Raw genomic sequence first — 56,572 nt, 5'->3', positions numbered from 1 at the left:
GTTATAAGGGTCATCGCGGCATTGGAATTTTCTGGGGCTGATTCCCAGTCAAGATTGCCCGGGCATCGGAGCCCATGATCCTTGTCAGTGTTTGGTCTGTGCTGCGCAACCCGCCGGTATAGGTCCCATAGGCGGGCAGGATTAGTCGGGCATGATCCAAAAGGAACGCAGGCCGAGAGATCGAGCGCCCCCGAATATTCAAACTTGCCTTGGGATGATAGTGGCCGGAAATCTCAGCCATTGCATCTGGTTGGGCTATATGGCGAAAAGTGAGGCCGCTGCAAATCCATTCGGATAGATGCGTACCACCAATTTCAACCGGACCGGGGTCATGATTGCCTTCGATCCAGATCCAGTTCCGACCTGCTTGCAACGTCGTAATCCGAAGCCTGTCCTCAGCTGTCAATGCGGTTGACGCGTCCAAGTCATCAAAGCTGTCTCCCAGACAAATTACTGACGTGGCCTTTGTATATGACAAGTCACCTTCCAGCCGTGTCAAAGTCTCGCGTGTATCGTAAGGGGGGAGCGAAGAACCGCCCCTTCGGGCGATGCGTTCCGACTTGCCCAGATGCAGATCAGATACGCAAAGCAGGCGTTGATCGGGCCACCAAAGCGCCCCGGAACCTAGTGCGCGCAGTTGGTGACCCGCAAAGGAAAACTCGACGTTGTTCATGGTCCGTTCTTTGCTTGTTTCGACGGACGGCGCAAGAGGTTTCACGGTGATTGCATCCCTGCAGCTTGCAGCAAGCGGGCACTCTCTTCGGCCAGAAGGCGTTCTTCTGCCTCACCTTTGACTGGCACTTTTCCCATTTCCAAAAAGAGCGGCGCAGCCAATGGAGAAACGCGATCCAGCCGCAGAAGATCGATGCGGTCATTGATCCGCGCGACCATCGCTTCGATCCGCCCGAAATCAACCAATCCGCGCATGGCTTCTTCGCGGGTGATCTGCATCAAAAGATGGTCGGGGTCGTATTTCAGCAGAGTGTCATACAAGATGTCTGACGAAAACGTCGCTTGCCGTCCGCTTTTGCGCTGCCCTCCGGCATTGCGTTCGATCAGACCTGCGATTGTGGCCGAGGCGCGGAACGTGCGCTTCATCACGGCATTGCTTGACAACCACGTTTCCAGCCCTTCGCGCAGCGCATCAATCTGAAACAATGGGCGTGGATCGGTTACCGCATCCAGGCCCCAGATCAAGGTGGCATAGTCGGTAGCGACAAAGCCCAGTGGGGCAAGGCCGGTCTCTTCCATACGTTTGGTTAGTAACAAGCCTAGGGTCTGCTGCGCATTTCGGCCTGCAAAGCCATAGACACAGATATGTTCACGCCCATTGTCGGGGAAGCTTTCGATCAATAGTCGATCGCGCTGCGGTAGGCGCGAGACCTCGCGTTGCAACGCCAGCCAATCGGCGGTGTGGGCGGGCAAGTGTGGCCAGTCAGATTGCGCGAACATACGCAGAATGCGATCGCTAAGCTGAGTGGAGGTGGCGAATTTTGTGCCAGAGAAGGTCGCTATCTTGGGTTTTTTGTCGGCACGGCGGCTGACCTCAACCACCATTTCACGCAGCCCTTCGTAACGGACGATCTGGCCGCCGATCAGAAATGTGTCACCGGGGGTGAGCGAGGCAGCAAACCCTTCTTCCACCTCGCCAAGTGGCTTGCCACCGCGATTTCGTTTCAACCGTACCTTCAGCGTGTCAGTGTCCTGAATTGTGCCTAGATTCATCCGGATACGCTGCGCTGCTCGTGGATCACGCAATTGCCAGCGCCCATCTGATCGCTGCTGCAACCGCTGCCAGCGGTCATAGGCGCGTAGGGCGTACCCGCCGGTGGCGCAGAAATCCAGACAGGAATCAAATTCGGGTCTGCTGAGGCCGGCATAGGGCCCCGCCGAGGTCAGCGCGGTGTAGAGCACATCGGTCTCGAACGGTCCCGCTGCAGCGGCGATCAGGATATGCTGGCAGAGCACATCCCGAGGGCCCGCACCACGAGGATCACCATCGAGGTCATGTTCTTGCACGGCCTGCAGAGCAGCCACACATTCGACCACTTCAAACCGGTTGGCAGGGACCAGCAACGCCTTCGAGGGGGCATAATAACGATGGTTTGCCCGTCCGATCCGCTGCACCAGCCGTTTGACGTTCTTTGGCGCGCCAATTTGGATCACCAGATCCACATCCCCCCAATCGATTCCCAGATCGAGGCTGCCCGTGCAGACGATGGCCCGCAGATCACCGCGTACCATTGCGGCCTCAACCCTTTCGCGTTGCTGCCGGTCCAGACTGCCGTGATGGATACCGATTGGCAGACTTTCATCATTTGCCAGCCAGAGATTATGAAAGAATATTTCGGCCTGAGCGCGCGTGTTGTGGAAGATCAGTGTGGTTCTATGCTGCCGAACCTGCTCCAGCACCGCCGGAATGGCATAGGCGGCGCCTCCACCAGACCAGGGGGGCATTTCTTTGGTTTCAAGCATCGCGATATCGGGATCTGGGCCGGGATCGGCCTGAATTATTCTGCAAGGATCAGGATGCCGGGCCAGAAACTGCGCGATGCCTTCTGGGTCTTCCACAGTCGCAGACAGGCCGACACGGCGCAAATCGGGGCAGAGCGCTTGCAACTGTGCCAGTGCAAGCATCAATTGATCGCCCCGTTTGCTTTCCGCCAAAGCATGAATCTCATCAACGATGATGCGCTGGACTCCTGCAAACATACGGGGCGCGTCTTCGTAGGAGGTGAGTAACGCCAAGCTTTCTGGTGTGGTCAGTAGGATATGTGGAGGATCTACACGCTGGCGTTTCTTTTGCGTGGCCGACGTATCGCCAGTGCGGTCTTCGATCCGTATAGGCAAGCCGATCTCTTCCACCGGGGCACGCAGATTGCGGCGGATATCAGCGGCCAGCGCCTTGAGTGGTGAGACATAGATCGTATGCAGCCCATCATGCGCGCCGTCGGCCAGTTCGGACAGGGACGGCATGAACCCGGCCATCGTCTTGCCCCCGCCTGTCGGGGCAATCAACAGCGTCGCCGGCTCCTGTGCCTGGTCGAACATGTCTTGTTGATGCGGGTGGATCGACCAGCCTTTGGCGGCGAACCAATCGCTAATCCGGGCGGGAATCTGCGTCATGGCCGCAGATTAACCGCCCGGGTTCAGAAGGACAGGGGGTTAGTGAACGATCTTTTCTTCCTTGACGAACATGTTCGCCCAGGCACGGTCGATCAAGTCGGGGCTCATCTGATAGGGGATGCCTTCGAATTCGCAGATCGAGATCATCTGGTCGATCAGGAAGATCGGTTGATAATTCGCGTAGATGTTCTGGATCGTCGGGTATTTGACCTTCAGCAAATGTACCAGAGCGGCTTCGTCCAGGGGCATCCCGCGCTTGCGGGCGACCATGGCGAAGATCTTGAGGAAGTTCTCTTGGTTCGGACCATCAATTTTGATCTTGAAGAATATCCGGCGCAGAGCCGCTTGGTCAAAGATTTCATTCGGATGGAAGTTGGTTGAAAAGATGACCAGAGTATCGAAGGGCACTTCGAACTTCTCACCTGATTGCAGGCCGAGGATATCCTTGCTTTCTTCCAGCGGAACGATCCAGCGGTTGATCAGGGCCTGAGGGGGTTCGGCCTGACGCCCAAGGTCGTCCACGATGAAAATGCCTCCGGTCGATTTCAACTGCAGCGGTGCCTGATAAGTCCGGGCAGTGGGGTTGTAAACGAGGTCCAACATGCTCAGCGACAGTTCACCGCCTGTTACCACGGTCGGGCGCTCGCATTGCACATAACGCGTATCGAACCGTTTCCGGCGGCGCAAACTGTTGGGATCGTCCTCTTCCTGTTCAATCGCGGTGTGAACAATCGGATCGTATACGGTGATCACCTGTCCCGAATATTCGATGGCGCGCGGGACATAGACATTGTCACCCAGCGCGTCCCGAATTCCGTTCGAGATTGAGGACTTACCATTGCCCGGAGGGCCATACATCAGGATCGACCGGCCAGCGCTAACCGCGGGGCCCAAGTGGTCCAGCAGGCTGTCGGGTAGAACCAGATGACCCATAGCACCAGTCAATTGATCACGGGTGACCTGAATGTTGCGGATCGACTGACGCTTGACCTGTTCGCGATAGACGTCCAGTGGCACCGGCATCGCGCCGAAATACTCCGATTGGCTAAGCGCGTCCAATGCACGGGCCTTTCCTGCATCGGTTAACTGATACCCCATCTCGTTGCCCGAGTTGGCGTTCAGTGTGCCTGTCGCCTCCATCAGTTTCTGTTCCCGTGCGATATCGATCAGTTCCTGCGTCACCGAGCCGGGCAGGCATACCGCCGCGGCAACCTCGCTTACCGTATCCACGTTCTTGCGAAAGATCGTTTTCAGCAGAATGTCACGCATCATCACCAGCGGAAGCTGCATTTCAGCCAACCCCTTAGGGGCAGGGGGGGCCATAACGGAGGACGTCTGCATGTTCATAAGCGGGACTCGTCTGTCAATTATCACACCAAAGGCCCCATGCAGGGCCGTTTAGGGAAAATTTGACGCGTCTTTGTGGCAGGACCAAGGCGCGGGCAAGGCGCGGTCATGATTGTTCACGAACCGTGGATTATGCCCAAAATCAGGTAAGCCACGAGGCTACCTGCAAGCGTCAGACCCATTGGAAACTGTTTACCGCGATCCCAACTGTCCCAATGCGGAGCTATCTGGCGCAGTCGGGTGTGTTTCGCTAACCGGTGGGAACAAAAAGCCCCTAGCAGCGTGGCAGACAGAATTATGAATACCCACATGAAATCACTGGCCCAGACAAAAGCAGCGGCGGCAGCGCAGAATTTGGCGTCACCAGCTCCCATAATTCCAGCAGCGTTCAATACGATGCCGACGATCAGAACAACGACTATGTGAAGCAGCTGCCAGGCGTATAAAGGCAGCTTGACAGTGACCGGACCAAAAGTGCCGGGTAGCCATTCGCCCGACCATGGCGGCAAAACGAAAAGGCCGACAACGAGAAAAACCACCAACAGTGCCATGACCGCATGGTTCTTGATCCGCATCTCACGCATATCGGTGAAGGCAACGTAGAAACAGATCGGCAGGACAAATGGTAAGAACCACGCTGCCGCTGCCGCTGGTATGTGCATGGATCAGGCGTCCTCGAGTGCCCGAAGCGAACGAACGGCTTCGTCATAATGCTGGGGATGCGTGGCGATTGCCTCGCGATACAGGTTCTTGGCGAGGTTTACATCGCCTTGTTTAACTGCCGAAATAGCCATCGTATTCAGCAACATCGCCCGTTCGGTCTGAGACATCGGGACAACCGGAACGCTGTAATTGCCTTGTGCACTGCGCGCCAGAACCAGATTGTTCTTCGCGGTAAATAGCGCGTTGTCCTGTTGAATGGCTTCGGTGAACAGACGTTCAGCTTCGGCATATTGCCCGCGTGCCATTTTGGAGTAGCCCCAGTTATTCATGACACCCGCCGGTCGCGTAGTCAGGCCAACGGCGGTTTCATAATAATGGTCTGAGCGTTTCCAGTCTTTTCTGGAGTCTGCCACCAGCGCCTCAAGCCGATAGCGCTTGAACGTCTCATAGGTGGGCGGGATTTTGTCGAGTGTTGCCTTTGCACCGTCCCAATTTCCGCTTCGCACTTGCGCATCTGCATATTCAACCCGGTCGGCGTTGTTTGCACCTTTCATCCCGAGCACACGTTTCCATGCCGCTGATGCCTCGGTGTTGCGCTTGGCGCGGGTCAGGGTAATCGCAAGACCACGCTGAAGATCGATCCGGTCCGGGTTCTTGGCGGCCGCACCCTGAAAATAAGTGACGGCTTCATTTGGATCAGCTGCATTCAGCATCACGTCATTCAGGTTGGTCTCGTCAATAACGTTTACTTCCTGAAATGTACGTTCGACTTTTTCCTCTTCGGTTTCTTTTGCGCAAGCGGTCAAAACCAGCCCGCACGCAAGCATCGTTGGAATCAAAAAGGGATGGCGCATTTTTGCGTCCTTTACTGCTCTGCCTCTATTGCCGGGTTTTTGCGCAGAACGAATTGCCCGTCGCCGCGCTGCTCCAGCTCAAATTCTTGTTCTTGTGGGGTATTATTAGCAGGATTTTCTATTTTTGCGAGTGCTAACCGCAAATTGTCACGGATTGCGTCACTTTCGCCATTGTCTAACGCAAAAGCACGGCGGAAAACCTGTACTGCTTCGGCGTATTCGCCCGTCTCCATCAGGAATACACCAAGATTATTCCAGGCGACCGGCCAATCGGGATCATCCTCCACTGCTCGGCGTAGCAGGGGTTCGGCTTGTCCGATCCGGCGTAAGCCCAGATTGGCGGTGCCGAGCGAAGTCAGGATCTCGGGAGTCATTCCCTCTGTCAGCGCCGCCCGGGTGAAGGATTCCATCGCAAGCTCGTACTCGCCTGCCGCCATCAGGCGATTGCCGATAGCGATTTCATCCACAGCCGGGCCATCGGGGTCAATCCCAGGCGCAAATGGATCATCCGGAGAACGCGTATCAGTGCAAGAGGCCACCATGGCAATAACCATGGCGGCCCTAAAGAGATGACGCAGGTGCAAACCGAAAGGCTTGAGAACCTTATCACGCAGAAGGTGAGCGTTATTGGCTTCCAAACTCCATGATACCTTTTGCCGAAGGGCCAACAAGAATGACCAGAAGGGGGGGGACGGTCAACATCATTGTGGCGAGTGTCATTTTGGTTGGCAACTTGTTCGCGGCTTCTTCGGCGCGCATAACGCGCTTGTCGCGCATTTCGTCGGCGTAAACCCGCAGAGCTTCCGCGATCGATGTACCAAAGGTGGCTGACTGGATCATAACAGTCACAAATGCGCTAACGTCCTGAACTCCGCAACGCCTGGCAAAATCGCGCAGGACCGTATCCTTTTCTTTACCAGCCTTCATTTCATAGGCGACGACTTCAAATTCAAGCGCAATGTCGGGATAGGAGGCTTTCATTTCCGCTGCGACCCGAACGATGGCTTGATCAAGCGATTGGCCGGCTTCGACGCAAACAAGCATCAGGTCAAGCGTGTCCGGGAAACCGTTGACGATGGCCTCCTTCCGTTCCTCTACGCGTCGTGTGATCCAGTACTTGGGTATGAAGTATCCGACCAGTCCAGGCCCCAAAACGCGAATTAGGAGTTGAGTAGAGTCAAACTCCTGATCACCTGCAAAAACCGTGACCAGTGAGATACCGATCAGAATTCCGACAATCCCCAACGCAAACTGCGAAAAGTGATAGAATCGGACGGCATCTTTTGACTGATAGCCCGCTTGGCGCAGCTTGAGCTGAACGGCCGAATATTCTTCCTCGTCCTTGGGTTCGAGGAAATTGGCAAATTTTTCAAGCTGCTCGTTGCGGCTGGCGTTTCTCAGGCGTTCTTTCTTTTCTTTCTTACTTTTCTTAGGCGCCGCGTTTGAACGTTGTAGCTTCTTAAGTGGATCCTCAGGCTGATTCAGCATCAAAGGGACGGTGATCAGGATCATAAACAAACCCAGAATACCAACGACAATCAGCGGGCCAAATTCGCCTAAATGAGTTTTCAGCAGCTCATTGATCTGGCTCAGAATTTCCATGGCGGCACCTCTAAACCTTAATATCAGTCAGGATTTTCATGACGATCAGGTTCAATGTCAGCATGATGCCAACAAAGAAACAGGCTGGAATAAACAGCGGATGATCCATCACCGAATCGTAGTAATGCGGATCCTTGACCAGAATGAACATGAGGCATGCAAGAGGGAAGCCGGACAGGAACTTTCCTGACCATTTTGCCTCAGCGGTAATCGCATTCACCCGACGGAACAAACGGAACCGGGCCCGGATCACTTTCGCAAGGCCCGCGAGAATATCAGCAAGGTTACCCCCCGACTGCTGCTGAATGGAAACCGCCACTGCTAGGAAGCGCAAATCCTGCATATCCAGCCGTTCTGCCATGTCCTTAAGCGCTTCACCCACTTCCCGGCCATAAGCAGATTCATCCGAGATGATGCCAAATTCCGTCGCAAGTGGGTCCTCAACTTCGCTGGCAACGATCTGGATCGATGAAACAAACGGGTTGCCGACCCGAAGCGATCGCACCATCAGTTCAACCGCATCCGGTAATTGTTCTTCGATCAAAGCCATGCGTTTCTTGGCCTTGTTGCTGACCCAAGTGTAGACAGCACCAATACCGATGGCACCCGAAAGCGCGATCCGCAATGTCATTTCGGTCGCCGTGGCCACGCTGAGGGCCATGAAGACCAAACCAGAAACCAGCGCCATGATCATGATCAGCTGTCTGGGCGAGAAGGCGATTGCGGCTTTTTGGGCTTTGTCTGCAAGAAGCGAATAGAGCGGGATGCTCTGCGACTTCATATGCTGCTGCATTTCCTTGCGCAGTTGTTCCAGCACCTGTTCGCGACCGACACCCTTGTCGATCATATCCAGCCTGCGATTGACACGGCTGTTCAGACTGATCGATTTTCCAAAGGCGACAAGATAGATACCTTCGACCAGGGCAAAAACCCCGACGAAAATCACGACATAGATGAGCGCCTCGACAGGCAGTTGCATATCTTGGTTCTCCTACATCGTGGTCGGGTCGTAGATCGAAGCGGGTAGATCGAAACCCCACAGGCGGAACCGCTCTGAAAAGTTGCTCCGAACGCCTGTCGCAGTGAAATGGCCGATGATTTTGTTATCAGGGGTCAAGCCAACACGTTGAAATTTAAAGAGTTCCTGTAGGGAAATCACGTCACCTTCCATCCCAGTAATCTCAGTGATGGAAGTCATGCGACGTGAACCGTCCTGTAGACGGCTGGCTTGAACAATCAGGTTCACAGCCGATGAGATCTGGCTGCGGACGGCTTTGATCGGCATTTCGATTCCAGCCATCGCGATCATGTTCTCAAGACGTGAGATACCGTCGCGGGCAGAGTTGGCGTGGATCGTGGTCATTGATCCGTCGTGGCCTGTGTTCATGGCCTGCAACATGTCGATCACCTCGGCACCACGCGTCTCGCCCACGATGATGCGGTCGGGGCGCATACGTAGGGCGTTTTTCAGACAGTCCCGCGGGCTGACCTCACCCTTGCCTTCCACGTTGGGCGGGCGGCTTTCCATCCGGCCCACATGGGTCTGTTGTAGCTGAAGTTCCGCCGTATCCTCGATGGTTAGGATGCGTTCGGCGTCGTCGATAAAGCTGGAAAGCGCGTTGAGCGTTGTCGTCTTACCGGAACCCGTACCACCCGAAACGATGATATTCAGGCGCGTTGAAACCGCGGCCTGCAAATAGGCGGCCATTTCTTCCGTGAAGGCGCCAAAATTGACAAGATCGTCAATGCCCAGCTTGTCCTTCTTGAACTTACGAATCGAAACCAGCGAGCCATCAACTGCAATCGGCGGCACCATTGCGTTGAAACGCGAGCCGTCTGCCAAACGGGCGTCAACGTAAGGGTTGGATTCATCGACACGACGGCCAACAGCAGACACGATCTTGTCGATGATCCGCATCAGGTGCTTTTCATCCTTGAAAGTGATGTCGCTGATTTCCAGTTTGCCCGCTCGCTCGACGAAAATCTGCTGAGGGCCGTTTACCAGAATATCGTTGACCGTATCGTCCTGCAGCAAGGTTTCCAGCGGCCCCAGGCCGGTGACTTCATCATAAAGTTCCTTGTTGAGCTGAGTGCGGTCCTCACGGTTCAATACAATATTGCGCGATTCCAGAACTTCGCTTGAAATTGCACTGATCTCAGCCCGTAACTCGGCCTCTGCTGCTTTCTCAAGCGCCGCAAGGTTTAGGTTTTCAAGCAGTTCACGGTGCAGTTCCAGCTTGATCTCACCCAAACGCTCTTTGCGCTTGCGCTCTTTGTCGTTGACGGTGACCTCCGCCGCCTTTTTTTGCACCGGCTTGCGTACGACATTGGTCGAGGCCGCCGCCGCGGCTGGCGTTGCGGTCTCAGCTTTTTCAGGCGCCGGGGTTTGAACCGGCTGCGCCGAAGGCTGTTTCTTATATCTTGAAAACACGGCAGCTCCCCTTTGAATTATGCGGCTTCAGCGTCGCTGCTGCCTAGGCTATGAAGCGATTGAGCAAGTTTGGCGATCTCGCGACGTAGCGGATTCTTGGCCGCCGAATTTGCCAATGGCAGGCCGTGATCACCGCTTTGCATGACTGCCTTGCCACCATCAGGTAGAAGCAAGTCGATCGAAATGCCCAGGCTTTCGCCCATACGTTTGACCCGGCCTTTTCCGTTGAGGTCGGTGAATTTCGGTGCCCTGTTCATGGCAAACCGCAACTTGTTAAAAGGCAGTTCTTCGGCCTGCAAAGCCCGTTTCAAGCGCAACGCGTTCTGAGCCGATCGCATATCGAGTTCGATCAAAGCAAAATAGACATGCGCCGCCTGCAGCACCGTTTCGGACCAGTGAACCAGTGTTTTGGGCATGTCGATCACGACGTAGTCGAAGTGGCTGCGTGCTGTATCGATCACCCGCTGGATATCCTCAGGGTTGATAATATCCAGTGGAACCATATCGGACGGAGCGGTTAGGACCTGCAGCTTGTCTTCGAATGTTTGCAGGGCTTGCCCGAAGGATTCCTCGTCCATGGAATCAGTGTCCGAGAGCATTTCGAATACGGCCTCGTGACGCGGCAGGTCCAAAAACGTAGAAACGCTGCCATATTGAAGATCCAGATCGATCAGGCACACTTTGGGTGCTTCCTTGGCTGAAACTGTAGCCAGTTCCCACGCAAGGTTTACGGCCATCGTCGTAGAGCCGACCCCGCCTGCGAGCCCCTGGACCACGAACAGCGCGCCCTCTTTCGACGCACCATTGGCCAGCGGCACTGCTGCGGCTTGTGGTGCTGTGACCGGGTCGGGCTTGTTCATCCGATCAATCGCTTCCTGAAGTTCGTTTTCGGGAAGCGGGTAGGGGACAAACTCATCAGCACCCTTACGCAAAAGTTGATGCAGGGAAGCCGGAGTCACATCTTCTGCGATCAAAACAACCTTTATGCCCTTTTCCTTGGCACGCGTGATGATTTCACCCATCATGGTCAGGTTGTCTTCGTCATCACCATCCAGTGCCAGGGCAACAAACTGAAGCGATTCTGCTTCGGGCTGGCTAAAGAACGCGAGTGCCTCGGCAAACCCCAGATCCCCCCAGCGTTCTCCTAGCGCGGCTTCCATATCTTCGATCAACAGATCGAAATTCTGGACATCACGGCTAATCGTGCAGGCCAGAATGGCGTCGTTTTCATCTTGCGGCGTCGCGCTCGTCATAAACACAATCCTCGTCGAGAGGGCTGAGCAAACCTGATGAACGCGTGAAAGGTCAGTTCTAGCTTGCTGTCGCCCGATGCGGTCAATTTTGGCCGCAGGTCACCCTATTGTTCACAATGTTGCTTGGAAGTGGGGCGAGAATTGGGCGCAAAAGAACCAATTGTAGGGAAATGGGCGACAATGCCGCCCATTTCTTAGGTATTATTATTCACCGGATTCGCCTTCACCGATTTGGATGAAGCTGACCGGGGCCGCGCTTGAGATATACTCGCGGTAGATAACGTCAGCGTATTTCCCATCCAGGATATTCTTGTGACTATCAACAAATCCTGAAACCTCGGTAACCGTCCTACGGTTACGACGATCCCGATCCGGAGTCGCCACAAGAGGGCGGGATTTCCCAAACGAAACAACAGCTTCCAGTCGTGATCGCGAGATCCCTTGCCGCGTTAGGAATGCCACCGCCGCATTGGCACGGCGTTGCCCCAGACGGTTGTTATAAGCAGTTGAACCTACAGCGTCGGTGTGACCGTAAACACGGAACCGCGCTTCGGGGAACTGTTTGATCCATGCGGCTTGCTGCAGCAGAATCTTCTGCGCTGATGCATCCAGCTGTGCGCTATCAAACGCAAAGTTGATCTGCGTCGGAACCTCTGCGGCGAATCTCTGAGCCAGGATCTGGCCATACGTCAACTCGCCATTCATGACCTGAATGTTATTCAGCGTCGCGTTTCCGAAAGTGCCCTGATCGATTTCATACCCAGCTTCGCGAGTACAGCCAGCGACAGCAACCGAAAGGCCCAGTGTCAAGATCCACTTTTCCATTGGTCCTATCCTCCTATCAATCCAGAACATAGCCATAGGAGGCGCCAAAGTCCTGCTTGGCCACTTCCGATGCAGCACCGCTTCCGGCTCGTTCAGTCCGGGCGACTTTGCCATTCACGAACAGATCGAACTCGCTGGGTGGTTTGACCCGGTCAGTTGGCAGGGCAAGCGCCTCACCACGAGTGGGCGAAACCAGATGTGCGGTAACAATAATGATCAGCTCGCTTTGTTCGCGCTGATATTGAGCGCTGCGGAAAAGAGCGCCCAGAACCGGCACATCACCCAACCACGGAACCTGACTGTTCAGATCTGTGAAGTCATCCTGGATCAAACCAGCAATCGCAAAGCTTTCACCATCATTCAACTCGATCGTCGTGCGTGTGGTACGCGTGATGAAGCTCGGGACGTTGTCGCCGTTGATCGTGAAATCGGAACTCTGATCGATTGACGATACGGATGCGCCCATTTCCAGATTGATGCGGTCGCCGTCCACAACACGAGGAACGAACAAGAGCTGAACGCCGAAGGCCCGATACTCGATCGCAACCACGCCGTCACCTTGCGGAACAGGGATCGGCACTTCGCCACCGGCCAAAAATTCAGCCTCTTGTCCGGATAGTGCCGAAAGGTTCGGTTCGGCCAAACTGCGGACTAAGCCTTTGGTTTCAAGTGCTTCCAACAGAAGGCGAACCTGCGTTGAACCTGCGCCGAACCCAAACAAGATAGCACCCGTATTGGTTTGCACGAACGGGATGTTATTCGCCAACGCGTTGTTAAGTGATGCTTGGTTGTTCAAGCTGTTGAAGCCGCCGGTCGCGTCTCCACCGCCAAAGCCCAGAGATGCCGACAGGTTCTTCGCTACCGAACGGTTCATTTCGGCGAATCGCACTTTCAGCATGACTTGCTGTACGCCACCAACATTCATCAAGTTCGATACGCGCTCAGGCGCGTAGCGCTCGGCGAGTTCAAGAGCACGTGCCAGTCTTGCACTGCTTGATACCGTACCGGATAGAACAATACCGTCATTTGCGGTCCGTACTTCGATCGGCTCATTTGGCAGAATCTGACGCAGCCGCTCTTTGAACTCAGAGACATCTGGCGAAACGCGCACACGCACGTTTGTGATCAGATTTCCACCGCCATCGAACATCGTCAGCGTGGTTATGCCGGGTGCGCGACCCAATACATATATTGTCCGGTCGGACAGAGTAGAAATGTCTGCAATGCCTGCGTTGGCAATGCTGATATCGGCAAAGGGTTGTTCACTCTCCACCACAATTGCGCGGTTAACAGGAACATCCAGCGATTCAGCTGTCCCCTTTTTCACCACGCGAAGATTTTGGGCCCACGCGGCATCGCCGATTGGGCTCACAACAAGCGACAACCCCAGCAGGGTTGCGCTGATCCAGGAACGTATTGTCATGTGACCTGCCTCTCCGATCACCACTCGATTTTTTATGGGTCTAATGCCCTATGATCTGAACCCTGCGCCAATTCCGGATTTATTGCAATAATCAATGGTTTCCGGAATTTTCCTTATGTGGGTTTCTCGCAACAACACCATGAAAAAGACCGCGCAAAATGCGCGGTCTGTGGGTCGTTAACGGTTTGAATTTTCGTTAGTTTGTACAGGGAATTGGTGTCTCGACAGTTTCGCCGCCGCGACGGGTTCGGATTGTACAAACCTTCTTTTCAACCACTACTGGTGCGGGTGCTCGTTCTTGAATTCCCAATAGTGATTGCTGGTCTACTTCAACCACTTCGGCGACTTCATCATCCTGCGCGCCCACTAGTGCCAGAGACATACGGCCAGTGTTTTGTGCCTGTGCCAAAGCCGCAATTTGTTGTGAGGTCGCCGCTACGGTTACAGTGCGGGCAATCGTGGTCCCTGTGACATCTGAACCCGCAATCTGGTCAACTGCGACCAGTTCAATATTTGTCAGAACCAGTCGGGTAATCTCGCCGCGTCCAGCATCAGTAGTACCGCGCAGCGATCCGGTCCAATAGACGTCCACTGTGTCACCAGGGCGCAAGAAGCCCGAAACGCCGGAGGCAACATCGACGCTGATTGCAAAGGCACGCATGCCCTTGGGCAACTGCGACCTCAAGCCCGCTGTTTCGCCCGGATTGGTAACTTTGACCTCCATGATGGCTTCGTCTTTTTCCATCGACCGAAGCACATATCGTTCGTTATTCTTGATATCGGGGAACAATACCGCAGCATCGATGAATGCACCCTCGGGGATTGCGGTTTCAGGCCACTGGACAACGCGAATATCTTCTTGGTTCAGTCGCTCACCATATTTGAGAGACCGGTTTGAAACCAGAACTCCGACTGTTGGCACAACGCCTGCTTTTGCATTTGCCAGTGCCTCTTCACGCAGCTTTCGTTCCTGCGCAAGTTTGGCCTGGTTTTCGGTAATATATTCGCGTGCCATATAGACAGCACCACCGGCCAAGGCGATCCCGATGATAAGAACAAGTCCAAAAACAGCTCGCATTTGTCCCTCGTCATGTTTCGTTCAAGTAAGTCTCGCGGCTAACTTTGTCGCGATGGTTCAGCGGCTACCCTAGGAGGTAATTGTGTCCAAAAATGGGACAATCCCCACATTTTTCGGAGCAGTATCAAGATCCGTCAAGGAAGCCAGTATATTGGTTTAGTCAAAACTAATTTGCTGGACCTGAATCGACGAGAGGGCTTGCCCGGTTTGCTCGTCGACACTTTGGATGCCTTCGTTCAGGAGCACGTACATCATCCCGGCAATGCCTACGATCGCGGCCGTTAGTACAACCCAATCTACCGTAACAGCGCCGTCTTCTTCGCTAATAAAAATTTTGATTGTGCTAAACATTGTACGTTACCGAGGTAAGGAACTTTTGCAAAAGGGGCCACGTCTTTTGATAAGACATGGCCCCCACATTACACACCAGAGTGTGATGCTAATTAGTTGGTGTTTGGCGTAGTAACGGTAATACCGCTCAGCGCGCTGTCGATGTTGCCCGCCAGTGTGCTGGCACCGCTACTAACCTGATTGTAAGCGATGGCTGCCAGAGCAACAACAGCTGCGGTCAGAACGACCCAGTCTACAGTTACGGCGCCGTCTTCGTCTTTGCGGAAGTTCTTGATGAACTTGATCATGTTACGTCCCTCCTAAAGGATCAAATAAGCAATTAACCTCGGCGTCTTCCAGAGCATTCTCTCTCGGTCCGCTCCCGATCGTCTCGGCATGGGTTTATGTTTGACCTTTGCGCGTGGCAGGAATTGGGCCAAACCAATATTTTTTGGATAAATGCTTAAGATTTTATTCGTATTTCTTGTAACATATTGATTATTAATGGAAATAAATTCACCTTTTTCCGCACATAGAGGATTGGGCGATGCAAAATAGCGGCAAATGAGGCGAAATTGCCCCATTTCGCTTTGTTTTTCTGGCGTTGCAGGCCGTTATAGGGTTCAAAATGCTTCAAAAGATAAGAAATCGAGGCAGGCAAATGTATTTCCGGGACGCAATCTTTTGCGCAGGTGCAGTCGCATTCCTATTGACGGGTGCAATTTCGGTATCCGCGACTGAGATCGAGCCGCGCGGGGTTTATAAGCGTATCAAAGCCCCCAAACCTGGCACGCGTCCGCGTGTGACCATTCAAATTACCCCAGAACAACACGCGGCGTCGCCTTCGGCACCCAGCACTGGGGCAAAGCTGGATGTGCCCGAAGTTGCGACCCCTGCACCCGTTCCGCCGTCGAATCCTCCGAAGATCGCAGGAACGACCGAGCCGGTAGGGACCTATGAGGCTTTCTGGAGCCGAATCTCACCCGAACTGCAACAGGCAAGCGCAGGAAGGCTCGCAGAAGCTGTTCAGGCATTGTCTGCGACCGACGTCGCGGCCCCGCGCCTTCAAACGCTTCAGGATATCGCAGACGCGCGCGGCGTGGACATCCTGCGCTCGACTGTGGGCACAAATGTCTCGCCTGCGCTTGTGCTGGCGGTAATCTCGGTGGAATCGGCCGGGAAAACACAAGCCGTTAGTTCCGCCGGCGCTCAGGGGTTGATGCAACTCATGCCAGCCACAGCCGAACGCTTCGGTGTCGAAGACAGCCTCAAGCCGGAACAGAACATAGAAGGTGGGGTCAAATACCTTCACTGGCTGATGGAGGAATTCGATAACGACCCGATCCTCGTTCTCGCGGGTTATAATGCAGGCGAGGGGGCCGTGCATAAACACAGCGGAGTGCCACCTTATGCTGAAACCAGAGATTACGTGCCCAAGGTCCTTGCCGCGTTTCAGGTCGCAAGCGCGCTGTGCACGTCAGCACCGCAGTTCGTATCGGACCCCTGCGTCTTTCAGGCAGCCAATTAAAAAAAGGCCCGCGTCATTGCGGGCCTTTCGCTTTTTGGAGGAGCGAGTCAGTCGACGATCGTTGCTTGGGTCGCCGCCCTCATATCCGCATCGCTGACACCATCGGCAAGTTCAACGATCTTCAGGCCACCTTCGACCACATCAAGGACACCCAGATTGGTGATGATCCGATCCACAACGCCCTGGCCGGTTAATGGCAAAGTACATTCCTTTAGCACTTTAGAATCACCATGCTTGTTGGTGTGGTCCATCACAACGATAACGCGGCCTACACCGGCCACCAGATCCATCGCTCCGCCCATGCCTTTGACCAGCTTGCCGGGAATCATCCAGTTGGCCAGATCGCCTTTCTCGTCGACTTCCATCGCACCCAGGATCGCAGCGGCAATTTTGCCACCTCGGATCATCGCGAACGAAGTCGCGCTATCGAAGTATGAGGTGCGGGACAGTTCGGTGATCGTCTGCTTGCCTGCGTTTATCAGGTCGGCGTCTTCCTCGCCCTCAAACGGGAAGGGGCCCATACCCAGCATACCGTTTTCGGACTGCAGGGTGATGTCCTTGTCGCCCACATAGTTCGCCACCAGCGTCGGAATACCGATGCCGAGGTTCACATACATGCCGTCTTCCAGCTCTTCTGCCGCGCGTGCGGCCATCTGATTGCGGTCCCAGGGCATTATGCGTCCTCCTTCTTGCGGGTGGTGCGCTGTTCGATGCGCTTTTCGTGGCTGCCTTGGATGATACGGTGCACATAGATGCCGGGCAGGTGGATGCTGTCAGGGTCTAGCGAGCCGCGCGGAACGATTTCTTCAACCTCAGCCACACAAATCTTACCGCATGTTGCGGCGGGCACGTTGAAGTTGCGGGCGGTCTTGCGGAACACCAGATTTCCGGTGTCATCTGCTTTCCACGCCTTTACGATCGCGAGGTCGGCGAAGATGCCTTCCTCCATGATATAGGTCTCACCGTTGAAGTCTTTGTGCTCTTTGCCATCCGCGATCACCGTTCCCACGCCTGTTTTGGTGTAGAACCCGGGGATGCCCGCACCACCGGCGCGCATCCGTTCGGCCAACGTGCCCTGTGGGTTGAATTCAAGCTCTAGCTCACCGCTCAAATACTGTCGCATGAACTCCGCGTTTTCACCGACATATGAGCTGATCATTTTCTTGACCTGCTTGGTTTGCAGCAGGATGCCGATGCCGAAATCATCAACGCCTGCGTTGTTCGAAGCAAAGGTCAGGTCCTTCGCGCCCGACGCTTTGATCGCCTCAAGCAGCATCTCTGGGATACCGCACAGACCAAAGCCGCCCGCCGCGATCAACATGCCATCCGAGATCACCCCATCGAGCGCCTCTTCGGCATTGGTATAGATTTTCTTCATGGAAAACTCCCCCAATGACATGGTGTTGGGCCGAGTTGTGCCGCCACGTCACGGGGAAGTCAACGAATCCAAGGGGCAGGTGGTATTTCTACCTAACCTGCCTTTTTGGTGGTTTTCTTGGCAGCTGCTTTCTTCTTGGGCGCCGCCTTCTTCTTAGTACCCTTCTTGGCCGCACGCTCGTTGACCAGTTCAATGGCCATTTCCTGCGTCACATCCTCGGGCTTTATGTCCTTGGGGATTGTCGCGTTGACCTTTTCCCATTTCACGTAAGGCCCGTAGCGCCCGTCCAGAATCTGCATCACGCCACCATCCGGATGTTCGCCCACTTCTTTCAGCGGTTTTGCGGCCTGTCCGCGCCGTCCCGGATTAGCCCGTTTTTCGGCCAGCATTTCGACCGCCCGGTTCATGCCGATTTCAAACACGTCATTTGGGTCTTTGACATTGACGTAGACGGGTTTGGCCTCCTCCGGCAGCTGGTGCATGATATATGGGCCAAACCGTCCAAAGTTCGAGCTGATCATGCCACCCTCGGGATGTTCGCCGATCTGGCGCGGCAAAGACAACAAAGTCAGCGCCTTTTCCAGATCCATGTCATCTTTGTTCCAGCCACGGGGCAGGGATGCACGCGGAGGTTTCTTGTTTTCGGGCGTGGGCTCTCCGCGCTGTACATAAGGGCCAAAGCGACCGGATTTCAGCCAGATTTCATCGCCCACATCTTCGCCCAGCAAACGTTCGTCACCTTCAGCACCTTCGCCAGCGATCGGACGGGTATAGGTACACTCCGGGTAGTTGCCGCAGCCCACGAATCCACCGGTACGCGACGTTTTGAGGTGCAACTGCCCCACGCCGCATTTCGGACAAACACGCGGATCGGATCCGTCTTCTCGCGGGGGATACAGCTGGGGCGCCAACGCCTCATCCAGCTTGTCCAGCACTTCTGATATGCGCAGTTCCGAAGTCTCACCAATTGCAGCCGAGAAATCTCGCCAGAACTTACCGAGCAGATCCTTGTAGTCACGGTCCCCAGCGCTGACGTCATCGAGCTCTTCTTCGAGGTTGGCCGTAAACTCATAGCCCACATACTGGCGGAAGAAGTTCAGCAGAAAGATCGTGACGATCCGCCCCTTTTCTTCGGGGATCAGGCGGTTCTTGTCTTTGCGTACATATTCCCGATCCTGAATCGTGGTGACGATCGAAGCATAGGTCGATGGCCGTCCGATCCCCAATTCTTCCATCCGCTTGACAAGCGTCGCCTCGGTATAGCGTGGCGGTGGTTGAGTGTGGTGTTGCAGCGCGAGCACGGCTTCGTTGTCGGACAGAATCGCGGCTTTGTCCGAGTCGCTGGTGGCCTTGGTAAACTGATCCCGCAATGATGTCTTGGCAAAGCGCGCCGGATCACCTTGCATGATCTGAGGCAGGCGCTTGTCATCGTCATCAACAACGTCATCGCGGCCTTCTTCATAGACGCGCATGAAACCGTCAAACAAGACGACTTGGCCGGTGGCGCGCAAGCCGACTTGGCCGTCATCACTGCCGATTTCGACTGTCGTGCGCTCCAGTCGTGCCGCAGCCATCTGACAGGCAATGGTGCGCTTCCAGATCAGGTCGTACAGTTTGCGTTGATCTTCATCCGTTACTTTCAGCACTTTGGCATCACGCGACATATCCGTCGGACGGATACACTCGTGGGCTTCCTGCGCGTTTTTGGCCTTGTTTTTATACATGCGCGGGCTGTCCGGCACATATTCGGGGCCATATCGATCCGAGATGGTATCACGGGTGGCCGTAACAGCTTCGGGCGCCATGTCGATACCGTCAGTCCGCATATAGGTAATGTAGCCCGCCTCATACAGCCGTTGCGCCACCTGCATTGCGTGGCGCGCGCCCATTCCGAATTTACGACTGGCTTCCTGCTGCAGGGTTGAGGTCATGAACGGGGCGCTTGGGTTGCGTGCGGCAGGCTTGGCCTCGACTGAGGTGACACTCAGCGCCCGGCTGGTAATCGCCTGTACAGCCAGCTCGGCCTGCGTGGCATTAGTCAGATCGTGTTTGTCGAGCTTTTTGCCGGCCAGAGTAACAAGACGGGCTTCATAGGTCTGGCCGCGTGGTGTTTCGAACAAGGCCCTTACGGACCAGTATTCAACAGGCTTGAATGCCTCAATCTCCATCTCGCGTTCCACGATCAGGCGCAGACAGACCGACTGTACGCGGCCAGCAGACTTTGCGCCCGGCAGTTTGCGCCATAAAACGGGCGATAAGTTGAAGCCCACCAGATAATCCAGCGCACGGCGGGCCAGATAGGCCTCGACCAGCGGCATATCGACCTCACGCGGGTTCTGCATCGCCTCGGTCACGGCGTCTTTGGTGATCGCGTTGAACGTCACGCGGCTCACCGGTGTGTCTTTCTTGATCGAACGCCGCTTGGTCAGCGCCTCTTGCAGGTGCCAGCTGATCGCTTCGCCTTCGCGATCAGGGTCGGTCGCGAGGATCAGTGCGTTGTCTTCTTTCAGCGCGTCGGCAATGGCTTTGACATGCTTGCGGCTGTCATTGCCGACCTCCCATTTCATGGAAAATTCATGCTCGGGATCGACCGACCCATCCTTCGGCGGCAGGTCACGGACGTGGCCATATGAGGCCAAAACAGTGTAGTCGGGGCCAAGATACTTGTTGATCGTTTTCGCTTTGGCCGGAGATTCTACAACAACTACGGGCATTTAAGGGGAAACCTCGCTCGACGGATTTTGCGCTTTGTATGACCGTGCAAAATGTGTGGGGCAAGATCGAATTGTCAATGCGTTGGTTTTCCGCGCCCAAAGCCCCTGATTTTCAAGCCGATTCTGGCAGTTTGCACCGTGTCATAGGTAGCTGGTCCTAAATCTCAGCTTATCGGATATTAGGCGCTAAGGGCCAAAAGCCCGCCCGGTTGCCGCTGAATCTTACCATCAAGTTCCAGATCGACCAGCACTGGGCCAATTTCGCCAGCGGATGCGTCGACATCCCGGATCAACTGGTCCTCGGCGATTGGAGATGGACCAAGGCAACTGAGAATCACGTCGTGTAGTGCGCGTGGGGCATTTTCGGATTGTGCCGTCTCCAGTCGGATAGGCGGGATTTGTTGGGGCAGTATCTGATGCTGCGGCGTCGGCAATGCGTCAATCACATCTTCAGCGGTGCGTACCAATGTCGCGCCGTCCCGGATCAGCAGGTTGCATCCCGCCGCCCTTGCGTCGAACGGGTGACCAGGGACGGCCAGAACTTCTCGTCCCTGGTCTAGCGCGTCTCGTGCGGTGATCAGGCTGCCCGATTTGGCGGCAGCTTCGACCACGACAACAGCCTGTGCCAGACCTGAAATAATGCGATTGCGGCGCGGGAAATGCCGGGCCTGTGGCGTAGTGCCCATCGGTTGCTCGGACAGGCGCAGGCCGGTTTTTGCGATGTCGCGCGCCAGATCAGAATTCTCGGCTGGATAAATCACATCGACCCCACCAGCCATCACCGCCACAGTTCCTGTCTCCAAAGTGGCAATATGGGCCGAAGTATCAATACCGCGGGCCAGTCCCGAGACGACGATGTAGTCTTCTTTACCCAACTCAGAGGCCAACGCCCGTGCCATGCGGGCACCCAGTGAAGAACAGTTCCGTGCCCCGACCATAGCGATCGCCTGTCGATTCAGAATAGTCGGATCACCAATCGCCCATAACATTGGAGGTGCGTCAGAAATGTCGATCAGCGCATCGGGATAGTCAGCGGCCCCAAGGCACAAAAGCCGCGCTTCGGCTGCTTTTGCGGCCTTGAGCTCCGCCTCGATCACGCCGGGGGGGCAGATTTCGTACCCTTCAATTCCGGCAGCGCGCGCCATTTCCGGCAGCGCGGCCAGCGCATTCTGCGCCGAGCCATGTTCGCGCAACAGGCGCCGAAACGTCGCCGGTCCAACTTTGCGCGAACGCAACAGACGGAGCCACGAAAACCGGTCCTCTTCCGTGGTGGGTGGGAGTGGGGGGTGATTGGAAGAAAGCTGCTCTTCGGTCATCCGATGCTCCGCCTGATTGCAAAACTGGTTTACGGTGCAGCGGGTTAACAGCCTGTAAATCTTGGATAATTAGAACTGAATTATTCGGATTTTGAAGTTAGATATCATGCTATGCATTTGAAAATATAGAAAAAATTTGCATGAATTTTTCTTTGCGCAAGCTACCGTTGATCGGCAATTTCTTAAACCGATGAGGCGCAGCGTTAACCCTGCGCCTCATTCCTCACACTGAATCCCGACTCAAGCAGCAGAGCCGCCAACCGTAAGTCCGTCCATCAGGACGGTTGGTTGCCCCACTCCCACCGGCACCCATTGCCCGTCCTTGCCGCAGGTGCCCATGCCCGGATCAAGCGCCATATCGTTCCCCAGGCCCCGAATACGCTTTAGCGCCGAGGGACCGTCACCAATGAGTGTCGCGCCTTTGACCGGAGCACCAATCTTACCATTCTCGACGCGATAGGCCTCGGTGCAGGAAAAGACGAACTTGCCATTGGTGATATCAACCTGACCACCGCCAAAACCGACGGCCCAGATGCCGTCTTTGATGTCTGATACCAGCGAGGCTGGGTCTGAATCACCGCCCAACATGATCGTATTGGTCATACGAGGCATGGGTTTGTGGGCATAGCTCTGTCGCCGCCCGTTGCCGGTGGGTGAAACCCCCATCAGACGTGCGTTTTGGCGGTCCTGCATATATCCAGTCAGTATACCGTCTTCGATCAGGACCGTGCGCGAACTGGGGGTACCTTCGTCATCCACCGAAATCGAGCCGCGACGGTCCGCTATCGTGCCGTCATCAACGACGGTCACGCCTTTTGAGGCGATCTGCTGTCCCATCAGCCCGGCGAAGGCCGAGCTGCCCTTGCGGTTGAAATCGCCTTCCAGACCGTGCCCAATGGCCTCGTGCAACAGAATTCCGGGCCAGCCAGGTCCCAATGCAACCTCCATCACGCCGGCAGGGGCAGGGATGGCATCCAGATTAACCAGAGCGATCCGCAGCGCTTCGCGTGCTTTGTCCTGCCAGTCGGTGGGGTCAATCAAACCGTCCAGCCCCACGCGACCGCCCCCCCCGGCTGAGCCGCTTTCGCGCCGTCCGTTCTGTTCTACGATGACCGAGACGTTCAGGCGGGTCATCGGGCGCACATCGCGCACCTGGACGCCGTCGGGGCGCAGAATCTCGATCTCCTGCACTGCGGCGGCAATCGTGGCGCTGACTTGCACGACCCGAGGGTCCAGATCGCGAGCAAAGGCGTCAATCTCGCGCAGGGTCTCGATCTTGACCGGAAAACTGGCGGATTCGATCGGGTCCTCATCGGTATAAAGCCGTGTGTTGGTGGCCTGTGGCGGTCCGGCCAGCGTCCCTCCACCATCACCGACGGCCAGCCGTGCGGTTTCAGCGGCTCGTTTAAGTGAGGGAATCGAAACATCCGTCGAGTGTGCGTATCCCGCAACTTCGCACTGCACTGCACGCAGGCCGAATCCCTCGGATGCATCGTAGGAAGCCGTCCGCAGACGACCGTCATCGAACACCAGTGACTCGGACTTTCGCCGCTCGACAAACAGCTCTCCGTCCTCCGCGCCATTGGTTGCGGCCTGCAGCACAGCAAGCGCCTCGTCCTTCGGAAGAACGCTTTCAAAGGGGCGAAATGGGGCCTGAGACATAGGTTGCGACCTTTCGGGTTTGATCCAGATCAAAAATAGCGTCTGTTTGACGCAAGCATTTTGCTTTATCTACCCGACGGAATATGGTTTTTAACGCGGCCAAAGACAACGGGAGAGGTGCGACCGATTCACACCTTTTCGCCAGAGACGCAAAGATCAAACGATCAGGACAGAAAATGAAGAATGCTTTGATGCTTTCCGGGCTTGCAACAGCCCTCTCCAGCCTTCCCGCCATGGCTCAGGAGCTTGAGATTATTGGCAAGCCGGTGGCAGGCGGCGTTGGTTTCCAGCCTGCGACCACCAGTCTTGCCGAAGGAATTCAGAGTCTCGACAATATGATTCTGGTGATCATCACGGTCATCTGCCTGTTTGTCGCCGGTCTGCTGCTCTACTGCATCGTGCGATACAATCGGCGTGCGAATCCTGAGCCTGCCCGGTTTTCCCACTATACCCCGGTTGAGATTGCGTGGACCCTTGGGCCAATCCTAATTCTGGTTTTCATTGGCGCATTCTCGCTGCCGGTTCTGTTCAAGCAACAAGAGATCCCAGAGGGCGACATCACCATCAAGGTCGTGGGTAACCAGTGGTACTGGACTTACGAATATGTCGATCACGATTTCGCATTCGACAGCTACTTGCTGGGCCACCCGGCCACTTTGGATGAGGGCGCGCGCCCTGCGGATGCAGATGTAACGCCATTTGTGCTGGATGACGCGATGCGCGCCAAGCTGGCCGATGCGGGCTACAGCCAGGATGAGTGGCTGCTCGCGACGGACACGGCGGTAGTTGTTCCAGTTGGTAAGATCATTGTCATGCAGGTTACTGCGTCTGACGTGATCCATTCGTGGACCATCCCGTCATTCGGCGTAAAGCAGGACGGCGTACCAGGTCGTTTGGCCGAACTGTGGTTCCAGGCTGATAAGGAAGGCGTCTATTTCGGCCAGTGCTCGGAACTGTGCGGCAAAGACCATGCCTATATGCCGATCACCGTCAAAGTGGTCAGCGAAGAGGCATATGAGCAGTGGCTGCAGGGCGCTCTGGAAGAGTATGCAGGTAAGCCTGTTTCCTATCAGGTGGCCTCGAACTAAGCCGACTGAGGCCTAGGTAAACATGTGCGGGCTGCGCGGGTTTCGCGCAGCTTTTGCCCCGAAAAGGACCAAAGATGAGCGACGCAAGCTTCAATGCCAGCACCGTTTCCGCGCAGACCCGCGCGGACGAGGCCAGCTTTGGCGATTATTTTACCCTGCTGAAGCCACGCGTGATGTCGCTGGTGGTGTTTACGGCTTTGGTTGGATTGCTTGCGGCCCCGGTTCCAGTACATCCGTTTGTAGGATTCTGCGCCATCCTGTTTATCGCGATCGGTGGTGGTGCGTCTGGCGCGCTGAACATGTGGTGGGACGCGGATATCGACCGCGTGATGAAGCGCACCAAAGGCCGCCCGATCCCGTCCGGCAAGGTCGAGGAAGGCGAGGCATTGGCATTGGGACTGGCTCTGTCTGGCCTGTCCGTCATCATGCTGGGTCTGGCAACCAACTGGTTCGCCGGCGCGTTTCTGGCCTTTACCATCTTCTTCTATGTCGTCGTCTACACGATCTGGCTAAAGCGTTCGACACCGCAGAATATCGTGATCGGTGGTGCCGCAGGGGCGTTCCCGCCGGTGATCGGATGGGTCGCGGCCACAGGTTCGATGACGCTTGAGCCGTGGTTGATGTTCGCCCTGACCTTTATGTGGACGCCGCCGCATTTCTGGGCCTTGGCGCTGTTTATGCGCTCGGACTATGACGACGCAGGCGTGCCGATGCTGACCGTTACGCACGGCCGCCGCGCCACACGCTGGCACATTCTGGTCTATACCGCGCTGCTTGCGGTGCTGGCGGTGGGCACCGCGTTCTCGGATATCGGAGGCCCGATCTATCTGGTGGTCGCACTGGTTCTGAACGGCTTGTTCCTGCGGGGCGCCTGGCAGATTTCCCGCCGAAACGAAGACGATTCCGAAGCCGACAATTTCAAGGTCGAGCGCAGCTTCTTCAAGCTGTCGTTGCTGTATCTCTTCCTGCATTTTGGCGCGATTCTGGCTGAGGCGCTGCTGAAACCGTATGGGCTGGGAGGCTGGTCATGAGCCTGCGCAAAAGCCATGAGCTGCATCAGCGTCGGTTCAGCCGCAATCTGGGCGTGGGCCTAACACTGGCCGCGTTCATCGTGATCATCTTTGGACTGACGATCGTGAAGGTCTCGGGCACTGATTTCAACATGGCACCACAAGAGGTGCAGAACTGATGGCGTTGACCGGTCCTCAGAAAACCGTTGCACAAACGGTTGGTGTGGTTGTCCTGATGGGCAGCCTCGCTTGGGCAGCTGTGCCGTTTTATGACTGGTTTTGCCGGGTCACCGGCTTTGGTGGGACCACCGGCGTGGCCGAAGTGGCACCAGACGAGATTCTGGACCGCACCGTCACCGTGCGTTTTGACGCGTCAAAAGCCAAAGACATGGCCTGGGAATTCAAGCCGGTCGAGCGCGAGATGGAAGTCCGCATTGGTGAGACCGGGCTGGCCTTCTACGAAGCCTATAACCCAACTGATCGCCCGATTGCGGGACAGGCGTCATACAATGTCGCCCCGTATTCTGCCGGTGGATATTTTCAGAAGATTGCCTGTTTCTGCTTTGAAGAGCAGGTTCTGCAACCCGGAGAGCGGGTTGAGATGCCGGTGACTTTCTTCGTCGATCCAGAGATGGTCGAAGATTTAGAAGCCAAGTATGTGCATACGATTACTCTGTCGTATACATTCTACGAAATTGACCTGCCCGAGGGCTATGCCGCCCTTGACGTGCAGGCTGAGACAAACAAGAACTAACGCCTGTAGGTGAGGGACGCTGATGGCACACGCAAAAGACCATGATTATCACATTCTGAACCCGTCGATCTGGCCACTGATCGGCGCGGTATCTGGCTTTGTGATGCTATTCGGGGCTGTTCTGTGGATGCACGGGATTACCCCGTGGATCTTCTGGATGGGACTGATCGGCGTTCTTTACACCATGTTCGCATGGTGGTCCGAAGTGGTGGTCGAAAGCCGTCAGGGCGACCATACGCCGGTTGTGCGTATTGGTCTGCGCTATGGCTTCATCCTGTTCGTGATGTCCGAAGTGATGTTCTTTTTTGCCTGGTTCTGGTCGTTCTTCAAGCATCGCATGTACCCGATGTACGACTATGCTGGCACCGAGTACATCCAGCCCGACATTCACGCGGTTGACCCGTTCCACCTGCCGCTGATCAACACTCTGGTGCTGCTACTGTCGGGTTGTGCGATCACTTGGGCACACCATGCTCTGGTGCATGACAATGACCGCAAGGCACTGATCAATGGCCTAGCCATTGGCATCGTTCTGGGTATCGCGTTTACTGCATTGCAGGGCTTTGAGTACTACGAGCTGCTGGCCCACGAAGGCTGGAAGTTTGGCGATGACCAGTTCTACTCGAACTTCTTCATGGCAACTGGTTTCCACGGTTTCCACGTCATCATTGGAACCATCTTCCTGTCGGTCTGCTTGATCCGCGCCCTGAAAGGCGATTTCACGCCCGAGAAACACGTCGGGTTCGAAGCGGCAGCTTGGTACTGGCACTTCGTTGACGTCGTCTGGCTGTTCCTGTTCTTCGCCGTTTACATTTGGGGTCAAGCTCCGCTGATGTGACGCCGGTCAGGTGATCCAATTGCAAAAGCCGCCCCAAGGGGCGGCTTTTTCTCTATCAGGTGCGCAAGATTGCGCCCCATACAATTGCGTGGTTGCAATTAGACCAACACGCGCCGTAACAAGACGCCGATTTCTGCAACAAGGTTTGGCCCCGCCATGCGCCGTATTCTGTTTCTGCTGATTTTCGGCCTCGCGGGTTTGGGCGTGCTGATATCGCTCGGCGTGTGGCAAATGCAGCGTCAGTCTTGGAAACAGGGCATTTTGGCCGAGATCGAAGCGCGCATTGCGGCTGATGCGGTTGTTCTCCCCGAGACCGTTACGGAAGCAGATGACAAGTATCTTCCTGTCACACTCTCCGGAGATATGAAGCCAGAGGAAATCCACGTTCTGGTCTCGGTTAAGCAGGTTGGGGCTGGGTACCGGATCATTCAGCCCTTCAGCACCGCTGGTCGCACTATTCTTGTGGATCGGGGCTTTGTACCGACGACCGCCAAGCAGGCCGATCGTGTGATTGGCCCGATGGAGGTCTCAGGCAATCTGCACTGGCCTGATGAAATCGACAGCTATACGCCCGAGCCAGATATCGATGGCAACATCTGGTTTGCGCGTGACGTGCCCACTCTGGCTGCGGCACTAGGTACAGAGCCTGTGTTGTTGATCGCCCGGTCCAAAACGGACCCTGACATAACACCTCTTCCGGTGGACACGGCGGGTATCCCGAACGACCACCTTCAATATGCAATCACATGGTTTGGTTTGGCTCTGGTTTGGGCCGCAATGACCGGATACTTCCTTTGGCGCAACCGCGCCCCTTCTGAGAGAGAAGAGCAATGAGATATATCTCGACCCGTGGCCAAGCGCCGGAACTAAGCTTTGAAGAAGCGATGCTGACCGGGCTGGCACGTGATGGTGGCCTGTACCTTCCCGCCGAGATCCCTGTGATGTCGCAGGACGAAATTGCTGCGTTGGCTGGCTTGCCCTACGAAGAAATCGCATTCCGCGTCATGTGGCCCTATGTCAATGAGTCATTCGCCGAGGATGAGTTCAAGGCTATCATCGCCCGCGCTTACGATGGTTTTGGACACGACGCCCGCGCGCCGTTGAAGCAGCTGAACGAGAACCATTTTCTGCTGGAGCTGTTTCACGGACCCACGCTGGCCTTCAAAGATTTCGCCATGCAGCTAATCGGCCAGCTGTTTCAGGTAGCGCTGAAACGGCGCGGTGATCGCGTAACTATCGTCGGTGCGACAAGCGGCGATACTGGTTCAGCTGCCATTGAGGCGTTTCGAGGGCTGGACGCGGTGGACGTGTTCATCCTGTTCCCGCATGGCCGTGTTTCGGAAGTGCAGCGCCGTCAGATGACGGCGCCCGCCGACAGCAATGTGCACGCTTTGGCCGTGGATGGCGACTTCGACGACTGTCAGGCCGCGCTCAAGGATATGTTCAACGATTTTGACTTCCGTGATGGGGTGAAACTGGCCGGTGTGAACTCGATCAACTTTGCGCGCGTCCTGGCACAGATCGTGTATTATTTCTCTGCCGCCGTCAGCCTTGGCGCGCCGCATCGCAAGGTCAGCTTTACCGTCCCCACAGGCAACTTTGGCGACATCTTCGCAGGCTATCTGGCCAAGCGTATGGGATTGCCCATCGACCGTCTGGTCGTGGCAACCAACCAGAACGACATTTTGCATCGCTGTCTGTCGGGCGAGGGGTATTTCAAGGGTGACACGATCCCTTCGATCAGCCCGTCGATGGATATTCAGGTCAGTTCCAACTTTGAGCGCGCACTGTACTTTGCCTATGGTGAGGATGGTGGTGCCGTTGCGCAATTGATGGATGAACTGAAGAACGGTGGCTTCAACGTCAGCCAAGGCGCGATGGAAGCGCTACGGGAAAGCTTCGACTCGGGTCGTGTATCTGAGGATGAGACACTGGCCACAATCAAGCACACTCTGACCCACAGCGCCGAACTGGTTTGTCCGCATACTGCCGTTGGTATCAAGGTCGCTGAAGAACATCGCTCCGCTGATGTGCCGATGATCACGCTGGCCACTGCCCACCCGGCGAAATTCCCGGCAGCGGTTGAGAAGGCAAGCGGCGAACATCCGCCTCTTCCATCCCGCATGTCTGATCTGTATGAACGTCCGGAACGGGTGACACGGATTGCCAACGATCTGGGTGCCCTTGAGGATCATATCAGAAGGCATATTGCTGAGTGACAGTCAGACAGGACCAACTGAAGAACGGCTTTCGTATCGTCAGTGAACATATGCCGGGGCTGCAATCTGCAGCCATTGGCATCTGGGTAACCGCCGGTGGGCGGCATGAGCGGATCGAACAGAACGGCATCGCGCATTTCCTTGAACATATGGCGTTCAAGGGAACCGAGCGGCGATCCGCGCTGCAAATCGCCGAGGCGATCGAGGATGTGGGCGGATATATAAACGCCTACACATCGCGAGAAGTTACGGCCTATTACGCGCGTGTTTTGAAGGACGATGTGACGCTGGCGATGGACGTGATCGGCGACATCGTTCTGAACCCAGTGTTTGATCCGCGCGAGATCGAGGTCGAGCGTGGTGTAATCCTGCAGGAAATCGGTCAGGCTTATGACACGCCCGATGATGTTATCTTCGATTGGCTGCAAGAGCAGAGCTATCACGATCAGCCGCTGGGCCGCACCATTCTTGGCCCGACCGAGCGGGTAAGTGCATTCTCGCGTGAAGACCTGTCGGGTTTCGTGGCTGAGCATTACGGGCCGGAACAGATGATCCTGTCGGCCGCTGGCGCTGTGGATCATGACGCCCTGATGAAGATGGTGGAAGAAATGTTCGGCCATCTGCAGCCGCGCAAAGGTCTGACCCCTGAAATTGCCCGCTTTACCGGTGGTGAGGCACGGCAGGAAAAAGATCTGGAACAGGCCCATTTCGCGCTGGCCATGGAGAGCCCAGGCTATCGCGATGATGCGATCTATACCGCACAGATTTATTCGACGGCTTTGGGCGGCGGCATGTCTTCGCGCCTGTTTCAGGAAGTGCGCGAAACGCGTGGTCTCTGCTACACGATATTTGCACAGACGGGCGCCTATGCCGACACCGGCACGACCACGATCTATGCGGGCACCTCCGCCGATCAAGTTGCCGAACTGGCCACGATCACCATCGACGAGATGAAGCGCGCCGCCGGCGATATGAATGACGAAGAAGTGGCCCGTGCCCGCGCACAGATGAAGGCCGGAATGCTGATGGGGCTGGAAAGCCCCTCGAACCGGGCCGAACGTCTGGCGCGTCTGGTGCAGATTTGGGGGCGGGTACCCTCGCTCGAGGATACGGTCGCCAAGATCGATGCCGTCAGTACCGAGGATGTACGCGCCTTTGCTGAACAGATGGCCATGCAGGCCCCGGCGGCGTTGGCGCTGTACGGGCCGGTTTCGGGTGCGCCAACGCTGGCTGAGCTACAGGAGAGGCGTGCGGCGTGATGCTACTGGGCAGACGCAAGCTGAAACTCGAAACCGAGCGGCTGAGCCTGCGCCCGCCTGTCCATTCCGATTTCAATGATTGGGCGGCACTGCGTCGCGCGTCAAAAGAATACCTGACTCCGTGGGAGCCGGTCTGGGCGAAGGATCACCTGAGTCGCAAATCATTTACCAACCGGGTCTACTGGGCACAGCGCTCGGTTGCCGGCGGTACGGCGATTCCGCTATTTCTGTTTCGCCGTACGGATAATGTCCTGCTGGGGGCCATCACGCTGGATAATATCCGCCGTGGCCCAGCGCAGGCCGGAACGCTGGGATACTGGACCGGGCAATCCTTTGCCCGTCAGGGCTTCATGCGCGAAGCGATTGGAGCGGTGGTTCATCACGCTTTTACCCGTCTGGACCTCAGCCGGATCGAAGCCGCCTGTTTGCCGGAAAACAAGGCCTCGCGCGGGTTACTGGAAAGCTCGGGCTTCAAATATGAAGGCGTGGCGCAGTCCTATCTGCAGATCAACGGGCGGTGGCGGACCCATGTTCTGTATGCGTCTTTGCGGTCTGATCGGCGCGGGAAGACCGACGTAGGTTAGGGGGCGCTGCCCCGTCGCGGCGGGCCGCGACTCTCCCTGGAGTATTTTGGACCAGATGGACAAGGGGCATGACTTGCGGGCGTTCTGCGCTACACTCGGGGTATGTGGCGGGTTGTTGCGGTATTGATGATGATCTCGGGCGGGGCTGTGGCGCAGGAGCGGCGGCCTAGTCACTGTATCGCTATTGCAGATGCAGCGCCGGGGATTGAATATCTTCACAAAGCGGCCTGGCAGGATCCCGTGCCAGAGTTTTCGGTTCGGATCAGCTATGTCGCGCATGCATCGTTTTTGATCCAGACACAGGGTGGATTGAACGCGGTGACTGATTTCACCGGCTTTATCGGCGGCGCAGCGCTGATTCCAGACGTAGTCACGATGAACCATGCGCACAGCACCCACTGGACCGCCCATCCCGATCCGGCCATCCCGTACGTCCTGCCTGGCTGGGGTGAGTTCGGGCAGGGCATTGAACATCATCTCGATCTGGGAGAGCTGCTTGTGCGTAATGTGTCGACCGATATTCGATCGGCCTACAGTGGGGTGGAAGAGCGCGGGAACTCGATCTTTGTGTTCGAAGTAGAGGGGTTGTGCATCGGTCATCTGGGACATCTGCATCATATACCCTCGGACGAACAATTCGCGGCATTGGGTCGGCTTGATGTGGTCATGGCCGCAGTGGATGGTGGGACGACCATGCCTCTGCCCGAAATGATCCAAGTTCTGAAGCGGCTGAAAAGCTCGATCATTATTCCAATGCACTGGTTCTCGGACTTCTCACTTGAGCGATTTCTAGTGGATATACGCGAGGATTTTCCGGTTGAACGAGATGGAGTTTCGGAACTCATCGTCTCATTGCGGACTTTGCCAGACCGACCGACGGTCGTCGTGTTGGAACCCCAGTATCTGATTGAGCAGGAATAGGGCTTGCCGCTGCCGTTGGCCTTTGGCAGGGAGTGGGTATGACTCTGTACCCCGCCGATGACCGCTTTGCCGAAGCAGTACGCGCCCAGCTGGGCGATGATGTACTGAGGCCCGTTTCCGAACGCTATCTTGAAGAGCCACGTCAGCGGTTTGTGGGGCAGGGCGGGTTGCTGGCCTTGCCTAAGACCGTAGAAGAGGTATCGGCCCTGGTCCGGTTGGCTGCTGACGCGTGCGTGCCCGTTGTTCCATATGGCGGCGGCACCGGTCTGGTGGGTGGGCAGGTTGCGCCGGATGGCCCTACGCCGTTGATCATCTCGCTAGAGCGGATGTCAGCAATCCGTGCGATCTACCCGACCGAAAACATTCTCGTTGCTGAAGCGGGTGCCATTCTGGCTGATGTACAGGCGGCAGCCGAGGATGCCGAACGGTTGTTTCCTCTGTCGCTGGCGGCACAGGGGTCTTGTCGGATCGGGGGCAATCTGGCCACCAATGCCGGCGGCGTGAATGTGCTGCGCTATGGTAATGCACGCGATCTATGTTTGGGGCTTGAGGTGGTATTGCCAAGCGGTGATATCTGGCATGGGCTTAGTCGTTTGCGCAAAGACAACACCGGTTATGATCTGCGCAACCTGATGATCGGGTCCGAAGGGACGCTGGGGATCATCACGGCGGCGGCACTGAAGCTGTTCCCGCAACCCAAAGGGGTCGGAACGGCGATGTTAGAGGTTGCCTCGCCTGAGGCAGCAATTGATCTGTTATCATTGGCGCGGGATCAGGTGGGCGAGGCGATCAGCACGTTTGAGCTAATCCACAGGCAAGGGCTGCAGTTTCTGACCGAGGTTCTGCCAGATATTCGGCAACCCTTTGCGAAGCCACCGGAATGGAGCGTCCTGATCGAGTTGGGCCTGTCCGCTGGGCAAGATCCTTCGGACATGCTCGAGGCAATCTATGTGGCGGCCGAAGAACGCGGTCTGGTGGGGGATGCCGTCATTGCTCAGAGCGAGGCTCAAAGAGCCGAGTTGTGGGCAGTGCGCGAGCAGATTCCCGAGGCCAACCGCTTGGTTGGGTCTGTCTCAAGTCATGATATCTCGGTTCCGATCTCCCGAATCCCCGAATTTATTCAGCGCGGCGCGCGTGTGGTTGCCAAACAGGGACCGTTCCGGGTGAATTGCTTTGGCCATTTGGGTGATGGGAACCTGCACTACAACGTGTTTCCACCTGCCGGTCACGACAAGGCCGAGTTTGATGCACAACGCAGTGCCGTCAAACGTGCCGTGCATGATTTGGTACATGAATTTGAAGGATCGGTAAGTGCGGAACATGGTGTTGGTAGGCTCAAGACTGACGATCTTGAAGACTATGGCGATCCGGTAAGATTGCAGGCCATGCGTGCCATCAAGATGGCGCTTGATCCAAAGGGGATCATGAACCCCGGTGCGGTTCTTAAAAACTAAGCGCGACCCGGTCGACTACCGGGCCGCGCCACAAGTTCATGACGCAGGCAGAATAACTTTGTCGATCACATGGATCACGCCGTTCTCGGCCTCAATATCGGCTTGCACCACGTTGGCATCATTCACCATGACGCCATTGTCCAGATCGATAGTAATATCCCCGCCTTGTACGGTTGCGGCGGTCATGTCATCGGACAAATCACCCGACATCACTTTGCCAGGCACAACATGATAGGTAAGGATCGCGACAAGTTGGTCTTTGTTTTCCGGCTTTAGCAGATTTTCTACCGTGCCTTCGGGCAGCGCTGCAAACGCCTCATCCGTGGGCGCGAACACAGTGAACGGCCCGTCACCCTTTAACGTTTCAACCAGTTCGGCGGCCTGTACCGCAGCGACGAGCGTTGCGAAGCTGCCCGCACCCACTGCAGTATCGACGATATCTTTAGAGTGCCCATCTGCCAGGACAGAAGTCGTCAACAGAAGACTTGCAACTCCAGCAACAGCGAATTTGCGAAACATGACGTGATTTCCCTTGTTGAAAATGCCTCAGGTGGCATCATTCGGGGTACGCAGTATGTTCACAAACAGATCAGAGATATAAAGCGCCGCAGTTTCTTGAAATTCGCCTTACCCGGGCTAAGCTTGAGGGTTGCACGAATTCCAGTCACGAGTCCGTGAATTGTGTGATGGTCAGAGCCCTTCGAACTCGCACAGAACGTGCACATCCATACCCAGATCTTCCAGTGCTTTGCGACCGCCTAGTTCGGGCAAGTCGATGATGAATGCGCAAGAGATAATCTCGCCCCCCAGTCGTTCGATCAACTTGATGCCAGCGGCAGCGGTGCCGCCTGTAGCGAGCAGGTCGTCAACGACCAGAATTTTTTCACCCGGCTGGATGGCATCATCATGAATCTCAACGATGGCTTCGCCATATTCCAGCTTATAGTCTTGGCTGATCGTAGTGCCGGGCAGCTTGCCTTTCTTGCGAATTGGCACAAATCCAACGCTCAACTGATGTGCTATGGCACCGCCCAGAATGAAGCCGCGTGCCTCAAGACCCACGACCTTATCGATCCGCTCGCCCGCATAGGGGTGCAGCATCTGGTCGATTGCCATACGAAACCCGCGTGGATCAGCAAATAGGGTGGTGACATCCCGGAACATGATCCCCTCATGCGGGAAATCGACAATGGTCCGAATGTAATCCTTGACCGTTTTGTTTCTGGACATGGGCCACCCCTTTGGCATCAAACACGCGGGGGTGTTTGACCCATCAGGGTCGGTCATGCAAGAAAACTTTGGTGCCTGCGGCTACTTGCGGCGGCGGCCGATGGCGTTTGGCAGGTCATAGTAACGAAACTGAGCATTCGGGAGCCACGAGTTGCGCGGTTTACGTCAGCCACGCGCGAAATCCACCGGTTCATCCGAGGATTCATGAAGGAAAATGCCAAAGACTGACCTCAGGCAGGGCGGCGCAATACAGCTGTAGCGACGCCCATTCCGATCAGAGTCAGCCCTCCGAACCGGGTCATGGCAGTGATGACGTTTGTACGTCCGATCATGCGGCGCAGCCGATCCGCCAGTAGCGCATAGGCGAGTGCGTTTAGCCCGGCGAGACCGACGAAGGTGGCGATCAGTATTGCAAATTGCGGCCCCAGCGGATCAGTCGGGCGCAGGAACTGCGGTACAAACGCAATGAAGAAAACGATTGATTTCGGGTTCAGCGCGGTGACGGCGGCGGCATGGCCAAAGACGCTGCGGGCGGTGACATTTCGTTCATTCTCAATAGCCTGTAAACCACCAGAAGGCGCGCTGCGAAGAAGTTTGATGCCCAGCCAAATCAGATATACAGCACCCACCCATTTCAGCACAGTGAACAGGGTAGCCGAGGCCAATACCAGCGCGCCCAGCCCCAACAGCGATGCAGTCATCGCCACCAGATCGCCCAAAGCCACACCAGTTGCCGAGGCAACCGCAACGCTGCGCCCTTTCGACAGCGCATAGCTGAGAACCAGCAGAACCGTCGGCCCTGGGATCAGCAGCAGAGCGGTCGATGCGGCCACAAAGGCGAGCCAGAGTTCAAGTGACATTGGAAATCCTGTCGATGCGTCGCTCACACCAAGCCTCGCCGCGACAGCGAGGTCAAGCCTTTGCGTGTTCTGTTAGGCGGCGCATCACCGTCTCTAATGGTCCGTGCTTGAATTTACTGAACCAAAGTAGGGCAAATAGTGACGACAAGACACAGAAGAACAGGGCGTACATCGCGATTTGCGGCGCGCTCAGCGATCCGTTTAGCAGTCCAAGGTCTTCCAGCAGCCCCATTCCAATCAGGATATGGGCCATATAAAGCGTCAGGCTTTGTCGTCCCGGCGCGGTCAGAAACGTCGCGATCCCACTCCGTTCGATCATTGGCCAGAGCTTCAATAACAACCCGATCACCATACAGGCGGTCCCAGTCCCCGCCATTATGTAGAATGGCCCGGGCGGGATCGACTCGGTCCCCAAATAGACTGCCAATTCCGGGTCTGATGTTAACATCTGCGGAAACAGAGCCAGCACCGCTGCGCCAAAGCCCCACATGATCAACCGATGCTGAATGCAAAGGGTATGAATGTCGGACCGCCCGATCGCCATTCCGATCAATAGGAATGCTGCCCACGGCAAGACCGGATGCCAGCCGTTGAAAAGTGCGTTGCGAATAAATCCGGGCAAGCTCCAGATATCGGTATACACCAGCGTTTCCCAATCCCAGCCCTGATCATAGTTGAAGATCAGGTTGGCGAATACTGTGAGGATCAGGATTCCCAGCGCTCCCAGCCAGAGCCCGCGTTTCGAAGCCGTCAGAAACACGGCACCGACTACAAAGTAAAGCGCATAGAAATGCAGGATATCGGCGTCGAATATGGTCATATTTATGAGACCGATCACAAACAGAAACGCAGCTCTGCGTAGCAATAATCCTGCTGAGATACGTGACAATCCGATACCAATCCCGGCGAGAACTACGAATAAAGCAGCTGCGCGCCCTTCCAGCGCATCAATCAAAACAGAGGCCCAATCAGTGCCCGGAGCGACTTCGGCTGCGATACGGAAGTTAACCAACACCATACCGCAAAAGGCTAAAAAGCGGGCAGCATCCAGCGCGTCCAATCGTTTCATAACGCCTCTCTATGCTCGGGCTGGGTTGGCTATGTGTATGCCTTTACATCGATAATTGGCTTCAACATGGCGTAGCATCAGGGCATTTCAACTGCCGCTATCTCAAACGCTAGGGGTTCTTGCATTGCGGCAACAGATTTAAGATTGGATGAAGCTTGGCTCATGCATCTTGAAACGCGCTTAAGACTTCCCACACTCGCAGTGCGACCAAAGGAGGGGGTAATGGTTCAAACACAACATGCAGATACTAAGGCAGGTTCCAGCCACTTTGGCGTTGAGCGCGTAAAAAACATTCTGGTTGGGCTGCTGCTGACCGGTGCGATCATCTATGCAGGCATCGCCGGTTACATGTTTCTTAACCAGCAATCCCTGCTTTACAAACCCGATGGTGAATTGCCCGACCCGTCCAGCGTTGGATTGGCAGATGTTGAGATGCAATCGGTCCCGATGACCGATGGCACAGTACTGACAGTCTGGTCCGCGCCGGCTGCGGTGCAGGATGCACCGACAGTCCTGTTTTTCCACGGCCAAAGCGGCAATCTGGGTGATCGCGCTGATCGTTTGCGCGAAATTCTCAACTCAGGCTATGGCTTGCTGGCCCCCAGCTATCGTGGCTTTCCGGGCAGCGAGGGTGAGCCTTCGGAACCGGCGCTGATCTCTGATGGCGTGCAACTTTTTGACCGGCTGATCGGAAAGGGTGAAGCCGTTGTTTTGCACGGACAAAGCCTCGGAACCGGCATCGCGGCCGCCGTTGCTGCTGAGCGCCCCGAGGCGGAATTGCTTGTGCTCGAAGCCCCATTCACTGCAACCGTCGATGTCGCTGCGGAACGCTATCCGTTTCTTCCTGTCTCAGTCCTGATGAAGGATCAGTTTGCCACCCGCGACCTGATCGAACAGATCACGGTGCCGACGTTGATCTTTCACGGCACCGAGGATGAAACCATCCCCCTGCACCACGGACAGGCTCTGGCCGAGATGTCTGATAGCGCGCAGCTTTACGTGATCCCGGACGGAACCCACAACAATCTGTGGTCATATGGCCTGTGGGACGAGGTGCAAAAGAACCTGTCTCAGAACTGAGATCATAGGACCCGCCCAGCCACCGCATCCAGCTTGGCCAGCAGCGCCGGGTCTCTCTTTTCTGGCGCAGTCAGGATGGCATATTCCAGCGCCCGGTCGCAGCCATGCGGGCAGGGCACACGTTCGGCCCCCAATAAGGCGGGCAGGCCTTTGACCAGCGCCCGGCCTTTCTCGGCGTTGCCGGTCAGCGTGGCGATGATTGCGGTTACGTCGACCTCGCCGTGGTCCGGGTGCCAGCTGTCATAATCGGTGACCATGGCGATCGAGGCATAACAAAGCTCGGCCTCGCGGGCGAGTTTCGCTTCCGGCATGTTGGTCATGCCGATCACATCACAGCCCCAGTGCTCGCGATACATCTTTGATTCCGCCAGAGAGGAAAACTGCGGCCCCTCCATCGCCAGATAAGTGCCGCCCCGATGGATATTGATGCCTGCGGCTTTGCCAGCTGTCTCGCAGGCATCCGACAGGCGTGGGCAAGTTGGATAGGCAACGCTCACATGAGCGACGCAGCCGGTTCCGAAAAAGCTCTTTTCGCGGGCAAATGTCCGGTCGATGAACTGATCCACGATCACGAAATCACCCGGCGCCATAGGTTCGCGGAATGACCCGCAGGCCGAAACCGAAATCACATCCGTTACGCCCAGCCGCTTCAACGCGTCGATATTGGCGCGATAGGGCACTTCGGTTGGTGAATGCACATGACCACGCCCGTGACGCGGCAGAAAGGCCATTTCGGTCCCATTCAGAGACCCGGTCAGGATCTGATCCGACGGCGTACCCCATGGCGTTTCCACAGTGACCCACTCGGCATTTTCCAGACCATCAATGTCATAAATGCCCGATCCTCCGATGATGGCGATTTTTGTTTGGGTCACGTTTGCTCTCCGTTGAAATTATCTTCTTGGTGAGTTCTGCGGGCCACGGCCTCTTTTGACAAGTGGGTTCAACGGTTTGTGTGCACCTGCGTCAAGCTATGCGTGGGGCGCATATCAGGGTCCCGCCTAGCGCGGTATCTCGAGGCCGGTTTGACCGCTAGAAGGCCCCTTTCGCGCGAACAAAACCGACCAACAGGACCGATCCATGCCCCGAGCCATGCTGGCAAGCTTTGCCAATCGTATAGCCAAACCCGATCTGCGCTGGGTCCCGGATGAGGGATTGACCTTTTCCCGCCTGCGGATCGAGTTGCTGTCCGGTCTCACCGTCGCCTTGGCGCTGGTCCCCGAAGCCGTGGCCTTTGCCTTTGTCGCCGGGGTGCACCCCCTGGTCGGGCTTTACGCGGCGTTTCTGGTCGGTCTGATCACTGCTTTGATCGGCGGTCGCCCCGGCATGATCTCGGGCGCAACCGGGGCGCTAGCGGTTGTCATGGTCGCACTGGTCGCGCAGCACGGGGTCGAATACCTGTTCGCAACGGTGGTGCTGATGGGGATCATGCAGATTATCGCAGGAGCAATGCACTGGGGCCGGTTCATCCGCCTTGTGCCGCATCCGGTGATGCTGGGCTTTGTGAACGGTCTGGCGATCGTGATCTTTCTGGCGCAGCTGGGGCAGTTCAAAGTGCCCGGAACCATGGAAAACACCGGCCACGGCATGGGTGGCGGCGAGTGGCTTTCAGGCATTCAGTTGTACACAATGCTGGGTCTGGTCGCTCTGACCATGGCTGTGATTTGGGTCATGCCCCGCATCACTCGCATCATTCCTGCACCTCTGGCCGGGATTTTTGTTGTCGCCGCTCTGGTCATTGGCATTGGGCTAGACGTCCCGCGTGTCGGCGATCTGGCATCGATCGAAGGCGGTTTGCCTAAATTCCATATCCCGATGGTTCCACTGAACTGGGAAACCTTTGAAATCATCCTGCCCTATGCGCTGATCCTTGCGGCAATCGGCCTGATCGAATCTCTGCTGACACTGAACCTTGTGGGTGAAATCACCGGCAAACGCGGCGGTGCTTCGCAGGAGTGCATCGCGCAAGGAAGCGCCAACGTGGTCACTGGCTTTTTTGGCGGTATGGGTGGCTGTGCCATGATCGGCCAGTCGATGATCAACGTGAAATCCGGCGGACGCACCCGGATCGCTGGCATCGCTGCGGCACTGTTCCTGTTGTTGTTCATCCTCGTCGGCTCTCCGCTGATTGAACAAATACCGCTGGCTGCACTGGTGGGCGTGATGTTCATGGTGGTGATCGGCACCTTCGCCTGGAACTCGCTGAAGATCATGCGCAAGGTGCCTTTGATGGACGCGTTCGTGATTGTACTGGTGACAGTCGTGACTGTGATGGAAGACCTTGCAGTGGCTGTTGTGGTCGGGGTGATCGTCTCGGCATTGGCGTACGCTTGGAATAACGCGAAACGCATCCATGCGGTCACGCGCGACTCGGAAACGGAAGAGGGCGCGAAGGTCTATGAGATTCAGGGCCCGCTGTTCTTTGGATCGTCCGAAGGATTCGTGGAACTGTTCGAGGTACAAAACGACCCCGAGACCGTCATTATCGATTTCGCCGCCAGCCGTGTGGTGGACCAATCCGCGCTGCAGGCCATCGAAAACATTGCTTCCAAATACGAGACGGCGGGCAAGCGGGTTATGCTGCGGCACCTCAGCCGCGACTGTCACACGCTACTGAACAAGGCCGGCCACCTGATGGTCGATAGCGATGATGACCCGGATTACGAACTGGCTGTCGATTATTCGGTTCGGACCGGAATTCTAGGTGGGCATTGAATACCGGAAAAGGCGGCCTGATTGGCCGCCTTATTTCTGCAAAGCGATCTTCTCCAATGCGTTGAATCACCCGAGAGCAGCGCTTCTTCGGCCTGTGCGATGGTATCAGCGGGCCAATCCCACCAGCGCAATGCTTGCAACCGCTCGATAACATGGCGATCAAAACGGAACCGTCGAACTTCCGCTGGATTACCGATAACAATCGCATAGGGTGGAACCTCACCGCGCACGACCGAGCCTGCGCCGATGATTGCGCCATTTCCGATCCGTGCGCCGGGCAGGATCAGCGCCCCGAAACCGATCCAGACATCGTGCCCAATAACCGTGTCACGTGTGTCAGGTTGGTAGCCTGTCATGCGATCCGGATTGAAGATTGGAAACGGAAAGCAGGTCAACCCATCGGTCGCGTGGTTTGCTGAAGCGGTGATAAACCTTACCCCATGAGCGATCTGGCAGAACTTGCCGAGCACCAGTTTTTCTTCCGAAAAGGGAAACAGATACGGTGCAAGCCGCTGCGCCCAGTCCTGCGGCGCATCAAAATCTGAAGCATACGTGTATGCTCCGGCCTCGAACCGGGGATGATCGACGGCCTGAGATAAGAATACCGTTCCTTTGAGGCTAGAGCCGTCGGGTAGAGAGATCGGATATCTGCGAAGAGGATCGGGCAGCGGCATCAGTCATCCGGTCGTGAAAGGCTGAACAAATCTGTCACTACAGAATAGTCCCGATATCCCAGCCGCGCGAGGGGATTGAACGAGGTCACATCAAACTTGCCATCGCGAATATGGTCGTCCTGCAGGTGAATGCCGGTGACCTCTCCGAATACCACTCGATTTGCCTCACCCGGTAGGGTCACGATCCGCGTCAGTTTGCATTCCAGCGCTGCGGGTGCGCCTTCGACGCGCGAGCAGGCGATCGTTTCGCATTCAATCGGGGTCAGCCCGGCATGGGCGAACTCGTCAATGTGCTTTGCCAGACCTTCCGAGCTGGCATTCATCTCGTCACGATGCGCATGGGCTACGACGTTCACGCAGAACACGCCGGTTGCCTCGATATTGGCGATGCTGTCCTTGCCGCCGTCCTGATCGTGCTTTGTGCCCGTTGTGGCAAACATCACCTGGGGCGGCGTGTAGGCGACGCCGTTAAAGAAGGAATAGGGGGCCAGATTGTTAATTCCATCCGCATCGCGCGTTGAAATCCAGCCAATCGGGCGCGGCGTGATGATGGCGTTGAAGGGATTGTGCGGCAGGCCGTGGCCGTCTTCGGGGCGATAGAACATAAGATCTCCAAGCGTTTGCCCAAGGCGTATCGAAGTGCTAGGGCGAATTCCAGCAAGGAAAAGAGGACGCGCGTGCAGCAATTCAGGATCAGGCCGGAAGAGCCAGAGGACTGGTGGGAGGTCGAGGCACTATATGACCTGTGCTTTGCACCGGGGCGCGAGGCACTGTCGTCCTATCGGCTGCGCGATGACGTGCCTCCGGTTGCCGGGCTATCGCAGGTTGCGCGCGATGGGCAGGGTATTCTGGCGGGCGCGATCCGGTTTTGGCCCGTACACATAGAAGATCACGACGCATTGCTGCTAGGTCCGGTGGCCGTGCATCCAACCCATCAGGGAGAGGGGCTGGGCGGCTATCTGATCCACCAGGGCGTTGAAGCCGGGCGCGCCAAAGGCTGGGATCGTGTCATGTTGGTGGGTGATGCGCCCTATTATGCGCGATTTGGTTTCAATCGGCTCACCGGTGTTGAGATGCCCCCACCCACCAACCCGGATCGCGTGCTTGGGTTAGAGCTAATCCCCGGAGTTTGGTCTGGAATCCAAGGAGTTGTCACCCGCTGGACGCGCTGACCCATTGAAAACCCGCCGCAAAGTGCCGATGTTTTCAGAACAGGAGGGCACAGATGCAGGACGTTGTTCTTGTCGAAAAACTCGATCCCGAGGCCGAACTTGACCGGCTGGCGCAACTTTATGGCTCGGCAGGTGGTGCGGGGGTAAACCTTTTGAACAAATTGGGTGGGTCTGCAGAATCCCTGCTGGATCAGCTGCCAAAACCGGTGCGGGAAGGCCTGACCGAAACCACCGAACAGGCGCTTTGGCTGGCCATGCATGCCGCCGAGGGCACGCGCCGGGCGGTGCCGGATCAGAAACCTTGGGTCAATACGGCGCTGACTACCGCAATGGGCGCAGCCGGAGGCCTGGGCGGCGTGTCAACAGCTTTGGTTGAACTGCCCGCGACCACAGCAATGATGCTACGTGCCATCCAAGGCGCGGCAGCACGCGAAGGGTTCGATCCGAAGGCTGAAAACGTGAAATTCGACTCGATCCGGGTGCTGTCAGCCGCAGGACCGCTGGCCGAGGATGATGGGGCTGATCTGGGCTTTTTCTCGATGCGTTTGACCCTGACGGGGCCAACCATGCAGCGCCTGATTGCGCTGGTTGCTCCGCGATTGTCGGTCGTGCTGGGCCAGAAGCTCGCGGCGCAGTCCGTACCGCTGCTTGGTGCGCTTGCCGGGGGTGGCACGAACTTTATTTATACCCGCTACTATCAGCAGATCGCGCAGGTGCATTTCGGGCTCCGTCGATTGGCAATTGACGCCGACATCCCTCATGACGAGTTGGTGCGCCGATTGTCGGGACGGATGGACCTTAGGCAAGGAACTTTCCCGTAATGCTTGGCAGATTCCACCAGATATGATAAATATCACTTTATAAACCGCAACATAAGCGGAGCGAGCAGTAGGTATGAACCGTGTTTGACGGGCGCAGTGGCGTGGCTAGCAGGCTTTCGGCAGAGGGGCTTTCTCTGTCCGGGGCGCTGCCTGTGTTTACCCAATCTGCTGCACTTTGTTATCGCATCAAATGTGGTGCGCCTGAAATTTTGTTGATCACGACCCGTCGGGCGCAACGCTGGATCATTCCAAAAGGGTGGCTCATCAACGGGCTATCTGCGCCAGAAACTGCCGCGCGGGAGGCCTGGGAAGAGGCGGGCGTGCTTGGAAAATGTGGAACTGAAAGTCTGGGCCGATTTGCATACGTAAAGAAGCGATCTAACAATGCTTCTGCGTTGTGTCTGGTCGATGTTTTTCCGCTGTATGTACAGCAAATGGAAACTCGTTTCCCCGAGGCCGGTAAACGCAGAAGGAAGTGGTATTCGCCTGAAAAAGCATCGGCGAAGGTGTCATTCCCTGAGCTTGCTGCACTTTTGGACGGATTCGGCGGCCATTCGCACTAGTGGGTCAAGATCAAGACTTGATATTGCCATGTTGGTCGGTATCTATTCGCCAACCGTAAACTGGAAACACCATGATTCAATACGCATTGAAATGTAGCCAAGGCCACAGCTTTGATAGCTGGTTCCAATCAGCCGCTGCGTTTGACAAGTTGGCAAACACCGGGTTGGTCACCTGCGCCGTTTGTGGTTGCGATCAGGTGGAAAAGGCGATCATGACACCGCGGGTTCGGCCTGCACGAGATACCGTTGCCAATACAACTCCGGCGCCGACGCCAGCGCCAACAGATGAGATCAATATGGCAAAACCTTCGCCCGAGATCCAAGAAGTGTTGAGCGAACTGCGTCGCAAGGTCGAAGAAAACTCTGACTATGTAGGCAAGGATTTCGCCAGCGAGGCGCGCAAAATACATTTGGGTGATGCGCCCGAGCGCGCCATCTATGGTGAGGCACAGCCCGAAGAGGCGCAGTCACTGATTGAAGATGGCGTGCCCGTCGCGCCACTGCCGTTTGTCCCCAGCCGTAAGACCAACTGACAAATGCATATCGTTATTACTGGCGCGAACCGGGGGATCGGAAAAACCCTGGCGGATCAATACCGTGCAGCAGGCCAAGATGTGATAGGGACGTCGCGAGACGGTAGTGCCGACATCGTATTAGATGTCACAGATCCGGCCCATCACGCGGCGATGGCCGAGCAATTACAAGGTCGCCCGATCGATCTTCTGATCTGCAATGCGGGTGTGTATTTGGATAAAGGTCACGACCTTAACGGTTATCCCGCTGAGATGTGGGCGCAGAGCTTCGCCACCAATGTGACCGGCGTGTTCCTGACTATTCAATCACTATTGCCGAACCTGCGTGCGGGGCGAGGCCGAATTGCGATTGTCTCTTCTCAGATGGCATCACATACGCGCGCACCCGGTGGCAGCTATATCTATCGCGCTTCAAAAGCAGCGGTTCTGAACCTGGGTCGCAACCTTGCGTCGGATCTAAAGGAAGATGGGATCGCGGTCGGAATCTATCATCCGGGCTGGGTGCAGACCGATATGGGCGGAACCAGCGCAGAGATCAGCGTAGATCAAGCGGCGGATGGCCTGATCGAGCGCTTTGCGGCGCTTTCGCTCGACACCACCGGTTGTTTTGAAACCTGGGACGGTCGCGCACACCCTTACTGAGTGTTCAAGGCCGCTTTGGGGAGTTCGTAGACTTCTCCGGGCTCGATGAAAATCACCATAATGTCGCCGCGTGTCTCATATGTCAGATTCGACGTCGAACTGCTGGAATCAGGCACGCCTTTGGTAAAATAGATCCGCCGCACCTCGCCGGTGTTCAACTGTACCGCCAGCGTCGCGGTTCCATCTTCACGCTTGCGCAATTCGGCAGGGCAGCTGGCCAGCGTGTCACCCGCCAAAGCCGCGCAAGGTACCGTGCCCAGTGAATTCTCACCATCCGTTCCCGACAGAGTGGCGACTTGGGCATTGGCAGCGGTTGAGATCAGAGTCAGGGCAAGGGCAAAGCGGAACATGGAAATCCTCTTGGAATAAGATGTTGAGGGAACGCTTACATCACGTGCGATCAAAGTAAAGCACTGCTGCGCAGACTTTGCCCACTTGCCCTTACGCCCCCCCTCGCATAAGACGCACGGGATCAGAAATTCAAGGCGCGGAGACTTTGGCCCCATGCCCGTACTCGTGATGAAATTCGGCGGCACGTCGGTCGCCAATCTGGACCGGATCCGCCGCGCTGCAAAACGGGTCGGTGTCGAGGTCGCCAAGGGCTATGACGTGATTGTCATCGTTTCGGCCATGTCGGGTAAAACCAACGAGCTGGTAGGTTGGGTCGATGAAATCTCGCCCCTCTATGATGCGCGAGAATACGATGCCGTTGTCTCTTCCGGTGAGAATGTTACCGCAGGCCTGATGGCGTTGACGCTGCAAGAAATGGAAATCCCGGCGCGCAGTTGGCAGGGCTGGCAGGTGCCTCTAATCACGAACGGCGCCCATTCGGCTGCCCGGATCGAAGAGATCCCGCCGGAAAACATCACTCAGAAGTTTGACGAAGGCATGCGTGTTGCGGTGGTGGCAGGCTTTCAGGGCATCAGCCCCGAAGGACGGATCACCACATTGGGTCGCGGTGGGTCTGATACCACCGCCGTGGCATTCGCTGCCGCGTTCGAGGCCGAGCGCTGCGATATCTACACAGATGTGGACGGCGTCTACACCACCGACCCGCGCATCTGTGAAAAGGCGCGCAAACTGGACAAGATCTCGTTCGAGGAAATGCTTGAACTGGCCTCGCTGGGGGCCAAAGTGCTGCAGACCCGCTCGGTCGAGTTGGCGATGCGTTACAAGGTGAAACTGCGCGTTCTCTCAAGCTTTGAGGAACAATCCGACGAGGCTGGTACGCTGGTCGTCGACGAGGAGGAAATCATGGAATCCAATGTAGTCTCGGGCGTGGCCTATTCACGGGATGAGGCAAAGATGACCGTTGTCTCGGTTGCCGACCGGCCCGGAATTGCCTCGATCATCTTCACTGCGCTCAGCGATGAAGGTATCAACGTTGACATGATCGTCCAGAATATCTCGGACGAAGGGCGTACCGACATGACGTTCTCCTGCCCGACCAATCAGGTTGCGCGTGCCGAAAAGGCCCTGCTGGCGATCAAGGAACAGGGTGAGCTGAACTATGCCGAACTGGTTGCTGACGAAGATGTCTGCAAGGTGTCGGTTGTGGGGATCGGCATGCGCTCGCAATCCGGTGTTGCGGCCAAGATGTTCAAGATTCTCTCGGATGAGGGGATCAACATCAAGGTCATTACAACCTCCGAGATAAAAATTTCCGTCCTGATCGACAGGAAATACATGGAACTTGCGGTTCAGGCACTGCATGATGCCTTTGAACTGGACAAGGCGGCCTGAGTTTTCAGCCACGTGTCCCGTCTGAAACCGTAACGTGGGTGGGCCATGGCGGAAGGCACGGAAACAGAATCTCGCAAGCTGCTGGGGCGGCTGCGCGAAGAAATGGCCAGCGAGGCCGCCGGTCAGGAACGTCTTGACCGGATCACGCATCTGATCGCAGACAGTACCGAACGCGAAGTGTGTTCGATCTATCTGTTCCGCGATGAAGATACGCTGGAGCTTTGCGCCACCGAAGGTTTATCACCCGAAGCCGTGCACCAGACCCGGATGCGCATGGGTGAGGGGCTGGTTGGGCGCGTCGCCAAGTACGGCAAGGTGGTCAACACCGCCGATGCGCCGTCAGCCAAGGGGTTCCGGTACATGCCGGAAACCGGCGAGGAACGTTATTCGTCGTTCCTGGGTGTCCCGGTGCAGCGCTTGGGCCAAAAGCTGGGCGTGTTGGTGGTGCAGTCACGGGACGCGCGTGAGTTTTCAGCGGATGAGGTCTATGCGCTGGAAGTGGTCGCGATGGTTCTGGCTGAAATGGCCGAACTGGGCGCGTTCGTGGGCGAAGGCGCAGCCTTGTCACCGCTTCATCAGCAGTCGGTGCAATTGAACGGGGGACCTGCGCAGGAAGGGTCTGCAGAAGGTCATGTCTGGCTGCACGAGCCCCGCGTCGTCGTCACCAACCCAATCGCCGAAGATCCGCATCGTGAGCGCGAGCGGCTGACCGAGGCCGTTGAAGAGCTACGCGTTGGCGTCGACAAGATGCTCGAGATTTCTCAGGGCGGCGACAAGGAGCAGTTGCAGGTTCTGGAAGCTTACCGGATGTTTGCCAACTCCAAGGGCTGGATGCGCCGGATGGAGGAAGACATCGCCCTTGGCCTCAGCGCCGAGGCGGCGGTTGAGAAAGAGCAATCCCAGGCCCGCGCCCGCATGGGGCAGGTCACCGATCCGTATTTGCGTGAACGGCTGGCAGATCTGGATGACCTCAGCAACCGGTTACTGCGGATTCTGACCGGTCAGGGCAATGGCAACGGGGCTGATCTACCGCCCGATCCGATTCTGATCGCCCGTAACATCGGCCCTGGAGACTTGCTGGAATATGGCCGATCGCTCAAAGGCATCGTGTTGGAAGAAGGCTCGGTTGGCAGCCATGCAACCATCGTGGCACGCGCTCTGGCGATCCCGCTGGTGGTGCATGTGGGCCGTATCACAACCGAAGCACTGAATGGTGATCACATTCTGGTTGATGGGGATAGCGGCGTAGTGCATCTGCGCCCCGAAGACACCGTGGTCAGTGCCTTCCGCGACAAGATCGCTATGGAGGCTAAAGCGCAGGAACGCTACGCGTCGATCCGCGAAACGCCGACAGTGACGCAGGATGGTGCGCGTATCAACATGGTGATGAACGCGGGTTTGATGGCTGATTTGCCATCACTGAATAACTCGGGTGCCGAAGGCGTGGGTCTGTTCCGCACCGAGCTGCAATTCCTGATCCGCAATCAGATGCCGAAACGATCCGAGCTTGTAACGCAATACAAACGGGTCCTGGATGCGGCGGGCGAAAAGCGAGTGGTGTTCCGAACACTGGATATCGGGTCGGACAAGGTTCTGCCCTACATGAAGCACGTGGAAGAACCGAATCCGGCGCTGGGCTGGCGCGCGATTCGCGTCGGACTGGACAAACGCGGCGTGATGCGGATGCAGCTACAGGCGCTGATCCGTGCCGCCGATGGACGACCCCTGACGGTCATGTTCCCGTTTGTCGCGCAGGCAGATGAATTCAGGGAAGCGCGCTGGGAGGTCAAGAAAACCATCGAACGTGAACGTCGGCTGGGTCACGTCTTGCCCGAAACACTCGAGGTTGGGGCGATGCTGGAAACGCCCTCGCTCGCCTTTGCGCCACAGAAGTTCTTTGACGAGGTGGGCTTTATCTCGATCGGTGGCAACGACTTGAAACAATTCTTCTTCGCCGCCGACCGCGAGAATGAGCTGGTGCGTCGTCGTTATGATACGTTGAACGTCAGCTTTCTGAGTTTTATCGAACGTATTGTGGAACGATGCGCGATTTCCGAAACTCCGCTTAGCTTCTGTGGTGAAGATGCCGGTCGCCCGGTCGAGGCGCTGTGCCTCGCTGCGATGGGTATTCGGACGCTGTCGATGCGCCCCGCTTCAATCGGGCCGGTCAAAAGCCTGATGCTGCGATCGAACCTTCAGGAAGTGCGCAAGATTATCGCCGATGCCCGCCATCGCGGCGAACAATCCGTGCGACCTGCGGTGATGGATTGGCTGCGGACACAATCCTGACCGGCCTTCTGCGATGTTGATTGTAAATCCGAGCTTGATTTTTGCGTTCGGGTTTCTTATTCAGCCGATGAATGTTAGCGATAACATGAATTATGACGCACATGCGTTAAGTCCCGGACTGAATCCTTGCCTAATCTGGCGGGGAAGTCGAAAGGAGCCTTGCAATGGTCTCACGCGTAATTCCGGTTGATCCGTTCGACCTTGTTTTGTTCGGCGCGACGGGCGATCTGGCGCAACGCAAGATCCTGCCGGGCCTGTATCACCGGTTCGAGGTCGGCCAGATGCCGGAGGATGCGCGCATCATCGGAACCGCCCGATCCGACATGGACAGTGATGGATTCCGCGAACAGCTGCGTACTTCGATGCAAGAGTTTGCGCCAGGATTCAAAAAAGACACGCTTGATCGCTTTCTCTCTCGCGTCGATTATGTTCCGGTTGATGCACTGGGTGATGCGGGTTGGCCCGATTTGGCTAAGGCACTGCGTCCGGATGTGGTGCGCGCATTTTATTTGTCCGTCGGCCCAAGTCTCTTCTCAGGTATCGCACAACGTCTGAACGATAACGGACTGGCCACGCTGGACAGTCGTATCGTAGTCGAGAAACCTTTTGGTCACGATCTTGCGTCAGCCAAAGCATTGAATGAGGGCCTGCGCGCCTGTTTCGAAGAGCATCAGATTTACCGTATCGACCATTATCTGGGTAAGGAAACCGTGCAGAACCTGATGGCCCTGCGCTTTGCCAACTCTCTATTCGAACCGCTCTGGAACGCCACCCATGTCGATCACGTCCAGATCACCGTGGCCGAAACCGTAGGCGTCGAAGGGCGCGGTGCTTATTACGATCAGTCCGGAGCAATGCGGGACATGATCCAGAACCATCTGGTTCAATTGCTGTGCCTGACGGCGATGGAGCCGCCTTCGAAATTCTCACCCAACGCTGTGCGCGATGAGAAGGTCAAAGTGATCGAAGCGCTGGAGCCGGTGGAACCCAAGGATATCGCTCGTGGCCAATACCGCACCGAAAAAGGGGGCGATGGGTACCTTGATCACGTTGGTAATCCTGCCAGCCGTACCGAAAGCTTTATTGCGCTCAAGGCCCATATTGGCAATTGGCGTTGGGCCGGAGTGCCATTCTATCTGCGCACGGGTAAACGACTGCGGGCGCGCGAATCCGAGATCGCGGTGTTCTTCCGCGACCCACCGCACACGATCTTCCCGAATGTTGGCCCTTTGCACGGCAACGTGCTGGTAATCCGCCTGCAACCGGACGAGGGCATAACTCTGCGCACCACGATCAAAGAACCGGGGCAGGGTGGGTTCCGCCTGTCCGATGTGGCGCTGGACATGAGCTTTGCCGACGCTTTGGGCGACGATGGCCAATCCCCTGACGCCTATGAGCGCCTGATCATGGATGTGATCCGAGGTGACCAGACACTATTCATGCGGGGTGACGAGGCCGAGGCCGCCTGGGCCTGGGTTGATCCCATCATTCACGGCTGGGAAGAGCGTGGCGACAAGCCCGCGAAATACGATCAGGGCAGCTCGGGGCCTGAAGAAGCATTGATGCTGATGCATCGTGACGGGCGTCGCTGGCGTCAGATCGGAGGATAATCATGGTCAACACAGTTATATCCGACGTCACCAAACGCATCATCGACCGCAGCGCTGACCTGCGCGGCCCGCATCTTGAGAGGATGGAACAGGCCCGGTCAAAAGGCCCGGCGCGGGCGCACCTGTCCTGTAGCGGTCAGGCCCACGCCTATGCGGGGGCGGGTGAGGATCAGCAATCGATGGCTACCGGCACGGCGGGCAATCTGGGCATCGTAACCGCCTACAACGATATGCTCTCGGCGCATCAGCCATTCGAACGTTACCCCGGCTTGATCCGTGACGCGATCCGCGCGGCGGGTGGCACTGCGCAGGTTGCAGGTGGGGTGCCTGCCATGTGTGACGGCGTCACTCAGGGTGAGGCGGGGATGGAGCTGTCCCTCTTCTCGCGCGATGTGATTGCGCTGGCGACGGGCGTGTCGCTGAGCCACAACACTTATGACGCCGCCGTTTTTCTCGGTGTCTGCGACAAGATCGTACCCGGCCTGATCATCGGCGCGCAGGCGTTTGGCCATTTGCCAGCCGTCTTCCTACCCGCCGGTCCCATGACCAGCGGCCTGCCGAATGACGAAAAGGCCAAGATTCGCCAGAAATTCGCCGCCGGAGAAGTGGGCCGCGAGGAACTTATGAAGGCCGAAATGGCCGCCTATCACGGCCCTGGAACCTGTACGTTTTACGGCACCGCGAACACCAACCAGATGCTGATGGAGTTCATGGGCCTTCACCTGCCGGGCTCCAGCTTTATCAACCCCAACACGCCCCTGCGCGACGCGCTGACCGAAGAAGGCGCGCGCCGCGCCCTTTCCCTCAGTGCGTTGGGCAATCACTACACTCCCGTCTGCCAGATCCTTGATGAGCGCGCTTTCGTCAATGGCATCGTTGGCCTGATGGCCACCGGCGGTTCCACCAACCTACTGATCCACCTGATCGCCATGGCGCGTGCCGGTGGTATCGTGCTGGACTGGGAGGATTTTTCTGACATCTCCGCCGTCGTGCCTCTGGTCGCGCGGGTCTATCCCAACGGTTTGGCTGATGTGAACCATTTCCACGCCGCTGGCGGGTTGGGCTTTGCCATCGGCACTCTGTTGGAAGACGGCCTTCTACACCCCGACACGCTCACCGTCGCCGGTCAGGGCCTGCACAACTACACTAAGGAACCGAAGCTGAAGGACGGCGAGTTGATCTGGGAAGACGGCGCAGGCCACAGCCTGAACGAAAAGATCGTCCGCCCCGCCAACGACCCGTTCCAACCTACAGGCGGCCTCTCGCGCCTGACAGGCAATCTGGGCACGGGCGTCATGAAGGTTTCGGCCGTTGCACCCGAACATCAAGTGGTCGAAGCGCCCGTGCGTGTGTTCAATGATCAGAACGCCGTGAAAGCCGCGTTCAAAGCCGGAGAATTCACCGATGACGTCATCGTTGTTGTTCGCTTCCAAGGGCCAAAGGCCAATGGCATGCCTGAACTTCATTCTCTGACGCCGATCCTGTCGATCCTACAGGGCCGAGGCCAAAAGGTTGCTCTGGTCACCGATGGACGCATGTCGGGTGCATCCGGCAAGGTTCCCGCTGCCATCCATGTTTGCCCCGAGGCGCTGGACGGCGGAGCCATCGCCTATCTGCAGGACGGTGATCTTTTGCGCGTCAATGCGATCAAGGGCGAGTTGGAAATCCTGACCCCCGGCGTTCTCGACCGTGCACCTGCTACTGCAGACCTCACTGCAAACCAACACGGCGTTGGCCGTGACCTCTTCGGCGCATTCCGCCAGAATGTCGGCTCAGCCGACACCGGCGCCAGCATTTTCGGAGTTTGACCCAATGTCGAAAACCCAACGCACCCGCGAGATCTGTGCACTGGCCCCGATCGTTCCCGTATTGGTGGTCGATGACGCGGCCCGTGCCCGCCCTCTGGCCGAAGCTTTGGTCGCTGGTGGCCTCCCGGCGCTTGAAGTCACTCTGCGCACCCCCGCGGCGCTGGATGCCATCCGCGCGATGGCCGACGTCCCCGGTGGCGTAGTAGGTGCGGGTACATTGGTTACCCCCGACGATGTCCGCGCTGCTAAAGAGGCTGGCGCGCAATTCGGTGTTTCACCGGGCGCAACCGATGCCCTGATCGCCGCCTGCGAAGCCGAAGGCCTGCCCCTTCTTCCCGGCGCGGCTACCGCAAGTGAAGCCATGGCTCTGCTGGAGAAGGGCTATGACATGCTGAAATTCTTTCCTGCCGAAGCCTCGGGCGGAGCGCCCGCCCTGAAAGCCATCGGCGCGCCCTTGCCGCAGATCACCTTCTGCCCAACCGGTGGCGTATCGCCGTCAAATGCCCTCGATTACCTGTCTCTATCGAATGTTGCCTGCGCCGGAGGCAGCTGGGTCGCGCCCAAACAAATGGTACAAACTGGCGACTGGGCTGGAATCGAAACACTTGCGCGCGAGGCCGCCATCCTGGTGGATTGACGTCGCAGGGCGAAACGCTAGGGTAAGCCTCAATTCAGACAGGTTACCCTCATGACAAACCAAATCTCTCTCGCGCAGGGGCGCGAGTATCTGGCGATCCCTGGCCCCTCGGTCATGCCAGACGCGGTGCTACAGGCGATGCACCGTCCGTCGCCCAATATCTATGACGGCGAATTGATTGAGATGATGCCCGCGCTGACGCATGACCTTAAACGCGTTGCCGGAACCCAGCACAACGTCGCCATCTACATCGCCAACGGCCACGGCACGTGGGAGGCCGCGCTCTCAAACGTGATCGCGCCCGGCGAAACCGTGCTGGCCCCGGCCTCGGGCCGCTTCACCCACGGTTGGGCCGAGATGGCCGAGGGGATCGGCGCCAAGGTCGAATTGATTGATTTCGGCATGTCCTCTCCCTGGGATCTCGAGCGCATCGCCGAAGCATTGCGCGCCGACTCCAGCCACAAAATCAAGGCCGTGCTTGCGGTTCACGTCGATACCTCCACATCGATCCGCAACGATATCCCAGCCCTGCGCGCCTTGCTCGACGACCTCGACCACCCCGCTTTGCTGATGGCCGACTGCATTGCATCCATGGGCTGCGATCGGTTCGAGATGGATGCCTGGGGTGTCGACGTCACGGTGACTGCCTGCCAAAAGGGGCTGATGACCCCGGCAGGCACCGGCTTTGTCTTCTTCAATGACAAAGCGCAAGCCAAACGCGCTTCAATGCCCCGCGTCTCGCAATATTGGGACTGGCAGCCTCGCGCAAATCCCGATCTGTTCTACCAGTATTTCAACGGCACCGCGCCAACCCACCACCTCTACGGCCTGCGCGCCGCACTCGACCTGATCCACGGCGAAGGGATCAAACAGGTCTGGGCCCGCCACGAACACCTGGCAAAGGCCATCTGGGCCGCCTGTGAAATCTGGGCGCAAGGTGGCGCGTTGCAATTCAACGTCGCCGATCCGGGCCAGCGAAGCCACGCCGTCACTGCCCTCCGCCTGACTGAAGGGCGTGGCACGCGGCTGCGCAGCTATACCGAAACCCAACTGGGTCTGACGCTGGGCATCGGTCTGGGAATGGAAGACTGGGACGGGTGTTTCCGCCTTGGTCACATGGGCTACGTTAATGCCCAGATGGTCATGGCCATGCTGGGCGGCGTGGAAACCGCAATGGCTGCGCTCGATATCCCCCGTGGCAAAGGCGCGCTCGAAGCTGCAGCCGCCGCATTGGCGGCCTAAAACCCGATCCGCCTCTTCAACTGGCTAAAATATCCTCGCGCGGAATCAGGCTTGGGCGCGATGAGGGCAGACAGCCCCCTAAACAGACCGGGCTTTCGCCAAGGCCTTGGGCAAAGCAGCCTCAAAGGCCACCATCTCCCTCTCGCCCCCGCAGCTCACCCGAATGCAGCGGTTCTGGGGTGCCACGAACGGCATGCGCACAAACACCCCCTGTTCGACCAGCGAGTCCAGAACGGCCTTGGCAAACACCCCATCGTGCCCGCAGTCAATCGCCACGAAATTTGTGGCTGAGGGCAAAGGTTCCAACCCATTGGACCGTGCAATCTGCGCGATCCTGTCTCGAGCCTCGGCAATTTGATCCTGAACCTGCGCCAGCCAATCGCTGTCCTTAAGCGCGGCCAAAGCCCCGGCTTGGGCAGTCCGGTTCATACCGAAATGGTTGCGCACTTTGTTGAAGGCGGAAATCAACCCGGGCGCACCGATGGCATAGCCAACCCGAGCCCCGGCCATCCCATAGACCTTGGAAAACGTCCGCATTCGGATGACCCGCGGATCATCAGCAGAAACAGGCGCGACGGTGCCCTCCGGGGCGCATTCCACATACGCCTCGTCCAGAACCAGCAAACAGCCTTCTGGCAAAGCATCCATCGCGGCCACGATATCCGCGCCGGAATGCCAAGTGCCCATCGGGTTGTCAGGGTTGGCCAGATAGACCAGCTTTGCGTTCACCTCTGCTGCTTTGGTAAACAACGCCTCCGGGTCCTCGTGATCGTCGCGATAGGGAATCTTGTGCAAATCCCCTCCGAACCCCGCCACATGGTAGTTAAAAGTGGGATAGGCCCCGTCCGACGTCACAACCGCATCTCCAGGCCCGGCCAACAGCCGAACCAGATAGCCCAGCAAGCCATCAATACCTTCGCCGACAACGATATTCTCGGGCGCTACCCCATGATACGCGGCCAGCGCGTGGCGCAATTCGTAATTCTCAGGATCGCCATACATCCATATCTCACCCGCTGCCCGCTGCATTGCCTCTATGGCGCGCGGCGAGGGGCCAAACACGCTCTCATTTGCACCGATCCGGGCGATAAAGGGCGCGCCACGCTGACGCTCCTGCGTTTCGGGGCCGACAAATGGCACGGTTGCGGGCAGGGATTGGGCAAGCGGGGTGTAACGAGGACCGGTCATGGCGGCAGATAAGCGCAACCTCCGCAAAGGGGCAAGCCTTGCACGCAGATGCAATCACAGTCAGTGTGCTCGCAACCGCAGTTCGGAGGCGTTATGCGTTATATACTGGCACTTGTCCTTATCGGCCTTGCCTATCTCGTGTTCTGGCCGGTCCCGGTTGACCCGGTGGCCTACGAGCCACCCGAACCGCCCGGATTCACGGGCGATTTCATCGAAAACAACTATCTCGATACAGCACAGCTGATCTCGCTACCGGCGGGGGAGATTGGCCCAGAAGACATCGCAGTGATGCTAGACGGCGCAGTTTATACCACCGGCCAATCCGGCACCCTCTATCGCATCGACGGTGACCAGCCGGCCGAGATCGATCAACTTGGCGGCCGCCCCCTCGGTCTGCGGGCGGGGCCAGATGGCGCGCTCTATATCGCCGACAGCTTTCGAGGGCTGATGCGCTGGGCCGGGCCCGGAACGCTGGAAACACTGGTCTCCGAGATCGATGGCGCGCCTATCATCTATGCCAACAACCTGGACGTGGCACAGGACGGCACGGTCTATTTCTCGAACTCCTCAGACCGGTTCGATCCTGAAACCATGGGCGGCACCAAACCCACCTCGGTCATGACGATCTGGGAGCAATCGCCAACCGGCTATGTGGCACGTTATTCGCCTGACGGCACTGCCGAAAAGATCGCCGAAGGTTTCGTCTACACCAACGGCATTGCTCTTTCATCGGATGAAGATTTCTTGTTGATTGCCGAAACGGGTCGGGCAAGGGTGCACAAGCTGTGGCTGGTCGGCCCCAAAGCCGGAAAACAAGAGGTTCTTTTGGATAACCTGCCAGGCTATCCGGATAACATCAAAGCGCAAGGTGACGGCACCTATTGGATGGCATTCGCCAGCCCGCGCGTGCCTGCAGAAAAGCTGATGCCCTATCCCTTCCTACGCAAGATAATATGGCGGTTGGGACCCAAGGTGCGCCCCGCGCCGATCCACCGCGGTATGCTGGTACAGTTTGATGGTGACGGAACCATCCTGCGTA

56 protein-coding genes (2 of these 56 cut by a window edge) are annotated in these 56,572 nt (G+C 56.9%); 27 read left to right on the top strand and 29 right to left on the bottom strand.

Annotated features, from left to right (window positions below; translation table 11 throughout):
- Positions 1-7, top strand: partial view of a LytTR family DNA-binding domain-containing protein gene (locus tag ACR0DU_RS15940; RefSeq protein WP_480875879.1) — the 3' portion only. It extends 623 nt beyond the left edge of the window; the window shows 7 of its 630 coding nt (coding positions 624-630); the start codon falls outside the window, past its left edge; its stop codon occupies positions 5-7.
- 3 nt (positions 8-10) lie between these two features.
- Here ACR0DU_RS15940 and pdeM read toward each other — a convergent pair whose 3' ends face one another.
- The 15 genes from pdeM to ACR0DU_RS15865 all read right to left on the bottom strand — a co-directional run bounded on the left by pdeM (position 11) and on the right by ACR0DU_RS15865 (position 15,240).
- Positions 11-673: a ligase-associated DNA damage response endonuclease PdeM gene (gene pdeM / locus ACR0DU_RS15935; protein WP_480875877.1), complete on the bottom strand. Its 663-nt coding sequence runs from the start codon at positions 671-673 to the stop codon at positions 11-13.
- 41 nt (positions 674-714) lie between these two features.
- Positions 715-3,126, bottom strand: coding sequence for a ligase-associated DNA damage response DEXH box helicase (locus ACR0DU_RS15930; RefSeq protein ID WP_480875875.1), 2,412 nt, complete (start codon positions 3,124-3,126; stop codon positions 715-717).
- Positions 3,127-3,165: 39 nt separating this feature from the next.
- Entirely contained in the window at positions 3,166-4,473 is a 1,308-nt protein-coding gene (locus ACR0DU_RS15925; protein WP_010441649.1) for an ATP-binding protein, read from the bottom strand.
- Between the two features lie 116 nt (positions 4,474-4,589).
- Positions 4,590-5,135, bottom strand: a complete 546-nt coding sequence (locus tag ACR0DU_RS15920) for a prepilin peptidase (protein ID WP_170473313.1) — start codon at positions 5,133-5,135, stop codon at positions 4,590-4,592.
- A 3-nt stretch (positions 5,136-5,138) separates the two neighbouring features.
- Entirely contained in the window at positions 5,139-5,990 is an 852-nt protein-coding gene (locus tag ACR0DU_RS15915) for a tetratricopeptide repeat protein (protein ID WP_170473309.1), read from the bottom strand.
- Between the two features lie 11 nt (positions 5,991-6,001).
- Positions 6,002-6,544, bottom strand: coding sequence for a tetratricopeptide repeat protein (locus ACR0DU_RS15910; protein WP_480875871.1), 543 nt, complete (start codon positions 6,542-6,544; stop codon positions 6,002-6,004).
- A gap of 70 nt (positions 6,545-6,614) precedes the next feature.
- Positions 6,615-7,592: a type II secretion system F family protein gene (locus ACR0DU_RS15905; protein WP_480610513.1), complete on the bottom strand. Its 978-nt coding sequence runs from the start codon at positions 7,590-7,592 to the stop codon at positions 6,615-6,617.
- Positions 7,593-7,602: 10 nt separating this feature from the next.
- Positions 7,603-8,571 carry a type II secretion system F family protein gene (locus ACR0DU_RS15900; protein ID WP_480875869.1) on the bottom strand — a complete coding sequence of 323 codons (969 nt, stop codon included), beginning with the start codon at positions 8,569-8,571 and terminating at the stop codon, positions 7,603-7,605.
- Positions 8,572-8,583: 12 nt separating this feature from the next.
- Positions 8,584-10,023 carry a TadA family conjugal transfer-associated ATPase gene (locus ACR0DU_RS15895; protein ID WP_480875867.1) on the bottom strand — a complete coding sequence of 480 codons (1,440 nt, stop codon included), beginning with the start codon at positions 10,021-10,023 and terminating at the stop codon, positions 8,584-8,586.
- Between the two features lie 17 nt (positions 10,024-10,040).
- The gene (locus ACR0DU_RS15890; RefSeq protein WP_170541618.1) at positions 10,041-11,276 is read right to left on the bottom strand and encodes an AAA family ATPase; all 1,236 of its coding nucleotides are present in this window, start codon (positions 11,274-11,276) and stop codon (positions 10,041-10,043) included.
- Positions 11,277-11,480: 204 nt separating this feature from the next.
- Positions 11,481-12,101, bottom strand: a complete 621-nt coding sequence (locus ACR0DU_RS15885) for an OmpA family protein (RefSeq protein WP_170473293.1) — start codon at positions 12,099-12,101, stop codon at positions 11,481-11,483.
- Positions 12,102-12,117: 16 nt separating this feature from the next.
- Positions 12,118-13,524 carry a type II and III secretion system protein family protein gene (locus tag ACR0DU_RS15880; protein ID WP_480875865.1) on the bottom strand — a complete coding sequence of 469 codons (1,407 nt, stop codon included), beginning with the start codon at positions 13,522-13,524 and terminating at the stop codon, positions 12,118-12,120.
- A gap of 196 nt (positions 13,525-13,720) precedes the next feature.
- Entirely contained in the window at positions 13,721-14,602 is an 882-nt protein-coding gene (cpaB, locus tag ACR0DU_RS15875) for a Flp pilus assembly protein CpaB (RefSeq protein ID WP_010441659.1), read from the bottom strand.
- Between the two features lie 156 nt (positions 14,603-14,758).
- On the bottom strand, positions 14,759-14,953 hold the full coding sequence (locus ACR0DU_RS15870) for a hypothetical protein (RefSeq protein ID WP_170541609.1): 195 nt from the start codon (positions 14,951-14,953) through the stop codon (positions 14,759-14,761).
- A gap of 92 nt (positions 14,954-15,045) precedes the next feature.
- On the bottom strand, positions 15,046-15,240 hold the full coding sequence (locus ACR0DU_RS15865; protein ID WP_010441661.1) for a hypothetical protein: 195 nt from the start codon (positions 15,238-15,240) through the stop codon (positions 15,046-15,048).
- Positions 15,241-15,593: 353 nt separating this feature from the next.
- On the opposite strand from ACR0DU_RS15865, the gene ACR0DU_RS15860 reads away from it, so the two are divergent.
- On the top strand, positions 15,594-16,460 hold the full coding sequence (locus tag ACR0DU_RS15860; protein ID WP_480875862.1) for a lytic transglycosylase domain-containing protein: 867 nt from the start codon (positions 15,594-15,596) through the stop codon (positions 16,458-16,460).
- Between the two features lie 47 nt (positions 16,461-16,507).
- Here ACR0DU_RS15860 and ACR0DU_RS15855 read toward each other — a convergent pair whose 3' ends face one another.
- The 5 genes from ACR0DU_RS15855 to tldD all read right to left on the bottom strand — a co-directional run bounded on the left by ACR0DU_RS15855 (position 16,508) and on the right by tldD (position 23,530).
- On the bottom strand, positions 16,508-17,134 hold the full coding sequence (locus ACR0DU_RS15855) for a 3-oxoacid CoA-transferase subunit B (RefSeq protein ID WP_010441664.1): 627 nt from the start codon (positions 17,132-17,134) through the stop codon (positions 16,508-16,510).
- Positions 17,134-17,838, bottom strand: a complete 705-nt coding sequence (locus ACR0DU_RS15850) for a CoA transferase subunit A (protein WP_480875859.1) — start codon at positions 17,836-17,838, stop codon at positions 17,134-17,136. The genes ACR0DU_RS15855 and ACR0DU_RS15850 overlap by 1 nt, the downstream gene beginning before the upstream one ends.
- Positions 17,839-17,930: 92 nt before the next feature.
- Entirely contained in the window at positions 17,931-20,552 is a 2,622-nt protein-coding gene (gene topA, locus ACR0DU_RS15845; RefSeq protein ID WP_480875856.1) for a type I DNA topoisomerase, read from the bottom strand.
- Between the two features lie 179 nt (positions 20,553-20,731).
- Complete coding sequence (gene dprA, locus ACR0DU_RS15840; protein ID WP_480875854.1) at positions 20,732-21,868, bottom strand: DNA-processing protein DprA; 1,137 nt, start codon at positions 21,866-21,868, stop codon at positions 20,732-20,734.
- A gap of 240 nt (positions 21,869-22,108) precedes the next feature.
- Complete coding sequence (tldD, locus tag ACR0DU_RS15835; protein WP_010441668.1) at positions 22,109-23,530, bottom strand: metalloprotease TldD; 1,422 nt, start codon at positions 23,528-23,530, stop codon at positions 22,109-22,111.
- A 176-nt stretch (positions 23,531-23,706) separates the two neighbouring features.
- On the opposite strand from tldD, the gene coxB reads away from it, so the two are divergent.
- The 11 genes from coxB to ACR0DU_RS15780 all read left to right on the top strand — a co-directional run bounded on the left by coxB (position 23,707) and on the right by ACR0DU_RS15780 (position 33,657).
- Positions 23,707-24,618 carry a cytochrome c oxidase subunit II gene (gene coxB, locus ACR0DU_RS15830; RefSeq protein ID WP_170772762.1) on the top strand — a complete coding sequence of 304 codons (912 nt, stop codon included), beginning with the start codon at positions 23,707-23,709 and terminating at the stop codon, positions 24,616-24,618.
- 74 nt (positions 24,619-24,692) lie between these two features.
- Complete coding sequence (gene cyoE / locus ACR0DU_RS15825) at positions 24,693-25,649, top strand: heme o synthase (RefSeq protein ID WP_480875850.1); 957 nt, start codon at positions 24,693-24,695, stop codon at positions 25,647-25,649.
- Complete coding sequence (locus ACR0DU_RS15820) at positions 25,646-25,807, top strand: hypothetical protein (RefSeq protein ID WP_010441671.1); 162 nt, start codon at positions 25,646-25,648, stop codon at positions 25,805-25,807. The genes cyoE and ACR0DU_RS15820 overlap by 4 nt, the downstream gene beginning before the upstream one ends.
- Positions 25,807-26,382 (top strand): cytochrome c oxidase assembly protein, encoded by a 576-nt coding sequence (locus ACR0DU_RS15815; protein ID WP_170541589.1) that lies wholly within the window; start codon positions 25,807-25,809, stop codon positions 26,380-26,382. Before ACR0DU_RS15820 ends, ACR0DU_RS15815 begins: the two co-directional genes overlap by 1 nt.
- A 22-nt stretch (positions 26,383-26,404) precedes the next feature.
- On the top strand, positions 26,405-27,220 hold the full coding sequence (locus tag ACR0DU_RS15810; protein WP_010441673.1) for a cytochrome c oxidase subunit 3: 816 nt from the start codon (positions 26,405-26,407) through the stop codon (positions 27,218-27,220).
- 156 nt (positions 27,221-27,376) lie between these two features.
- Positions 27,377-28,054: an SURF1 family protein gene (locus ACR0DU_RS15805; RefSeq protein ID WP_480875847.1), complete on the top strand. Its 678-nt coding sequence runs from the start codon at positions 27,377-27,379 to the stop codon at positions 28,052-28,054.
- Complete coding sequence (thrC, locus tag ACR0DU_RS15800) at positions 28,051-29,439, top strand: threonine synthase (protein WP_480875845.1); 1,389 nt, start codon at positions 28,051-28,053, stop codon at positions 29,437-29,439. The genes ACR0DU_RS15805 and thrC overlap by 4 nt, the downstream gene beginning before the upstream one ends.
- Positions 29,436-30,698, top strand: coding sequence for a M16 family metallopeptidase (locus tag ACR0DU_RS15795; protein WP_480875843.1), 1,263 nt, complete (start codon positions 29,436-29,438; stop codon positions 30,696-30,698). Before thrC ends, ACR0DU_RS15795 begins: the two co-directional genes overlap by 4 nt.
- Positions 30,698-31,282 carry a GNAT family N-acetyltransferase gene (locus ACR0DU_RS15790; RefSeq protein WP_010441677.1) on the top strand — a complete coding sequence of 195 codons (585 nt, stop codon included), beginning with the start codon at positions 30,698-30,700 and terminating at the stop codon, positions 31,280-31,282. Before ACR0DU_RS15795 ends, ACR0DU_RS15790 begins: the two co-directional genes overlap by 1 nt.
- A 102-nt stretch (positions 31,283-31,384) precedes the next feature.
- Complete coding sequence (locus ACR0DU_RS15785; protein WP_170473247.1) at positions 31,385-32,203, top strand: MBL fold metallo-hydrolase; 819 nt, start codon at positions 31,385-31,387, stop codon at positions 32,201-32,203.
- A gap of 38 nt (positions 32,204-32,241) precedes the next feature.
- Complete coding sequence (locus tag ACR0DU_RS15780; protein ID WP_480457883.1) at positions 32,242-33,657, top strand: FAD-binding oxidoreductase; 1,416 nt, start codon at positions 32,242-32,244, stop codon at positions 33,655-33,657.
- A gap of 36 nt (positions 33,658-33,693) precedes the next feature.
- Here the strand turns inward: ACR0DU_RS15780 and ACR0DU_RS15775 are convergent, their stop codons facing one another.
- The 4 genes from ACR0DU_RS15775 to ACR0DU_RS15760 all read right to left on the bottom strand — a co-directional run bounded on the left by ACR0DU_RS15775 (position 33,694) and on the right by ACR0DU_RS15760 (position 36,816).
- On the bottom strand, positions 33,694-34,176 hold the full coding sequence (locus ACR0DU_RS15775; protein WP_010441680.1) for a fasciclin domain-containing protein: 483 nt from the start codon (positions 34,174-34,176) through the stop codon (positions 33,694-33,696).
- 171 nt (positions 34,177-34,347) lie between these two features.
- A complete protein-coding gene (locus tag ACR0DU_RS15770; protein WP_010441681.1) occupies positions 34,348-34,887 on the bottom strand; it encodes an adenine phosphoribosyltransferase in 540 nt (179 codons plus the stop codon).
- Positions 34,888-35,117: 230 nt separating this feature from the next.
- The gene (locus ACR0DU_RS15765) at positions 35,118-35,747 is read right to left on the bottom strand and encodes a LysE family translocator (protein WP_480875840.1); all 630 of its coding nucleotides are present in this window, start codon (positions 35,745-35,747) and stop codon (positions 35,118-35,120) included.
- Positions 35,748-35,799: 52 nt separating this feature from the next.
- Complete coding sequence (locus ACR0DU_RS15760; protein ID WP_480875837.1) at positions 35,800-36,816, bottom strand: DUF418 domain-containing protein; 1,017 nt, start codon at positions 36,814-36,816, stop codon at positions 35,800-35,802.
- A 222-nt stretch (positions 36,817-37,038) separates the two neighbouring features.
- Here ACR0DU_RS15760 and ACR0DU_RS15755 point away from each other — a divergent pair, with 222 nt between their 5' ends.
- Complete coding sequence (locus ACR0DU_RS15755) at positions 37,039-37,896, top strand: alpha/beta hydrolase (RefSeq protein ID WP_480875835.1); 858 nt, start codon at positions 37,039-37,041, stop codon at positions 37,894-37,896.
- A gap of 2 nt (positions 37,897-37,898) precedes the next feature.
- Here the strand turns inward: ACR0DU_RS15755 and ACR0DU_RS15750 are convergent, their stop codons facing one another.
- A complete protein-coding gene (locus ACR0DU_RS15750) occupies positions 37,899-38,771 on the bottom strand; it encodes an S-methyl-5'-thioadenosine phosphorylase (protein ID WP_480875832.1) in 873 nt (290 codons plus the stop codon).
- 205 nt (positions 38,772-38,976) lie between these two features.
- Here ACR0DU_RS15750 and ACR0DU_RS15745 point away from each other — a divergent pair, with 205 nt between their 5' ends.
- The gene (locus tag ACR0DU_RS15745) at positions 38,977-40,611 is read left to right on the top strand and encodes a SulP family inorganic anion transporter (RefSeq protein ID WP_480875830.1); all 1,635 of its coding nucleotides are present in this window, start codon (positions 38,977-38,979) and stop codon (positions 40,609-40,611) included.
- Here ACR0DU_RS15745 and ACR0DU_RS15740 read toward each other — a convergent pair.
- Together ACR0DU_RS15740 and ACR0DU_RS15735 are read right to left on the bottom strand one after the other, a co-directional pair.
- Entirely contained in the window at positions 40,575-41,285 is a 711-nt protein-coding gene (locus tag ACR0DU_RS15740; RefSeq protein WP_480875827.1) for a CatB-related O-acetyltransferase, read from the bottom strand. The two genes, ACR0DU_RS15745 and ACR0DU_RS15740, sit on opposite strands and share 37 nt — an antisense overlap.
- Positions 41,285-41,890: a flavin reductase family protein gene (locus ACR0DU_RS15735; RefSeq protein WP_480457872.1), complete on the bottom strand. Its 606-nt coding sequence runs from the start codon at positions 41,888-41,890 to the stop codon at positions 41,285-41,287. The genes ACR0DU_RS15740 and ACR0DU_RS15735 overlap by 1 nt, the downstream gene beginning before the upstream one ends.
- Positions 41,891-41,962: 72 nt before the next feature.
- Between ACR0DU_RS15735 and ACR0DU_RS15730 the strand changes: the two genes are divergently transcribed.
- The 5 genes from ACR0DU_RS15730 to ACR0DU_RS15710 all read left to right on the top strand — a co-directional run bounded on the left by ACR0DU_RS15730 (position 41,963) and on the right by ACR0DU_RS15710 (position 45,016).
- Positions 41,963-42,457, top strand: a complete 495-nt coding sequence (locus ACR0DU_RS15730) for a GNAT family N-acetyltransferase (protein WP_010441688.1) — start codon at positions 41,963-41,965, stop codon at positions 42,455-42,457.
- A gap of 53 nt (positions 42,458-42,510) precedes the next feature.
- Complete coding sequence (locus ACR0DU_RS15725; RefSeq protein ID WP_480716721.1) at positions 42,511-43,278, top strand: EcsC family protein; 768 nt, start codon at positions 42,511-42,513, stop codon at positions 43,276-43,278.
- 80 nt (positions 43,279-43,358) lie between these two features.
- Positions 43,359-43,841: an NUDIX hydrolase gene (locus ACR0DU_RS15720; protein WP_480875824.1), complete on the top strand. Its 483-nt coding sequence runs from the start codon at positions 43,359-43,361 to the stop codon at positions 43,839-43,841.
- Between the two features lie 71 nt (positions 43,842-43,912).
- Positions 43,913-44,374 (top strand): DUF1178 family protein, encoded by a 462-nt coding sequence (locus tag ACR0DU_RS15715; protein ID WP_170779378.1) that lies wholly within the window; start codon positions 43,913-43,915, stop codon positions 44,372-44,374.
- Positions 44,375-44,377: 3 nt separating this feature from the next.
- Positions 44,378-45,016 carry an SDR family NAD(P)-dependent oxidoreductase gene (locus ACR0DU_RS15710; protein ID WP_170779380.1) on the top strand — a complete coding sequence of 213 codons (639 nt, stop codon included), beginning with the start codon at positions 44,378-44,380 and terminating at the stop codon, positions 45,014-45,016.
- On the opposite strand, the gene ACR0DU_RS15705 is transcribed toward ACR0DU_RS15710, so the two are convergent.
- A complete protein-coding gene (locus ACR0DU_RS15705) occupies positions 45,010-45,366 on the bottom strand; it encodes a hypothetical protein (protein WP_010441693.1) in 357 nt (118 codons plus the stop codon). The two genes, ACR0DU_RS15710 and ACR0DU_RS15705, sit on opposite strands and share 7 nt — an antisense overlap.
- A gap of 154 nt (positions 45,367-45,520) precedes the next feature.
- On the opposite strand from ACR0DU_RS15705, the gene ACR0DU_RS15700 reads away from it, so the two are divergent.
- From ACR0DU_RS15700 to ACR0DU_RS15675, 6 genes are all read left to right on the top strand, one after another.
- The gene (locus ACR0DU_RS15700; protein WP_480875820.1) at positions 45,521-46,759 is read left to right on the top strand and encodes an aspartate kinase; all 1,239 of its coding nucleotides are present in this window, start codon (positions 45,521-45,523) and stop codon (positions 46,757-46,759) included.
- A 45-nt stretch (positions 46,760-46,804) separates the two neighbouring features.
- Positions 46,805-49,048 carry a phosphoenolpyruvate--protein phosphotransferase gene (gene ptsP / locus ACR0DU_RS15695; RefSeq protein ID WP_010441695.1) on the top strand — a complete coding sequence of 748 codons (2,244 nt, stop codon included), beginning with the start codon at positions 46,805-46,807 and terminating at the stop codon, positions 49,046-49,048.
- A 164-nt stretch (positions 49,049-49,212) separates the two neighbouring features.
- On the top strand, positions 49,213-50,658 hold the full coding sequence (gene zwf / locus ACR0DU_RS15690; protein ID WP_170473200.1) for a glucose-6-phosphate dehydrogenase: 1,446 nt from the start codon (positions 49,213-49,215) through the stop codon (positions 50,656-50,658).
- Between the two features lie 2 nt (positions 50,659-50,660).
- The gene (edd, locus tag ACR0DU_RS15685) at positions 50,661-52,466 is read left to right on the top strand and encodes a phosphogluconate dehydratase (RefSeq protein WP_480875816.1); all 1,806 of its coding nucleotides are present in this window, start codon (positions 50,661-50,663) and stop codon (positions 52,464-52,466) included.
- A 4-nt stretch (positions 52,467-52,470) separates the two neighbouring features.
- Positions 52,471-53,103 (top strand): bifunctional 4-hydroxy-2-oxoglutarate aldolase/2-dehydro-3-deoxy-phosphogluconate aldolase, encoded by a 633-nt coding sequence (gene eda / locus ACR0DU_RS15680; RefSeq protein WP_480875814.1) that lies wholly within the window; start codon positions 52,471-52,473, stop codon positions 53,101-53,103.
- Between the two features lie 51 nt (positions 53,104-53,154).
- The gene (locus ACR0DU_RS15675; RefSeq protein ID WP_480875812.1) at positions 53,155-54,345 is read left to right on the top strand and encodes a pyridoxal-phosphate-dependent aminotransferase family protein; all 1,191 of its coding nucleotides are present in this window, start codon (positions 53,155-53,157) and stop codon (positions 54,343-54,345) included.
- 78 nt (positions 54,346-54,423) lie between these two features.
- Here the strand turns inward: ACR0DU_RS15675 and ACR0DU_RS15670 are convergent, their stop codons facing one another.
- A complete protein-coding gene (locus ACR0DU_RS15670) occupies positions 54,424-55,533 on the bottom strand; it encodes a pyridoxal phosphate-dependent aminotransferase (protein WP_480875809.1) in 1,110 nt (369 codons plus the stop codon).
- A 93-nt stretch (positions 55,534-55,626) separates the two neighbouring features.
- On the opposite strand from ACR0DU_RS15670, the gene ACR0DU_RS15665 reads away from it, so the two are divergent.
- Positions 55,627-56,572, top strand: partial view of an SMP-30/gluconolactonase/LRE family protein gene (locus tag ACR0DU_RS15665; RefSeq protein WP_480875806.1) — the 5' portion only. It continues 125 nt past the right edge of the window; only the first 946 of its 1,071 coding nucleotides appear in the window; it begins with the start codon at positions 55,627-55,629; its stop codon lies beyond the right edge, outside the window.

It is taken from the genome of Ruegeria sp. G2 (genome assembly GCF_056533505.1).
This window is presented reverse-complemented; position numbering and strand designations above follow the sequence as displayed.

What these genes read in the sequence shown, in the direction of transcription:
- pdeM (WP_480875877.1), bottom strand. Translation starts at nt 673, where the DNA reads ATGAACAACGTCGAGTTTTCCTTTGCGGGTCACCAACTGCGCGCACTA.
- ACR0DU_RS15930 (WP_480875875.1), bottom strand. Translation starts at nt 3,126, where the DNA reads ATGACGCAGATTCCCGCCCGGATTAGCGATTGGTTCGCCGCCAAAGGC.
- ACR0DU_RS15925 (WP_010441649.1), bottom strand. Translation starts at nt 4,473, where the DNA reads ATGAACATGCAGACGTCCTCCGTTATGGCCCCCCCTGCCCCTAAGGGG.
- ACR0DU_RS15920 (WP_170473313.1), bottom strand. Translation starts at nt 5,135, where the DNA reads ATGCACATACCAGCGGCAGCGGCAGCGTGGTTCTTACCATTTGTCCTG.
- ACR0DU_RS15915 (WP_170473309.1), bottom strand. Translation starts at nt 5,990, where the DNA reads ATGCGCCATCCCTTTTTGATTCCAACGATGCTTGCGTGCGGGCTGGTT.
- ACR0DU_RS15910 (WP_480875871.1), bottom strand. Translation starts at nt 6,544, where the DNA reads ATGGTTATTGCCATGGTGGCCTCTTGCACTGATACGCGTTCTCCGGAT.
- ACR0DU_RS15905 (WP_480610513.1), bottom strand. Translation starts at nt 7,592, where the DNA reads ATGGAAATTCTGAGCCAGATCAATGAGCTGCTGAAAACTCATTTAGGC.
- ACR0DU_RS15900 (WP_480875869.1), bottom strand. Translation starts at nt 8,571, where the DNA reads ATGCAACTGCCTGTCGAGGCGCTCATCTATGTCGTGATTTTCGTCGGG.
- ACR0DU_RS15890 (WP_170541618.1), bottom strand. Translation starts at nt 11,276, where the DNA reads ATGACGAGCGCGACGCCGCAAGATGAAAACGACGCCATTCTGGCCTGC.
- ACR0DU_RS15885 (WP_170473293.1), bottom strand. Translation starts at nt 12,101, where the DNA reads ATGGAAAAGTGGATCTTGACACTGGGCCTTTCGGTTGCTGTCGCTGGC.
- ACR0DU_RS15880 (WP_480875865.1), bottom strand. Translation starts at nt 13,524, where the DNA reads ATGACAATACGTTCCTGGATCAGCGCAACCCTGCTGGGGTTGTCGCTT.
- cpaB (WP_010441659.1), bottom strand. Translation starts at nt 14,602, where the DNA reads ATGCGAGCTGTTTTTGGACTTGTTCTTATCATCGGGATCGCCTTGGCC.
- ACR0DU_RS15870 (WP_170541609.1), bottom strand. Translation starts at nt 14,953, where the DNA reads ATGTTTAGCACAATCAAAATTTTTATTAGCGAAGAAGACGGCGCTGTT.
- ACR0DU_RS15865 (WP_010441661.1), bottom strand. Translation starts at nt 15,240, where the DNA reads ATGATCAAGTTCATCAAGAACTTCCGCAAAGACGAAGACGGCGCCGTA.
- ACR0DU_RS15860 (WP_480875862.1), top strand. Translation starts at nt 15,594, where the DNA reads ATGTATTTCCGGGACGCAATCTTTTGCGCAGGTGCAGTCGCATTCCTA.
- ACR0DU_RS15855 (WP_010441664.1), bottom strand. Translation starts at nt 17,134, where the DNA reads ATGCCCTGGGACCGCAATCAGATGGCCGCACGCGCGGCAGAAGAGCTG.
- ACR0DU_RS15850 (WP_480875859.1), bottom strand. Translation starts at nt 17,838, where the DNA reads ATGAAGAAAATCTATACCAATGCCGAAGAGGCGCTCGATGGGGTGATC.
- topA (WP_480875856.1), bottom strand. Translation starts at nt 20,552, where the DNA reads ATGCCCGTAGTTGTTGTAGAATCTCCGGCCAAAGCGAAAACGATCAAC.
- dprA (WP_480875854.1), bottom strand. Translation starts at nt 21,868, where the DNA reads ATGACCGAAGAGCAGCTTTCTTCCAATCACCCCCCACTCCCACCCACC.
- tldD (WP_010441668.1), bottom strand. Translation starts at nt 23,530, where the DNA reads ATGTCTCAGGCCCCATTTCGCCCCTTTGAAAGCGTTCTTCCGAAGGAC.
- coxB (WP_170772762.1), top strand. Translation starts at nt 23,707, where the DNA reads ATGAAGAATGCTTTGATGCTTTCCGGGCTTGCAACAGCCCTCTCCAGC.
- cyoE (WP_480875850.1), top strand. Translation starts at nt 24,693, where the DNA reads ATGAGCGACGCAAGCTTCAATGCCAGCACCGTTTCCGCGCAGACCCGC.
- ACR0DU_RS15820 (WP_010441671.1), top strand. Translation starts at nt 25,646, where the DNA reads ATGAGCCTGCGCAAAAGCCATGAGCTGCATCAGCGTCGGTTCAGCCGC.
- ACR0DU_RS15815 (WP_170541589.1), top strand. Translation starts at nt 25,807, where the DNA reads ATGGCGTTGACCGGTCCTCAGAAAACCGTTGCACAAACGGTTGGTGTG.
- ACR0DU_RS15810 (WP_010441673.1), top strand. Translation starts at nt 26,405, where the DNA reads ATGGCACACGCAAAAGACCATGATTATCACATTCTGAACCCGTCGATC.
- ACR0DU_RS15805 (WP_480875847.1), top strand. Translation starts at nt 27,377, where the DNA reads ATGCGCCGTATTCTGTTTCTGCTGATTTTCGGCCTCGCGGGTTTGGGC.
- thrC (WP_480875845.1), top strand. Translation starts at nt 28,051, where the DNA reads ATGAGATATATCTCGACCCGTGGCCAAGCGCCGGAACTAAGCTTTGAA.
- ACR0DU_RS15790 (WP_010441677.1), top strand. Translation starts at nt 30,698, where the DNA reads ATGCTACTGGGCAGACGCAAGCTGAAACTCGAAACCGAGCGGCTGAGC.
- ACR0DU_RS15785 (WP_170473247.1), top strand. Translation starts at nt 31,385, where the DNA reads ATGTGGCGGGTTGTTGCGGTATTGATGATGATCTCGGGCGGGGCTGTG.
- ACR0DU_RS15780 (WP_480457883.1), top strand. Translation starts at nt 32,242, where the DNA reads ATGACTCTGTACCCCGCCGATGACCGCTTTGCCGAAGCAGTACGCGCC.
- ACR0DU_RS15775 (WP_010441680.1), bottom strand. Translation starts at nt 34,176, where the DNA reads ATGTTTCGCAAATTCGCTGTTGCTGGAGTTGCAAGTCTTCTGTTGACG.
- ACR0DU_RS15770 (WP_010441681.1), bottom strand. Translation starts at nt 34,887, where the DNA reads ATGTCCAGAAACAAAACGGTCAAGGATTACATTCGGACCATTGTCGAT.
- ACR0DU_RS15765 (WP_480875840.1), bottom strand. Translation starts at nt 35,747, where the DNA reads ATGTCACTTGAACTCTGGCTCGCCTTTGTGGCCGCATCGACCGCTCTG.
- ACR0DU_RS15760 (WP_480875837.1), bottom strand. Translation starts at nt 36,816, where the DNA reads ATGAAACGATTGGACGCGCTGGATGCTGCCCGCTTTTTAGCCTTTTGC.
- ACR0DU_RS15755 (WP_480875835.1), top strand. Translation starts at nt 37,039, where the DNA reads ATGGTTCAAACACAACATGCAGATACTAAGGCAGGTTCCAGCCACTTT.
- ACR0DU_RS15745 (WP_480875830.1), top strand. Translation starts at nt 38,977, where the DNA reads ATGCCCCGAGCCATGCTGGCAAGCTTTGCCAATCGTATAGCCAAACCC.
- ACR0DU_RS15740 (WP_480875827.1), bottom strand. Translation starts at nt 41,285, where the DNA reads ATGCCGCTGCCCGATCCTCTTCGCAGATATCCGATCTCTCTACCCGAC.
- ACR0DU_RS15735 (WP_480457872.1), bottom strand. Translation starts at nt 41,890, where the DNA reads ATGTTCTATCGCCCCGAAGACGGCCACGGCCTGCCGCACAATCCCTTC.
- ACR0DU_RS15725 (WP_480716721.1), top strand. Translation starts at nt 42,511, where the DNA reads ATGCAGGACGTTGTTCTTGTCGAAAAACTCGATCCCGAGGCCGAACTT.
- ACR0DU_RS15715 (WP_170779378.1), top strand. Translation starts at nt 43,913, where the DNA reads ATGATTCAATACGCATTGAAATGTAGCCAAGGCCACAGCTTTGATAGC.
- ACR0DU_RS15710 (WP_170779380.1), top strand. Translation starts at nt 44,378, where the DNA reads ATGCATATCGTTATTACTGGCGCGAACCGGGGGATCGGAAAAACCCTG.
- ACR0DU_RS15705 (WP_010441693.1), bottom strand. Translation starts at nt 45,366, where the DNA reads ATGTTCCGCTTTGCCCTTGCCCTGACTCTGATCTCAACCGCTGCCAAT.
- ACR0DU_RS15700 (WP_480875820.1), top strand. Translation starts at nt 45,521, where the DNA reads ATGCCCGTACTCGTGATGAAATTCGGCGGCACGTCGGTCGCCAATCTG.
- ptsP (WP_010441695.1), top strand. Translation starts at nt 46,805, where the DNA reads ATGGCGGAAGGCACGGAAACAGAATCTCGCAAGCTGCTGGGGCGGCTG.
- zwf (WP_170473200.1), top strand. Translation starts at nt 49,213, where the DNA reads ATGGTCTCACGCGTAATTCCGGTTGATCCGTTCGACCTTGTTTTGTTC.
- edd (WP_480875816.1), top strand. Translation starts at nt 50,661, where the DNA reads ATGGTCAACACAGTTATATCCGACGTCACCAAACGCATCATCGACCGC.
- eda (WP_480875814.1), top strand. Translation starts at nt 52,471, where the DNA reads ATGTCGAAAACCCAACGCACCCGCGAGATCTGTGCACTGGCCCCGATC.
- ACR0DU_RS15675 (WP_480875812.1), top strand. Translation starts at nt 53,155, where the DNA reads ATGACAAACCAAATCTCTCTCGCGCAGGGGCGCGAGTATCTGGCGATC.
- ACR0DU_RS15670 (WP_480875809.1), bottom strand. Translation starts at nt 55,533, where the DNA reads ATGACCGGTCCTCGTTACACCCCGCTTGCCCAATCCCTGCCCGCAACC.